53 protein-coding genes and 1 pseudogene are annotated in these 56,713 nt (G+C 61.9%); 25 read left to right on the top strand and 29 right to left on the bottom strand.

What is annotated here, in order from left to right; genetic code table 11:
• The first annotated feature begins 114 nt into the window (after positions 1 to 114).
• The 5 genes from RAE09_RS06355 to RAE09_RS06335 are packed head-to-tail and all read left to right on the top strand — an operon-like array spanning position 115 to position 5,663.
• Positions 115 to 1,827, top strand: a complete 1,713-nt coding sequence (locus RAE09_RS06355) for a carbon starvation CstA family protein (RefSeq protein WP_316981249.1) — start codon at positions 115 to 117, stop codon at positions 1,825 to 1,827.
• Positions 1,811 to 2,068, top strand: coding sequence for a cory-CC-star protein (locus RAE09_RS06350; protein ID WP_316981248.1), 258 nt, complete (start codon positions 1,811 to 1,813; stop codon positions 2,066 to 2,068). The genes RAE09_RS06355 and RAE09_RS06350 overlap by 17 nt, the downstream gene beginning before the upstream one ends.
• A complete protein-coding gene (locus RAE09_RS06345; protein WP_316981247.1) occupies positions 2,059 to 3,000 on the top strand; it encodes an ArsA family ATPase in 942 nt (313 codons plus the stop codon). Before RAE09_RS06350 ends, RAE09_RS06345 begins: the two co-directional genes overlap by 10 nt.
• A gap of 49 nt (positions 3,001 to 3,049) precedes the next feature.
• Positions 3,050 to 4,348 (top strand): C1 family peptidase, encoded by a 1,299-nt coding sequence (locus RAE09_RS06340; protein ID WP_316981246.1) that lies wholly within the window; start codon positions 3,050 to 3,052, stop codon positions 4,346 to 4,348.
• A gap of 13 nt (positions 4,349 to 4,361) precedes the next feature.
• Entirely contained in the window at positions 4,362 to 5,663 is a 1,302-nt protein-coding gene (locus RAE09_RS06335; RefSeq protein ID WP_316981245.1) for a C1 family peptidase, read from the top strand.
• A gap of 12 nt (positions 5,664 to 5,675) precedes the next feature.
• Here RAE09_RS06335 and RAE09_RS06330 read toward each other — a convergent pair whose 3' ends face one another.
• The 13 genes from RAE09_RS06330 to dacB are packed head-to-tail and all read right to left on the bottom strand — an operon-like array spanning position 5,676 to position 17,038.
• Positions 5,676 to 6,296 (bottom strand): GNAT family N-acetyltransferase, encoded by a 621-nt coding sequence (locus RAE09_RS06330; RefSeq protein ID WP_316981244.1) that lies wholly within the window; start codon positions 6,294 to 6,296, stop codon positions 5,676 to 5,678.
• Positions 6,296 to 7,198 carry a pantoate--beta-alanine ligase gene (locus RAE09_RS06325; protein ID WP_316981243.1) on the bottom strand — a complete coding sequence of 301 codons (903 nt, stop codon included), beginning with the start codon at positions 7,196 to 7,198 and terminating at the stop codon, positions 6,296 to 6,298. Before RAE09_RS06325 ends, RAE09_RS06330 begins: the two co-directional genes overlap by 1 nt.
• Positions 7,195 to 7,869 carry a Rossmann-fold NAD(P)-binding domain-containing protein gene (locus RAE09_RS06320; RefSeq protein WP_005329912.1) on the bottom strand — a complete coding sequence of 225 codons (675 nt, stop codon included), beginning with the start codon at positions 7,867 to 7,869 and terminating at the stop codon, positions 7,195 to 7,197. The genes RAE09_RS06325 and RAE09_RS06320 overlap by 4 nt, the downstream gene beginning before the upstream one ends.
• Entirely contained in the window at positions 7,870 to 8,904 is a 1,035-nt protein-coding gene (locus tag RAE09_RS06315) for a DUF6779 domain-containing protein (RefSeq protein ID WP_316981242.1), read from the bottom strand. It abuts the gene before it with no gap.
• Between the two features lie 5 nt (positions 8,905 to 8,909).
• Positions 8,910 to 9,383: a DUF3180 domain-containing protein gene (locus RAE09_RS06310; RefSeq protein ID WP_316981241.1), complete on the bottom strand. Its 474-nt coding sequence runs from the start codon at positions 9,381 to 9,383 to the stop codon at positions 8,910 to 8,912.
• On the bottom strand, positions 9,380 to 9,865 hold the full coding sequence (gene folK / locus RAE09_RS06305; protein ID WP_200435730.1) for a 2-amino-4-hydroxy-6-hydroxymethyldihydropteridine diphosphokinase: 486 nt from the start codon (positions 9,863 to 9,865) through the stop codon (positions 9,380 to 9,382). The genes RAE09_RS06310 and folK overlap by 4 nt, the downstream gene beginning before the upstream one ends.
• A complete protein-coding gene (gene folB / locus RAE09_RS06300; protein WP_150851412.1) occupies positions 9,865 to 10,245 on the bottom strand; it encodes a dihydroneopterin aldolase in 381 nt (126 codons plus the stop codon). The genes folK and folB overlap by 1 nt, the downstream gene beginning before the upstream one ends.
• Positions 10,246 to 10,248: 3 nt before the next feature.
• Entirely contained in the window at positions 10,249 to 11,211 is a 963-nt protein-coding gene (gene folP / locus RAE09_RS06295) for a dihydropteroate synthase (protein ID WP_316981240.1), read from the bottom strand.
• Positions 11,212 to 11,248: 37 nt separating this feature from the next.
• A complete protein-coding gene (gene folE, locus RAE09_RS06290) occupies positions 11,249 to 11,842 on the bottom strand; it encodes a GTP cyclohydrolase I FolE (protein WP_005325658.1) in 594 nt (197 codons plus the stop codon).
• Positions 11,842 to 14,199 carry an ATP-dependent zinc metalloprotease FtsH gene (gene ftsH, locus RAE09_RS06285; RefSeq protein ID WP_316981239.1) on the bottom strand — a complete coding sequence of 786 codons (2,358 nt, stop codon included), beginning with the start codon at positions 14,197 to 14,199 and terminating at the stop codon, positions 11,842 to 11,844. The genes folE and ftsH overlap by 1 nt, the downstream gene beginning before the upstream one ends.
• Positions 14,200 to 14,211: 12 nt before the next feature.
• Positions 14,212 to 14,799: a hypoxanthine phosphoribosyltransferase gene (gene hpt / locus RAE09_RS06280; RefSeq protein ID WP_204610938.1), complete on the bottom strand. Its 588-nt coding sequence runs from the start codon at positions 14,797 to 14,799 to the stop codon at positions 14,212 to 14,214.
• A 12-nt stretch (positions 14,800 to 14,811) separates the two neighbouring features.
• On the bottom strand, positions 14,812 to 15,762 hold the full coding sequence (gene tilS, locus RAE09_RS06275) for a tRNA lysidine(34) synthetase TilS (protein ID WP_316981238.1): 951 nt from the start codon (positions 15,760 to 15,762) through the stop codon (positions 14,812 to 14,814).
• Entirely contained in the window at positions 15,752 to 17,038 is a 1,287-nt protein-coding gene (dacB, locus tag RAE09_RS06270; protein WP_316981237.1) for a D-alanyl-D-alanine carboxypeptidase/D-alanyl-D-alanine endopeptidase, read from the bottom strand. Before dacB ends, tilS begins: the two co-directional genes overlap by 11 nt.
• Before the next feature lie 67 nt (positions 17,039 to 17,105).
• Here dacB and RAE09_RS06265 point away from each other — a divergent pair, with 67 nt between their 5' ends.
• Entirely contained in the window at positions 17,106 to 17,594 is a 489-nt protein-coding gene (locus RAE09_RS06265; RefSeq protein WP_218840696.1) for an inorganic diphosphatase, read from the top strand.
• A 210-nt stretch (positions 17,595 to 17,804) separates the two neighbouring features.
• Here RAE09_RS06265 and RAE09_RS06260 read toward each other — a convergent pair whose 3' ends face one another.
• Genes RAE09_RS06260 through RAE09_RS06250 form a run of 3 tightly spaced genes read right to left on the bottom strand, consistent with a single transcriptional unit; the run spans position 17,805 to position 20,405 of the window.
• Positions 17,805 to 18,380 carry a S41 family peptidase gene (locus RAE09_RS06260; RefSeq protein ID WP_316981236.1) on the bottom strand — a complete coding sequence of 192 codons (576 nt, stop codon included), beginning with the start codon at positions 18,378 to 18,380 and terminating at the stop codon, positions 17,805 to 17,807.
• Positions 18,322 to 19,722: an FtsX-like permease family protein gene (locus RAE09_RS06255; protein ID WP_316981235.1), complete on the bottom strand. Its 1,401-nt coding sequence runs from the start codon at positions 19,720 to 19,722 to the stop codon at positions 18,322 to 18,324. Before RAE09_RS06255 ends, RAE09_RS06260 begins: the two co-directional genes overlap by 59 nt.
• Positions 19,719 to 20,405: an ABC transporter ATP-binding protein gene (locus RAE09_RS06250; RefSeq protein ID WP_070587140.1), complete on the bottom strand. Its 687-nt coding sequence runs from the start codon at positions 20,403 to 20,405 to the stop codon at positions 19,719 to 19,721. Before RAE09_RS06250 ends, RAE09_RS06255 begins: the two co-directional genes overlap by 4 nt.
• A 110-nt stretch (positions 20,406 to 20,515) precedes the next feature.
• On the opposite strand from RAE09_RS06250, the gene RAE09_RS06245 reads away from it, so the two are divergent.
• Both RAE09_RS06245 and RAE09_RS06240 read left to right on the top strand, forming a co-directional pair.
• Positions 20,516 to 21,208 (top strand): sensor histidine kinase, encoded by a 693-nt coding sequence (locus tag RAE09_RS06245; RefSeq protein ID WP_005325646.1) that lies wholly within the window; start codon positions 20,516 to 20,518, stop codon positions 21,206 to 21,208.
• A gap of 3 nt (positions 21,209 to 21,211) precedes the next feature.
• Positions 21,212 to 21,868, top strand: coding sequence for a LuxR C-terminal-related transcriptional regulator (locus tag RAE09_RS06240; protein WP_005325645.1), 657 nt, complete (start codon positions 21,212 to 21,214; stop codon positions 21,866 to 21,868).
• 286 nt (positions 21,869 to 22,154) lie between these two features.
• Here RAE09_RS06240 and RAE09_RS06235 read toward each other — a convergent pair whose 3' ends face one another.
• A complete protein-coding gene (locus RAE09_RS06235; protein ID WP_316981234.1) occupies positions 22,155 to 22,982 on the bottom strand; it encodes a hypothetical protein in 828 nt (275 codons plus the stop codon).
• A 434-nt stretch (positions 22,983 to 23,416) separates the two neighbouring features.
• Here RAE09_RS06235 and RAE09_RS06230 point away from each other — a divergent pair, with 434 nt between their 5' ends.
• The 3 genes from RAE09_RS06230 to RAE09_RS06220 are packed head-to-tail and all read left to right on the top strand — an operon-like array spanning position 23,417 to position 28,133.
• A complete protein-coding gene (locus RAE09_RS06230) occupies positions 23,417 to 23,713 on the top strand; it encodes a rhodanese-like domain-containing protein (protein WP_302258658.1) in 297 nt (98 codons plus the stop codon).
• 37 nt (positions 23,714 to 23,750) lie between these two features.
• Positions 23,751 to 24,209 carry a MarR family winged helix-turn-helix transcriptional regulator gene (locus tag RAE09_RS06225; RefSeq protein WP_316981233.1) on the top strand — a complete coding sequence of 153 codons (459 nt, stop codon included), beginning with the start codon at positions 23,751 to 23,753 and terminating at the stop codon, positions 24,207 to 24,209.
• Positions 24,210 to 28,133 carry a Pls/PosA family non-ribosomal peptide synthetase gene (locus RAE09_RS06220; protein ID WP_316981232.1) on the top strand — a complete coding sequence of 1,308 codons (3,924 nt, stop codon included), beginning with the start codon at positions 24,210 to 24,212 and terminating at the stop codon, positions 28,131 to 28,133.
• 22 nt (positions 28,134 to 28,155) lie between these two features.
• Here RAE09_RS06220 and RAE09_RS06215 read toward each other — a convergent pair whose 3' ends face one another.
• The 7 genes from RAE09_RS06215 to RAE09_RS06185 all read right to left on the bottom strand — a co-directional run bounded on the left by RAE09_RS06215 (position 28,156) and on the right by RAE09_RS06185 (position 37,281).
• The gene (locus tag RAE09_RS06215) at positions 28,156 to 29,802 is read right to left on the bottom strand and encodes a metallophosphoesterase family protein (protein ID WP_316981231.1); all 1,647 of its coding nucleotides are present in this window, start codon (positions 29,800 to 29,802) and stop codon (positions 28,156 to 28,158) included.
• Positions 29,803 to 29,908: 106 nt separating this feature from the next.
• Complete coding sequence (locus tag RAE09_RS06210) at positions 29,909 to 31,057, bottom strand: alpha/beta hydrolase (protein WP_316981230.1); 1,149 nt, start codon at positions 31,055 to 31,057, stop codon at positions 29,909 to 29,911.
• A gap of 276 nt (positions 31,058 to 31,333) precedes the next feature.
• Positions 31,334 to 32,233 carry a polyphosphate kinase 2 gene (ppk2, locus tag RAE09_RS06205; RefSeq protein ID WP_023019951.1) on the bottom strand — a complete coding sequence of 300 codons (900 nt, stop codon included), beginning with the start codon at positions 32,231 to 32,233 and terminating at the stop codon, positions 31,334 to 31,336.
• Positions 32,234 to 32,386: 153 nt separating this feature from the next.
• Positions 32,387 to 32,533 carry a hypothetical protein gene (locus RAE09_RS06200; protein WP_179387008.1) on the bottom strand — a complete coding sequence of 49 codons (147 nt, stop codon included), beginning with the start codon at positions 32,531 to 32,533 and terminating at the stop codon, positions 32,387 to 32,389.
• Between the two features lie 33 nt (positions 32,534 to 32,566).
• A complete protein-coding gene (locus tag RAE09_RS06195) occupies positions 32,567 to 32,746 on the bottom strand; it encodes a hypothetical protein (protein ID WP_250410826.1) in 180 nt (59 codons plus the stop codon).
• A gap of 685 nt (positions 32,747 to 33,431) precedes the next feature.
• A complete protein-coding gene (groL, locus tag RAE09_RS06190; protein ID WP_200435714.1) occupies positions 33,432 to 35,078 on the bottom strand; it encodes a chaperonin GroEL in 1,647 nt (548 codons plus the stop codon).
• A 232-nt stretch (positions 35,079 to 35,310) separates the two neighbouring features.
• A complete protein-coding gene (locus tag RAE09_RS06185) occupies positions 35,311 to 37,281 on the bottom strand; it encodes an OPT family oligopeptide transporter (protein WP_316981229.1) in 1,971 nt (656 codons plus the stop codon).
• 240 nt (positions 37,282 to 37,521) lie between these two features.
• Between RAE09_RS06185 and RAE09_RS06180 the strand changes: the two genes are divergently transcribed.
• From RAE09_RS06180 to RAE09_RS06145, 8 genes are all read left to right on the top strand, one after another.
• Entirely contained in the window at positions 37,522 to 38,889 is a 1,368-nt protein-coding gene (locus tag RAE09_RS06180) for a dipeptidase (protein ID WP_316981228.1), read from the top strand.
• A 355-nt stretch (positions 38,890 to 39,244) separates the two neighbouring features.
• Complete coding sequence (locus tag RAE09_RS06175) at positions 39,245 to 42,226, top strand: Na+/H+ antiporter subunit A (protein WP_316981227.1); 2,982 nt, start codon at positions 39,245 to 39,247, stop codon at positions 42,224 to 42,226.
• A gap of 1 nt (position 42,227) precedes the next feature.
• Entirely contained in the window at positions 42,228 to 42,728 is a 501-nt protein-coding gene (locus RAE09_RS06170) for a Na(+)/H(+) antiporter subunit C (RefSeq protein WP_200435710.1), read from the top strand.
• Positions 42,721 to 44,547 carry a Na+/H+ antiporter subunit D gene (locus RAE09_RS06165; RefSeq protein ID WP_316981226.1) on the top strand — a complete coding sequence of 609 codons (1,827 nt, stop codon included), beginning with the start codon at positions 42,721 to 42,723 and terminating at the stop codon, positions 44,545 to 44,547. Before RAE09_RS06170 ends, RAE09_RS06165 begins: the two co-directional genes overlap by 8 nt.
• Positions 44,540 to 45,067, top strand: a complete 528-nt coding sequence (locus tag RAE09_RS06160) for a Na+/H+ antiporter subunit E (protein ID WP_316981225.1) — start codon at positions 44,540 to 44,542, stop codon at positions 45,065 to 45,067. The genes RAE09_RS06165 and RAE09_RS06160 overlap by 8 nt, the downstream gene beginning before the upstream one ends.
• A complete protein-coding gene (locus RAE09_RS06155; protein WP_005325614.1) occupies positions 45,067 to 45,342 on the top strand; it encodes a monovalent cation/H+ antiporter complex subunit F in 276 nt (91 codons plus the stop codon). The genes RAE09_RS06160 and RAE09_RS06155 overlap by 1 nt, the downstream gene beginning before the upstream one ends.
• A complete protein-coding gene (locus RAE09_RS06150) occupies positions 45,339 to 45,719 on the top strand; it encodes a monovalent cation/H(+) antiporter subunit G (RefSeq protein WP_316981224.1) in 381 nt (126 codons plus the stop codon). Before RAE09_RS06155 ends, RAE09_RS06150 begins: the two co-directional genes overlap by 4 nt.
• 15 nt (positions 45,720 to 45,734) lie before the next feature.
• On the top strand, positions 45,735 to 47,234 hold the full coding sequence (locus tag RAE09_RS06145) for a glycosyltransferase 87 family protein (RefSeq protein WP_316981223.1): 1,500 nt from the start codon (positions 45,735 to 45,737) through the stop codon (positions 47,232 to 47,234).
• A gap of 24 nt (positions 47,235 to 47,258) precedes the next feature.
• Here the strand turns inward: RAE09_RS06145 and RAE09_RS06140 are convergent, their stop codons facing one another.
• The 3 genes from RAE09_RS06140 to RAE09_RS06130 form a co-directional block, all read right to left on the bottom strand.
• Complete coding sequence (locus tag RAE09_RS06140) at positions 47,259 to 48,395, bottom strand: glutamate--cysteine ligase (protein WP_316981222.1); 1,137 nt, start codon at positions 48,393 to 48,395, stop codon at positions 47,259 to 47,261.
• 180 nt (positions 48,396 to 48,575) lie between these two features.
• Entirely contained in the window at positions 48,576 to 49,379 is an 804-nt protein-coding gene (locus tag RAE09_RS06135) for a LytR C-terminal domain-containing protein (RefSeq protein WP_236587116.1), read from the bottom strand.
• A gap of 23 nt (positions 49,380 to 49,402) precedes the next feature.
• Positions 49,403 to 49,678: a DUF3263 domain-containing protein gene (locus tag RAE09_RS06130; protein ID WP_005325609.1), complete on the bottom strand. Its 276-nt coding sequence runs from the start codon at positions 49,676 to 49,678 to the stop codon at positions 49,403 to 49,405.
• Here RAE09_RS06130 and RAE09_RS06125 point away from each other — a divergent pair.
• From RAE09_RS06125 to cls, 4 genes are all read left to right on the top strand, one after another.
• The gene (locus tag RAE09_RS06125) at positions 49,677 to 50,300 is read left to right on the top strand and encodes a peptide deformylase (protein ID WP_005325608.1); all 624 of its coding nucleotides are present in this window, start codon (positions 49,677 to 49,679) and stop codon (positions 50,298 to 50,300) included. The two genes, RAE09_RS06130 and RAE09_RS06125, sit on opposite strands and share 2 nt — an antisense overlap.
• Complete coding sequence (locus tag RAE09_RS06120; protein WP_005325607.1) at positions 50,300 to 51,289, top strand: N-acetylglutamate synthase, CG3035 family; 990 nt, start codon at positions 50,300 to 50,302, stop codon at positions 51,287 to 51,289. The genes RAE09_RS06125 and RAE09_RS06120 overlap by 1 nt, the downstream gene beginning before the upstream one ends.
• A 100-nt stretch (positions 51,290 to 51,389) precedes the next feature.
• Positions 51,390 to 52,199, top strand: a complete 810-nt coding sequence (locus RAE09_RS06115) for an exodeoxyribonuclease III (protein ID WP_005325598.1) — start codon at positions 51,390 to 51,392, stop codon at positions 52,197 to 52,199.
• The gene (cls, locus tag RAE09_RS06110; protein WP_005325597.1) at positions 52,200 to 53,663 is read left to right on the top strand and encodes a cardiolipin synthase; all 1,464 of its coding nucleotides are present in this window, start codon (positions 52,200 to 52,202) and stop codon (positions 53,661 to 53,663) included.
• Between the two features lie 155 nt (positions 53,664 to 53,818).
• Here cls and RAE09_RS06105 read toward each other — a convergent pair whose 3' ends face one another.
• A complete protein-coding gene (locus tag RAE09_RS06105) occupies positions 53,819 to 54,721 on the bottom strand; it encodes a DUF2262 domain-containing protein (protein ID WP_005325596.1) in 903 nt (300 codons plus the stop codon).
• A 135-nt stretch (positions 54,722 to 54,856) separates the two neighbouring features.
• On the opposite strand from RAE09_RS06105, the gene RAE09_RS06100 reads away from it, so the two are divergent.
• Positions 54,857 to 55,591 (top strand): hypothetical protein, encoded by a 735-nt coding sequence (locus RAE09_RS06100; protein ID WP_005325595.1) that lies wholly within the window; start codon positions 54,857 to 54,859, stop codon positions 55,589 to 55,591.
• A 501-nt stretch (positions 55,592 to 56,092) separates the two neighbouring features.
• Here RAE09_RS06100 and RAE09_RS06095 read toward each other — a convergent pair.
• On the bottom strand, positions 56,093 to 56,548 hold the full coding sequence (locus tag RAE09_RS06095) for a hypothetical protein (RefSeq protein ID WP_316981221.1): 456 nt from the start codon (positions 56,546 to 56,548) through the stop codon (positions 56,093 to 56,095).
• Here RAE09_RS06095 and RAE09_RS06090 point away from each other — a divergent pair.
• Positions 56,525 to 56,713, top strand: a pseudogene (locus RAE09_RS06090) (IS6 family transposase); the annotation flags it as partial. The gene RAE09_RS06095 and the pseudogene RAE09_RS06090 sit on opposite strands and share 24 nt — an antisense overlap.

Genomic DNA, 56,713 nt, shown 5'->3' with positions numbered 1-56,713 from the left:
CAAATATAAATCCACCCACCGGTCTCCCCCATGGGCTAATACCTATGTGAGTTATGGCATACTATCCGCACGTGTGAGACACGCCACCTGACCGCCCATAAGGAGACGCACACCATGAACTCTCTTGTCCTCGCCATCATCGGCATCGCGATGATGGGCGCCGGCTATCTGCTCTATTCCAAGGTCCTAGGAAAGAGTATTTTCCGACTATCCCCGAACTACTCCACCCCAGCCCACACCATGGAAGACGGCGTGGACTATGTGCCCACCAATAAATACGTCCTATGGGGCCACCACTTCACTTCCGTGGCGGGCGCCGCGCCCATCATTGGTCCGGCTGTAGCCGTCATCTGGGGCTGGGTTCCGGCGTTTCTCTGGGTCACCCTCGGCACCGTCTTCTTTGCCGGCATGCACGATTTAGGTGCGCTGTGGGCGTCGCAGCGCCACAAGGGCCAGTCCATCGGCACGTTGTCTGGTCGCTACATTGGCAAACGCGGGCGCAACCTCTTCCTCATCGTCATCTTCCTGCTGCTATTGATGGTGAATGCCGCCTTCGCCGTGGTCATTTCGAACCTGCTGGTCTCCACCCCTACGGCCGTAATCCCCACGTGGGGCGCCATCGTCGTCGCGCTGCTTATCGGCCAGGCCATCTACCGCCTGAATTGGAACCTGCCGCTGGTCTCCATCGTGGGCGTTGTCGCGCTCTACGCGTTGATGATCATCGGTGACCGCGTGCCTGTGGTCCTTCCAGATACGGTCCTGGGCATCCCCGCTAACGGCGTGTGGATCATCTTGTTATTCATCTACGCCTTCATCGCCTCGCTGCTGCCGGTATGGGTGTTGCTGCAGCCGCGCGACTACATCAACGGCCTCCAGCTTTTTGTGGGCCTGGCCATCTTGTACGGCTCCTTCCTCATTACCCGCCCTTCGCTGGCCGCGCCGGCGCTGCGCGACAACGTGCCAGACGGCACCCCGGGCATCTTCCCGCTGCTCTTTGTCACCATCGCCTGCGGCGCTATTTCCGGATTCCACGGCGTGGTGGCCTCCGGCACCTCCTCTAAGCAGGTGGATAAGGAAACTGACGTGCGCTTTGTGGGGTACTTCGGCGCCGTGGGCGAGGGCCTACTCGCACTGGGCACGATCATCGCCACCACCGCGGGCTTTAAGTCCCTGCAGCAGTGGGAAGAGATTTACTCCGAGTGGAATGCCGGCGGCGTGGAGGCCTTCGTGCAAGGCGGCGGCGCACTCATGAATGAGGGCATGGGGATTCCCACCTCCCTCTCCGTCACCATCTTGGCCACCATGGCCGTCCTCTTCGCTGCCACCACCATGGACTCGGGCGTGCGCCTGCAGCGCCTCGTGGTGCAAGAAATTGGCGAGATCATGGGCGTGCGCATCAAGGCCTTGGCCGCCACCGTCATCGCGGTGGGCTTGGCCTTCGGCCTGACCTTCTCCGCCGGTGCGGATGGCTCCGGCGGCATGACCATCTGGCCGCTATTCGGCACCACCAACCAGCTCATGGCGGGCCTTTCCTTGGCCATCGTGGTGGTCATCCTGACCCACCTGCGCCGGCCGACGTGGCCAGTGGTCTTCCCGCTCATCTTCGTTACCGCCATGTCACTGTGGGCCGCACTCCTCCAGCTGAAGTCCCTCTTTAGCAGCCAGAACTGGCTACTATTCTGCATGGACGTCATCATCGTGGTCGCCGCCATTTGGGTGATTGTGGAGGCCGTCGGCGCCATTTCCCGTGCCCGCAAGGAGGCCCCGCTGGAGTGGTCCGATGATGACCTTGACGCCCCGCTGCCCGAGCATGCTCGACAAGCTTAAGGCACTTGCGGCCGGGCTCACCGAGTACTACCAGGCCCCGTATCGCGCCAGCTTTGCCAGAGCCCAGCAGCAAGAAGACGATCTCTTCATGATGCTGGTCGCCTCGGAGGCGCTCGGCATCCCCAACCCGGCCAGCTACTACACCCTGGAGCTTTTGCCGCTGGTTTATGAGGATTTCCACGCCTGGCATACGCGCATGGGAATGGATAGATCCCCGTTGGAGAATATTCAATGTTGTTAGAGACCGCACCCATCATGTTCTTTGGCGGCAAGGGCGGGGTGGGCAAGACCACCCTGGCCACCGCTACCGCGCTGCGCCTGTCCCGTGAGCACCGCGTCTGCCTGGTGTCCACGGACCCGGCGCATAATCTGGGGCATATTTTTGGTGCCTCGCTTGGCGACGCCCCCGTAGACCTCACCCCTACCCTGTCCGCCATCGAGATCAACCCTGCGCGCGCGACCGAGCAACACCTAGCGCAGGTAGGGAACTCGATGCGCCGCTTTATGCCCGAACACCTCCATGGTGAGGTTAAAAAGCACCTCGACCTAGCCCGGCAATCGCCCGGTACACAGGAGGCGGCGCTATTGGAGCGCATAGCGGCGCTGGTAGTGGAGGAGTCGGACTTCGACTACCTCATCTTCGATACCGCCCCCTCTGGGCACACTTCGCGGCTTATGGCCTTGCCGGAGATCATGGCCGCCTATACCGATGGATTACTCTCCCGACGCGAGAAATCCGATAAATTCGGCTCACTGGTGCGCGGTATGTCGCAAGGAAGCGGCGCGGATAATGACCCAGTGGACCGGCGCAATCAGGAAATTCGCGCCACGCTTTTCCAGCGCCGCGAGCGCTTTGCCCAGCTGCGCACCGCGCTTACCTCTCCGCGCACCGTGTTCCACATCGTGCTCACCGCCGAGCGCCTGCCCGTGTTGGAGTCAGCCGAGTTCCATGCGGACCTCACGAGCAACGGTGTACGGGTGGGATCCATGCTGGTTAACCGGCGCACCCCGGAGAACCAAGGCGAGTTCTTGGCCGCCCGACGCGCCGCCGAGGATGAGGCGCTCGCACTCCTGCGCACCCAGCTGCCCGATACCCCGGTGCGCGAGGTTCCGTGGTTGCCGGAGGAAGTGGGGACTCCGGGGGCCGTCGGCAAGCTGGCGGCCTACCTCTAGCTCCACCCGCCCGCGCCGCTGTGGGCTTGGGTCTGCTAAAACCGAAACTATGACTTTGCTCACCAACGAATACCTATCCCACTTGCGCGAGGAGGCCGCGGCCGATTCCCGGCTGCGCATCGCGCGCAACGCCATTACCAACGTCGGGGCGGCCAAGGCGGCCCTGGACCGCGACCGCATTACGGCCCTCTACCCCACCACCGAGGTCAAGCTGGATAGCTTGGGCGTATCGGACCAGAAGCGCTCGGGCCGCTGCTGGATGTTCGCGGCGCTGAACGTCTTCCGTCACCGCGCGGCCAAGGAGCTCAACGTTGATAACTTCGAGTTTTCTTTCACCTATCTGCAGTACTTTGACAAGCTGGAGCGCGCCAATCTGGTGCTCAACCAGCTGCTAGACAAAAAGGACGCCGGCTGGGACGAGCGCACCGTCGCCGCGGTGCTGGACCATGCGGGCGCCGATGGCGGCTGGTGGTGCTTCTTTAGCAACCTAGTGGCCAAGTACGGCGCCGTCCCTGCCGAGGTCATGCCGGAGGTGCGCTCGTCTGGAAATACCGCGGAGATGAACCGCGATCTTGCCACCGTGGTGCGCCGCGCCGCCGCCCAGGACGGCCCGCGCGAAGACATCCTCGCCCAGGCGCGCAAGGATATCCACCGCATCCTGGCCATCCACCTGGGCACCCCGCCGGAGGAATTTACCTGGGCGTATCGCACCAAGGACGAGCAATTCGTGCGGCTGCACTCCACCCCGCGCGAGTTTGCGGATAAGTACCTGCCGAACTTGGACGAGTACGTGGTGCTGGCCGATGACCCCCGCTCCACCAACCCCAAACATCGAGTATTCAGCAGTGCCGAGGAGACCAATGTGTTGGGAGGCGCACCGCAGGAGTACCTCAACGTCAGCGCGGCCGAGCTGAAGGACACTGCCAAGCGCAGCCTGGCGGCCGGTGAGCCGGTGTGGTTTAGCTGCGATGTCAACCGCCAGTTCTCCTTCCTCAACGGCGTATGGGACGAGGGATTGGTAGATACCGATGGCCTTTACGGCATCGATTCCTCCATGAGCAAGGAGGAGCGTTTTACCTCCGGCGAGACCGCGCCCACCCACGCGATGGTGCTCACCGGCGTCGATGGTGACCGCGCCTGGCGCGTGGAAAATTCCTGGGGTTCTAAGCCACCGCGCAAGGACGATGGCGAGGATGTACCCGGCAAGGGCTTTGCCACCATGGCCGATGCCTGGTTTGACCAAAACGTCTTCCACATCGCCGTGCGCAAGGAGCACCTGAGCGACGAACTGGCCCAGGCCCTTACCACCGAACCAATTGAGCTCCCCCTCTGGGACCGGATGAACTAAGGAGAATCGAGAAATGACAGAGATTAACCCAAACGAGGTTCATGCCGCCACCACCGAGCTCACCAGCGATGCCGCGCTGCGCCTGGTGCGCAATGGGGTGGCCCAGGAAGGCGTCGATAAGCTCAGCCTCGACCACGAGCAACTACGCAGCCTCACCCCAGTAACCAGCCATAAGCTAGATTCCTGGGGCGTGGCCGACCAGAAGGCTTCTGGCCGCTGCTGGATTTTCGCCGGCCTCAATTCCCTGCGCGGCGGACTGATGGACAAGGCCAAGCTCAAGGACTTTGAGCTCTCCCAGACCTATATTTACTTCTTTGACAAGCTGGAAAAGGCCAATTGGTTCCTCACCGCCATGGCCGAGCTCAAGGACCGCGAGATTACGGACCGCACGGTGACCAAGCTCATGGATGATCCCATCGATGACGGCGGCCAGTGGTCCATGTTCGTCGCCCTGGTGGAAAAGTACGGCGTGGTGCCGCAGTACGCCATGCCGGAGACCGCCTCTTCCGAGGCCACGGCGATGCTTAACCGCAACCTGCAGACCGTGCTGCGCCGCGCCGCCCACCGCATCCGCAGCGGCGAAGAGGGCGCGCATGAGCAGGCGCTTGCCGACGTCTACCGTATCCTCACCGCCAACCTTGGCCTGCCACCCGAGGACTTTGTGTGGCAGTACCGCGATAAGGACGATGAATTCCACCGCGCCGGCACCTATACCCCGCAGGAGTTTGCCCGGGAATACCTGCCGGCGGACCTAGGCGAGTACGTGTGCGTGGTCAACGACCCGCGCAATGCCTATGGCGAGCTCTACACCGTGGAGTACCTGGGCAACGTGGCCGGAAAGCGCGTGACCTATTTGAACGCGCCTGTGGAGGTGTTGCGCGATGCCGCGCGTGCCTCCATCGAGGACGGTCAGCCGGTTTGGTTCGGCTGCGATACCGACCAGCAATCCGATGATGAACACGGCGTGTGGGCCAAGCACCTGCACGATTATGAGGCCTTCTACGGCGTGGAGATGGATCTGGACAAGGCGCAACGCTTGCGCCTGCACGAGTCCATGATGACCCACGCGATGGTGTTTACCGGCGCCGATATCGCAGACGACGGCACCGTCAATCGCTGGCGCGTGGAGAATTCCTGGGGCCCGAAGAAGGCCGATAAGGGCTTTTGGACCATGGCCGATGACTGGTTCGATGAGTTCGTCTTCGAAATCGCCGTGCACCCCTCCCGCTTGCCGGAGCAATACCAGGCGGCGTTGCAGTCCGAGTCCGTCACCACCCTGCCGGCCTGGGATCCGATGGGCGCGTTGGCGCGTTAAGCCTGCGGCACGCTAGGCCTGCGGCGTGCCCAGGCGGCGCACATAGAGCATGCACTCCAAGTCGCGGTCCTCGTTGACCGCGATGGTGCGCTCGCCCACCTGGGTGAAACCGCGGCTGTCATAGAACTGATACGTGCAGCCGTCATCGGTAAACAAGTAGACATTCTTTCCCTCGTGACGGGCTTCGAAGGCCTCGAGCAGCGCCGTGCCCACGCCGCTCACGCCGGAATTGGGGTCGGCGACGAGGAAGCCGATTTCGCCATCAATGGGGTGCTTACCCAAGTACTTGAGCAGCATGTCCTGATTGGCGGCATCGTAGTCATCGCGGTGGCCGCCCGGGCGCAGGTTATTAAAGATTTCCACCGCGTGAACAAACGCCTTGCGCCACCACGGATACGGCAGCGCGGGCTTGCCTTTCATGGAGGCTAATAGCACGCCGAGGAAGCGGTCGCCATCGTAAGCCGCCAAGATATCGGTGGCCTTGGCGCGCTCTAAATCCCAAAAGTAGCGGCCATAGGCGCGCTCGAAGCGCGGGCTCTTCACAAACCAGTGCAGGTGCATGCCCTCGATGGCAAAAGAAATAGCTTTGGGCTCATCGCGCGGGTCAAGGTCGCGGATCTGGATATCGGTCATTAGTCCTCCGATGGCTGCTGAGAAGCGGTACCCTGCGCGCGCTGTTGCTCGCGTTGTTGCTCACGCTCGAGCTCGGCCTTGGCTTCGTGCTCTTCAATATTATTAAAGCCGATGCCCAGCGGCAGGCCCACATTGTCGATGAGGCGGACACCGCCGATGTTCGCGGCGACGAGCAAGCGGGCATCACCTTCCTCAGGAGGCATGCCGAGGTCGCGGCCGCGCACCTCGAGGTAGTCCGGCTCAACGCCTGCTGCGCGCAGGACTTCCGCGGCAACCTCGCGGACCTTCTCCGCACCGGCTTCGGCGGCATGCGCACCGGCGGTCAGCGCGGCGGATAGGGCCGCAGCCTGGTCGCGGGAGTCGGCCGGGACGTTGGTATTGCGCAGGCTCATCACCACGCCATCGGGCATGCGTACGGCGGGCACGCCCTGCACGCGGACACCCAGGTGGAAGTCCTGAACCGCGTGGTGGATGGTGAGGAGGAGCTCGTAGTCCTTTTCTCCGAGGAGGACGTCGGTAGGCGAAAGCGTCAGGATGAGCGCAAGGTACAGCGAGAGATCCTCGCTGAGGTCCGGCTCGAGGGCGGTCGAGGCGTCGGCCGGAGCTACGGCAATGCGGCGGCCATGCGGCCACAAAGTTTGTGGCGAGTAATCCCAGACAATATCCACGCCCTCGGCGCGCAGGAGCTCAAGATCCTCCTCGTGCGGGGACTGCAGGGCCACGACGGTAACCGCGCCGCGGATGTGCTTGGCCGCGCGCACCAACGCGATATGGCCGGCGTGCACGCCGTTGGTCAGCGGCACGAAGGCTACCGGACGGCCAGTCTTATGAAAGGCGCTTCCGACCATGCGGATGCGCTCAATCTCGCTGATAACGGTGGCGTTTCCCAGCTCTAGGCTCATCGGCTCTCCTCTTGTAGGGCCCACATTTCTAGCTCCTCGCGGCCGTCTACCTCGCCTAGGCGGCGGGCAACCTCCACATAGCTGCGGCGCAGGCCGGGATCGGTGGCGCCGCGGTAGGCAGCAATGGCTTCTTGACTATCAAAGTCACTGCCTACCGGCGGCCATTCCTCCGTCGGGGCGAAAAATTCTGCTTCCCGTGCCGCAGGTACCTGTAGCCGGTGCAGCATGTCGGCATAGTAGACGCGTGCGGCAAAAGGGGCACGCTCGGCGTCCGATAATGCGAGAACATCGGCGTGAAACTCCCCGGCGATGAGTTCCACGATGGTTTCACCTAGCTCATCCAAGGTGGTTGCAGCCCACCGTCCAGAAACGATAGGGGCAAGCGCGGCTACCACACAGCCGCGAGTCTCCAGCGGATCCAAAACCTGTACGCCACGCGACAGGCAGGTGTGGACGGCAATAAGACCGCGGTGAACGTGGGGTTCCAGTAGTTCTACTGCAGCATCTAGGCGAGCATCGCCGACCGCAATGATAAGCGCCTCAAAGGAAGAAAGCTCCGCTGGATTGGAGATTTCAACAATCTCGTGGCCGGCACGCGCCATTTCTCCGGCTAGGTTGATACCAGCCGAGCTACGACCGAAGAGTGCTACCCGCATGCGTGGCGGGCGCATTTATTTATCCTTCTTCTTCGCCTGGGCCAGCAGCTCGGCCACGGATACCGCGCCCTCGCGCTTATCGTCGCTGCGGCGGCGGCCACGGGAATCGGGCTCATCGGCGGCCGCGCGGTGATGGGAGCGGGCTGCCTTCTGGCGCACCGGCTCGGACTTTTCTGGGGCCACGTGCTGACCGGAGCCCGGGTACTCCGCGCGCTCATCGCGCTGCGGCGCCGCCTGCTGCGGAATGTCCTGGGTCTCATCATTGGCCTTGGTGGCAGCCTCTGGCTTGCGGTGGCTGCCATGGTGCTCGCTGGCCGCAGACGTGCGGGCATTCTTCAGGGAATCATCGCCGCCGGTATCCCAGCGCACGGCCTGGAAGCCACCAGTATTGAAGGTGGAAGCACCGGAAGTCTTGCCGGTGGTGCGCTGCGCACGGGTCTTTTCGCTGATGATGTCATTAAGCGGGTTGGACTCGGCGTGCGCCGCGGACGGCTGGTTGCCCAAGCGGCCGGCGATAGCATCGGCGGACGGGGCGCCAGAAGAGGACTGGGTGAAGTCCACATTGCCTTCCTCAGAGCCAGGGCGAGTAGCAGCCGCGGTCTGGGCCTCGAGCTGCATGATGCGGCGCGCCTCGGCATGCAGGGCGGCCGGTTCATAGGTGAAGTCCTGGCCGGAAAGATCCTCAATCTGCTTGCGGATGGAAGCCAGCTCGGTGCGGATCTCATCCAGCAATTCCTGATCCGGCAAGGGCTGGCCATCGGCGGCGCGGGCCTGCTTAAGCTCGGCGCGGTGAGCGCGCTCCTGCAGCTCCAGCTTGGTCACGGACTCCTCGGCCTGGCGGCGGTAGCGCATCACCAGGAAGAAGCCAAGCACGGCGGCCCACAAAGCGGCGATGAGCGCAATCTTAAGGGCTGCGGCAGAGCCGGAAATCAGCATGACGATGCTGGCAACAACGGCCAGCACCACAAGGACGATGAGCCCGATCTGGCCCAGATCCGGCTTGGTCGACTTGGAGGGAGTTTTGCTAGAAGAAGAGCGCGGCTCAGTCATGCTCACTAATGTACCGCCTGTACCCCATCTGGTGGGGGCGGGGTCTCGCAGTGTCGCTCCAGCCGCAGGCCAGCGGCGGCCATCGCGAGGCCACCGAGCGCGGAGGCAATGACGCCCACGAGGTCATCGGAGGCCGCAGTGAGCGTGCCGGCGTTGGGGATGACGTAGACGGCAATGCCGGCATAAATGCCACCCACGATGGAACCCGTCCATGCCGAGGCCTTTCCTACCAGCATGAACTGCGTGATGGTCATGGGGTTGAGCTGCGAATTATCTAGACCGATGCCATGCTCGTCTTCGGTTGCTTGGTCCACCTTCCAGGTCAGCGCCAGACAGACTATGGCCATGAGCCACAGCGTGGCCGAGACCGTTACCGGAATTTGCAGCATGGAGCCATAAAAGCGCGTGGTGAGTATGGCCGCCGCAGCGGCAAAGAAGACCCCGGTGCCGATGAGGGCACCCAGCGAGGTCCGTGTCATAGCTCCTCCATCATGCCCAGCCGGCGAATCTCGGCGCGCTCTTTCGGGTCGAGTGCTGCTACCCGCTTGGCGACGCCCTCCCCACTCAACCTAGCACCAGCATCGGCCGCCAACCACGGAATCAGCACGAAGGCACGCTCGTGGGCATAAGGATGCGGGACGATGAGCTCTGGATCGTCGGAGGTATAACCTTCAATATCGACGATATCCACATCCAGCGTGCGCGGGCCCCAGTGGCGCACGCGCACGCGCTCGGCGGCCTCTTCGAGCTTCTGCCCGCGGCGCAGCAGTTCCTTCGGGGTCTCGTCGACGTCCACGATGAGCACCGCGTTGAGGAATTCGTCTTGGTCCGTCACGCCCCACGGCGGGGTGGCGTAGACGGGCGAGGCAGCGACGATCTCGCCGGCAAACTCGTCGAATACCGTGCGCAAAAGCTCCACGCGGTCATCCATATTGGAGCCGATAGACAGCACCGCGCGCATTATAGGGTCCTCGCATGCTTGCGGGAGCGACGGGCGACCACGGCGACGTCGGCAAAAGTGCGCGGAATCGGCGCCTGCGGCTTGTGGAGGGTGACCTCCACGGCATGCAGGCCCTCGAAGGTCTCCATGATGGTATCGGCGACCTCGCTGGCGACGGTCTCGATGAGGTCGCGGGCGGGGCCTTCGATGATTTTCGCGGCGACGTCGGCAAGCTCGGCGTAATTGATGGTCTTGGTCAGATCATCGGTGGCGGCGGCCTCTGCGAACTCGGACCAGCAGGTGATATCCACGATGAAGGGTTGGCCGGTGCGCTTTTCTTCCTCGAAGACGCCGTGGTAGCCAAAGCATTCCAGGCCGGTGAGCTCGATGCGGTCTGCCATGTTTTACTCCTCAGGGTTGCGCGGTAGGGCGGTGGATTTCATGGTGCCATTGCCATCAGCGCCATTGCTATAGCTGCCGCTGGCATTGGCCCCACCCTTGTAGCCGTCGCCGACATTCCACGCGGCCGCAACATCGACGGCGTCGCGCGAGACGGCGACCTCGTGCACGCGCACGCCCCACGCGCCCATCTGGGCGGAAATGGCGGTCACGGCTGCAGTTGCGGGATCGGCCAGCAACGGGCTGGACTCCACGCCGCGGTCCTCCCGGATGGCGGCGAGGAAGCGCTTGCGGGAAGCGCCCACCAGCATGGGGAATTCGGCGTCGAGGAACTCCGGCAGGGCCTTGAGCAGCGCCCAGTTATCCTGTGGGGTCTTAGCAAAGCCCAGGCCCGGATCGAGCACGATATTATCGCGGCGCACGCCGGCCGCCAGCGCGTTATTCGCCAGGCGCTCGAGGGTCTCATGCACATCGCGCACCACATCGCCGCCGTGGTCGGCGCTACCGGCCGCGGAGCCAAAGGCGCCTTCCTGCAGCGTGCGCCAGTGCATCAGGCACACGGGCACGCCGGCCTCGGCCATCGCGCCATACATCTCCGGATCGGCCAGGCCACCGGAGACGTCATTAATCATGTCCACACCGGCCGCTGCCGCCGCGCGGGCCACCGAGGCGCGCATCGTATCCACGGAGGTGCGGATGCCCAGCTCGCTCAGCGCCTTAATGACGGGAACCACGCGGCGCTTTTCGACGTCCGCCTCCACCCGCACCGCACCCGGCCGGGTGGACTCACCACCGACGTCAATCATGTCCGCGCCCTGCGCCACGAGTTCGCGGGCGTGGTTGATGGCGGCATCGACGTCCAACCACTTTCCACCATCGGAGAAGGAATCCTCCGTGACGTTGACGATGCCCATCACCAGCGTGCGGTTGGCGATGCTCAGATCCGATACCGAGGTTGCCTGCTGCATGGCGTGCTCCTTCTCGCTTTCGTAGTGAACCGGGGGTTTAGCTGCGAATCAGGCTGAGTACCTCGGCGCGGGAGGCGGCATTGTTCTTGAAGCCGCCGCGCACCGCGGAGGTGGTCGTCGTCGCACCCGGCTTGCGAATACCGCGCATGGCCATGCACAAGTGCTCGCACTCAATGACCACAATGACGGACTGCGCACCGAGGACCTCCACCAAGGCGTCCGCTACCTGCTGGGTGAGGCGCTCTTGGACCTGGGGGCGCTTAGCGTACATATCCGCCAGTCGAGCGAGCTTGCTCAAACCGGTGACGTGGCCGTCTTTGCCCGGGATGTAGCCAATATGCGCCACGCCGTAAAACGGCACTAGGTGGTGCTCGCAGGTGGAATAAATGGGGATATCGCGCACCAGAACCAATTCTTGGTGGTCCTCAGCGAAGGTCTTGTGCAGGACCTCGGTCGGGTCCTCGTGCAGTCCGGCAAAGACCTCGCGGTAAGCGCGGGCCACGCGGGCAGGGGTTTCGCGCAAGCCCTCGCGGTCAGGGTCCTCCCCAACCGCAAGGAGCAGCTCACGCACCGCTGCCTCCGCTCGGTCTTGGTCAAAGGCGGCGCGAGCGGGAATGTGATTATCAGGCATTATTTATCTTCTTGCTTGTCGTCCTCGCGCGCATAGGGGTTCTTGCGGCGATCCTTCTCGTCCCAGCCAGGGGTAAACCACTGGCTGGTCTCGGCATCGGCATTCGCGCCGGCATCCGGCTTGTGGTGCTTTCCCCCACCGGTAGCGGGGCGTGCGGCCGGACGGGCGGATGACTCGGAAGCCGGGGCAGACTGGCCGTCGCGGGACTGCTGGGTCGGCTGGGCCGACTGGGCCGGCGAGGAGTTCGCGGATTCTTTCGCGGGACCGCTGCCCAGCTCGCGGGCGGTGTCCGGGTCGACGTAATCGCCGGCGTGCTGACCAAAGTTGAAGCCCACCTCGCCCTTCGGCTCTTCGCCGGCAAGGCGGCGCTCGCGGGCGGCCCGGGAGGCATCGAGAAGCGTCATGCGCTTAGGCAGCTCCTCGCCGCGCTCTTTCGCCAGCTCAACCGGGGTCTTCACTGGGGCGTAGCCAATCTGGCGCGGGAAGCGGTCGTCCTCGCCTGGGAAGACGTCGAAGGCCTCGCGCGGCTCGATGCCGTCGAAAATGCGCTCCAGGTCAGGGCGGCGCAGGGTTTCCTTCTCCAGCAGGGCCTCGGCCAGCTTATCCAGGTAGTAACGGTTATTGCGCAAGATGTCATAGGCCTGCTCGTGCGCGCGCTCGAGCAGGTAGCGCATCTGCTCATCAATCTTGGAGGCAACTTCATCGGAGTAATCGATGGAGCCGCCGCCACCCATCTGGCTGAAGGGATCGCCCTGTTCCTTGCCGTACTTCACGGTGCCCAGGTCCGGCGAGAAGCCGTACTCGGTGAGCATGGAACGAGCGATCTTGGTGGCGTTTTCAATATCGGAAGACGCACCGGTGGTCGGCGCACCGAAGACCAGCTCCTCGGCCGCGCGGCCACCCATGGCAAAGACCAAACGGGAGAAGAGCTCGTCGCGGGTGTACATGCCCTTGTCGTCTTCCTGGGAGGTCATGGCGTGGCCGCCGGTGCGGCCGCGGGCCAGGATGGTGACCTTGTACACGCGCTCAATATCCTTGAGTGCCCACGCAGAAAGCGTGTGTCCGCCCTCGTGATAAGCGGTGACCTTCTTCTCGTGCTCGGAGATGATCTTGCCCTGGCGGCGCGGGCCGCCCACCACGCGGTCGGTGGCCTCTTCCAGGGCGTCATAAGTAATGACGTTGCCGCCGATGCGGGCGGTAAGCAAAGCGGCCTCGTTGAGTACGTTGGCCAGGTCCGCACCGGACATGCCGGCGGTGCGCTTGGCCAGCTGCGCTACGTCAACCTCTTCTGCCAGCGGCTTATTCTTCGCATGCACGCGCAGGATCTCCTCGCGGCCGGCAAGATCCGGGTTGGTGACCGGAATCTGGCGGTCGAAGCGGCCCGGGCGCAGCAGCGCCGGATCGAGGATATCCGGGCGGTTGGTGGCAGCGATGAGGATTACGCCTTCGCGGTCACCAAAGCCGTCCATTTCTACTAGGAGCTGGTTGAGGGTCTGCTCGCGCTCATCATGGCCGCCGCCGGTACCGGAACCGCGCTGGCGGCCCACGGCGTCGATCTCGTCCACGAAGATAATGCAGGGGCTATTTTCCTTCGCCTGCTTGAACAGGTCGCGCACGCGGGAGGCACCCACGCCGACGAACATCTCCACAAAGTCAGAACCGGAGATGGAATAAAACGGCACGCCGGCCTCGCCAGCCACGGCGCGGGCAAGCAAGGTCTTACCGGTACCCGGAGGGCCATAAAGCAGCACGCCACGCGGAATCTTGGCACCCAGCTCGTGGTAACGAGTGGGATCTTCCAGGAAGTCCTTGATCTCCTGCAGCTCGTCCACGGCCTCGTCCGCGCCGGCCACGTCCTCAAAGGTATTGGTCGGCATATCCTTGGTCAGTTCCTTGGCCTTGGAACCGCCGATGCCAAACATGCCACCAGCGCCCTGCTGCATGCGGGACATGAGCCAGAAGAGCACGCCGAAGAGGATGAGCATCGGCAGCAGCATGCTGAGCATGGAGCCCAAGAAGGATTCCTGCGTGACGTTGGTCTGGTACTTCTCGGCACCGGAATCCTTGACGGCGTTAAAGACCTGCTCGGAGGCGCGGGCCGGGTACTTGGCCACGATCTCCTGCACGCCGTCGCGCTCGTCTACCGTGATTTCGTCCTTGAGCTTGATGCGCAGGCGCTGCTCGCGGTCATCGATTTCCACCTCATTGACGTTTTTGTCCTTGAGCTGGGTCAGCGCAACGGAGGTATCCGCTTGCACGTAGCCGCGGGCGTCGTTGCTAAAGAAGGTAAAAGCGTACAGCGCGATAAGGATGAGGGCCGCAATCCCGCCGTAGCGAAGAATCTTGTTGTTTTTCATTACTGCGCGATTTTAGTTGGTGGTATAGACATCGGGGTGGAGGGTGCCCACGTAAGGCAGATCGCGGTAGCGTTCCGCAAAGTCCAGCCCGTAGCCGATGACGAATTCATTCGGGATATCAAATCCCACATCCAGCAGGTCAATATCGGCCTTGACTACCTCCGGCTTGCGCAGCAGGGTGACCACGTTCAGCGAGGCAGGGTTGCGGCCTTCCAGGTTGCGGATGAGCCACGACAGGGTGAGGCCGGAATCGATGATGTCTTCCACGATGAGCACGTTGCGCCCGGCAATATCGCGGTCCAAATCCTTCAAAATGCGCACCACGCCGGATGAGGAAGTGGAGGCACCGTAGGAGGATACGGCCATAAACTCCAGCTCGGAGGGGATAGATAGCTTGCGCGCAAAGTCCGTGAGGAAGAATGCTGCGCCCTTGAGCACACAGACCAACAGGAGGTCTTGCTCAGAGTCGGCATACTTTTCCGAGACCATATCCGCGAGTTCTTGGACGCGGCTTTGCAGTTCCTCTTCTCCAATGAGGATTGCTTCTACATCGTCACCGTAGCGGTTTGCGGGAACGGCGAAGTCTTTCTTGTCGTGCACGTGTGCGCTCCTTTAATGACCGGACAATAGTGCCAGTTTGCCACCTATACGGGCTACTTCCAACCTCTGCCCCACCTGCCGCGCCGATCGCACGGCCACCGGGCCTTGCCCGTGCCAGTGGGTGCACAGCTTGCCGACGTCCCCCACTCCCCTCCTTGTTACCTCTACCCCCTCGCTGACCAGCCACGCAGCGATCGCCCGCCGGCGCTGCGGTTCCGCCATCGCCGCCAGCTCGGCGCAGTCGGTGGTGGGTGGGGTGCGCAGGGCGGCGTCGTCAAGCGCGGCGTCGCCTGCGGCTTGTGCCAGCGCTGGCACCGCGTCCCCGCCGATGATGCGGCTCAACTGCGGAATGACCTCGCGGCGCAGCGCCACGCGGCGGAAATTCGTGTCCGCGTTCTGCGGATCCTGCCACGCCGAGAGGCCCAGCTCCGCGCAGGCGCCCTCGGTATCGGCCCGGCGCACGTTCAGCAGCGGCCGCACCACGCGGGCGCCTTCGACCTCGCTGCGCTCGCTCATGCCGGTCACCCGTCCGCGCAGCGCACCAAGCAGCAGCGTTTCCGCCTGGTCGTCGGCCGTATGCGCCACGGCCACCTCTAAACCTTCGACCGCGCACGCGGCGGCCAGTGCCCGATACCGCGCCACCCGCGCGGCCGCCTCCATCGACTCCGCCCCCGCCGCAGCGCCCGCCTCAACGCTAAGCACCCGCGCCCGCGCGCCCAGCGTTCGCGCCTGTTCGGCCGCGCACTCTGCCTGCGCCCGCGATCCGTCCTGCAACCCGTGGTCCACGCACAGCGCGAGCACCTCGTGCCCCTCCGCCACCAGCGCCGCCATCAGAGCCAGCGAATCCGCACCTCCGGACAGCCCCACCGCCACTGCACGGTCAAGGCCCGCGGCGCGCACGCCGCGCCGACACGCCAGAAAGTGCGGCGAAACCCGCGGCCAAAAGGGCTTATTAGAACTCATGCAGTGCAGAAGCCAACGCGTCTTGGGCCTTGCGGGCGGCCAAAATATCACCGTCATTCACAAGGAAGGCAAAGGCATATACGCGCCCGGAATTACCCTGCGCGGTGCCGGCCAAGGCCGAGACCCCAGTCAGCGTGCCCGTCTTGGCGCGCACATAGCCCTTGGCCGCGGAATCGCCGTAGCGCTCGTATAGCGTGCCATCGCCGCCGGCCACCGGCAGGTAGGACACCAGCGGGCGCAGGTGCGGATCCTTGACCGCGCCATTAATGAGCTGCGTCAACAGCCCGGCGGTGAGCCGATTGTCCACCGAGAGCCCGGAATTGTCCTTAATGTCGACGCCCTCGACGTCGAATCCCTGCTCCCGCAGCACCTCGAGCGTGGCCTGCGTATCGCCTTCAAAGCTGGCTTCCTTGCCTCGGGACATCGCCAGCTCACGCGCAATGGCCTCAGCCATGACATTATCGGAATGGCGCACCATTTCTCGGGCGCGGTCCGCTAGCGGCGGCGAATCCACGCTCGCCACCTCCTGCGCATTCTCTGCCACAGAGCCCATACCTACCTTGCCCGCGCCGAGGCGATCGCCTAGCTGCTTAGCCACATCCAAAGCCGGCTCATGACTCCTCGGCACATCCCCCGTCGTCGCGCCCAGGCGACCACCGTAGAGCATGGCCGGTTCCATCGGCGCGACGAAGCCGCCGTCCACGTTCTCCGGATCCCACCCCGGGGCCTGCGCCTCGCCGGACCATACGGAGGTATCGATGTAGACTCCATCGACCTGCTCGACGTTCTTCGAAATCTGCTCGGCCAAATCATCGAGCTGTTCGTGCGTCATCCACACATCGCCCGCGGCCTTAATAACCACGTTCCTTTCGTTCGACCCACGGTAGACCTTGGTGGTGATTCTCTCATTCTCATCCAGCGCCAACGTCGCCGCCGCAGTGGTGAGGACCTTCGTGGACGAGGCCGGGGTAAGCCGCTTATCCGCGTCGCGCTGCCACACTACGTCGCCGGTTTCGGTATCGATCACCTCGCCGCCGAAAGTGGCAAGGTCCTTATTCTTAGCGAGCTCATCCAGCTTCGCCCTCAGCGCATCCAGGTTTGCCTCGCCCGGCTCTGCTGCGCTCAACGGCTCCTTAGGAGCCTGCACCGCCTGTGCTTCTCCATGCGAGAGATCGCCGTATTCGCGCTGGAGGGTAACGCCCAGCGCAGCCGTACCTCCGACCGCTGCTGCTACCACGAGCGCGGTCGCTGACCACCAAACATGCTTTGCTTTCATTGCCTTTAACCCTAGCGCGAATCCGCAACGCGCTAGACTATGGGCAGTAATTGATACCCAATCCCCCATGGAGGACATCGCTGTGAGCGTTGAAGTAACCATTGAAATCCCGAAGGGCTCCCGCAACAAGTACGAGGTTGACCACGAGTCCGGCAAGGTCTACCTCGACCGTTACCTGTTCACCCCGATGGCTTACCCGGCTGACTACGGCTTCATCGACCACACCCTGGGCGAGGACGGCGACCCGCTCGACGCCCTGGTCATCCTGCCGGAGCCGGTCTTCCCGGGCGTTGTCGTTGAGGCCCGCATCGTCGGCGTCTTCAAGATGACTGACGAGGCCGGCGGCGATGACAAGCTGCTCGCCGTCATCGATGACCCGCGCTGGGAGCGCTACCAGGACATCAACGATGTGGAGCAGCACATCAAGGACGAAATCGAGCACTTCTTCGTCCACTACAAGGACCTGGAGCCGAACAAGGAAGTTACCGGCTCCGGCTGGGGCGACAAGGCTGAGGCAGAGAAGATCCTCGACGAGGCAAAGGCTCGCTTCAAGTAAGCGCTTCTGCCGCACGCTAACGGCGGCACTGTGAAGGTACGTTTCCGCAGACGGTGGGGACCAAAGAGGTTTCCCACCGCGCGCCGAAGCGTACCTTTCGCGTTTTCCGACTAATCACTGTCGTTAACGGTAAATAGTGGCGAAAAATAGCGTGTTTCGGGGCGTTATTTGCCGTGAACGTCAAAGGCACCCGTGGACGAAAACCGCGCCTTAGAAGCCACAATGGGAGGCAAGCCAGCCGTCGAGTTCAGATTCCGGGGCATCAGGAGCGATGGGATCCTCAGCGAACTCCTCGCCTGTGCACGCCTTGTCCTTGGCAGTAGTGAGCATGAGCGAGCAGCCATCCGGGTAATCCAGCACCACGTTGGCGGAGGCGTAGCCGGCGATCGGCTCGCCGAAGGTGCGCACGTTCTCCAGGCCGCGGAAGGTCAGGAGGGTGACTTCGGCGGAGGAGGCGGTGTCGATGGCGGCAACGAGGAGCTCCGCGTTGGTCGGGTCCTCTTTGAAAGCCTCGCGGTCGCGCTGAAATTCTTCGCTCTCGCCATAGATTCCGGTATACGCTGCGGTATCCACCATCGCAGTGTTGATACGTTTTTCGCTGGTGTTGAAAAGAATATAGGGCTTGCCCAGCAGCGCCCCGCCATAGGAGGGGCCGAGGAAGTACACGGCGGCGAGCACCGCGATAAAGACAACGGCGAAGAGTCCGCCAAAATTTTCAGTACAGTTTTCATTCTTTTCGACCTCCTGTGCGCAGCACGTAGCCGCGCAACGGTTCAACAAGGACAATGGCAAGAAGCGTGACCACCCAGCCCACCGCCAGGAAGCCGAAGGCCATGAGCAGGCGAGCGCTCACATCGACGTCGCTTTGCTCGACGTTGGAGAAGAACATCAGCGAAGCAATTCCGCCGCCGAAGAGAAAACCGAAGGAGCTCAAGGCCACGACCGGCCCCATGACGGTCAACGCCCCGGAGCGGAACTGGAAGCCGCGCGGCACGCCCATCAAATCCAGAGAGCGGATGAGCTCCTTGTCCTCGAAGATGCCGGAAACCTGACCCAGGATGATGGACATGGTGGTCAACGTGAAGCCGAAGACGAGGGTTAGTACAACGCCAGTGGAGATGTCCTTGAACACTACGTTCATCCCGGGATCTTCTTTGAGCACCGCGGCCAAGGCATCGGAGCCCAGGGGCGCGGCAACGAGGAAGCCGGCCAGGTAGCCGAAGAAGCCGATGGCAGCGCTGCGCCGCCATGCCGGGCGGGCATTGCCCGCCACGCGTTTGCAGGCCACGAAGTGCGCGGTTCCGGGGAAGAGGGAGAAGACGTGCGCGCCCAGCTGCAGGATGAAAGGCGCGATGAGATTGATGCTCATCAGCATGCCAAACATGACCGCGATGACCATCGCGGTGGGCGGGCCCGCCTTGCCCGTGAGGAACACGCCGCCGACTGCCACGATGATGAGGAAGACGATGGCGCGCCACCAGCGGTAGGCCGCGGGCATCTGGCGTTTGGCCACGCCCAGCGGGCTCACCCGCACGCGGCGCATGCCGTACAGTGCCGCGCCGATGGCCAGGAGGAAGAGCACGCCGGCCACAGCTATATATCCCCACCAGGGCAGCAGAATCTCTGTCAGGTCAATGGGCCGCATCTGGAAGTCCAGCTGGGTAAAGACCGGTGCGACGAGTAGGCTAATCAGCCCGCCGAGCACGATGCCGATCACCGCCTGGAGGCCGGTTTCCACAATTGCCATGCGCTCCACCTGGCGGGAGCTTAGGCCCAGCAGGCGCAGGGTGGCCAGGCGCTGCTCCCTGCCGGACGCACCCAGGACGGCGGCCTGGGAGGTGAGGTTAAACAGCGCGGGAAGGATGAACGCGCAGGCAAAGAGAGCCAGGGCGAACCAGGGATAGAGGAAGGCCTCCATCTCGTTGCCAAAGGCCTCCTTGAGGGCGGGCGCGGCGTCCTCGACGTGCTGGGCGCGCTCCCAAAACATCCAGGTACCACCCGCAACCAAAAAGGCGATGGCGGAACCGATGGTCAGGCTCACAATCGCCAATAGAGAGACGATGCCCGTGCCCGAGCGCGCGCGAATGGATTCGCGCTGCAGGTCATAGACCAAGGTGGCGGTGTTCATCGAATCACCCCCAGGCGGCGGTCGTCGTGAATGATGCCATCGCGAATCTCCACGCGGCGCTGCATCCAATCGGCTACCTTCGGGTCGTGCGTGACCATGACCAGGCTCGCCCCGGCCTGGCGCACGATGGTGGTGAGCATCTGCATGACCTCGTGGCCGGTGGACTGATCCAGCGCACCGGTCGGCTCGTCGGCGAAGACAACGCCTGGGTTCGCCACCAGCGCACGCGCAATGGTCACGCGCTGGGCCTGGCCACCGGAGACCTGCGCCGGGCGGCGGTCAGCCAGGCCACCCAGGCCCAGCTGATCGAGAAGCTCCATCGCGCGCCTGCGGGCCGCACCCCGCCCCATACCGTTAAGCATGGCCGGCAGCGCCACGTTATCCACGTTGCTGAGCTCCGGCAGCAGCTGACCATCCTGGAAGACGAAGCCGAAGTTGCGCAGGCGGGTGCGGGAGCGGGGGGCGTCGGAAAGCGCGGAGAGCTCCTCGTCCCCGTAACGCACGCTACCGTGCGTGGGGGTGAGCACGCCGGACATGCAGTGCAGCAGCGTGGACTTGCCGGAGCCAGACGGCCCCATGACGGCCACGAGCTCGCCCGGTTTAATGTCGAGGGAAATTCCGGCGAGCACCGGGCCGCCGCCGAAGTCCTTAGTGATGTCTGTCAGGGAAAGTGTCTGTGCCATGTCTCTCATTCCACCGTGCCGGGCCCGCGGAAAGAACAGCCCTAGCGTTGCTCTTTAAGGTAGTGCCAGCACTACCCCTGTAGTTCGGGGCGCCCGATATGCTGTGAACCGTGTTCCGAAAGAAGCCCCAACCTACCACGCACGAGCAGCAGCAGGCGCAGCAGATTGCGCAGCTCACGGCCTCGCGCCGCGCCATCGCGGACGCTTACGAGGTCGAGCGCGCCCGCATCGAGCGCGACCTGCACGACGGCGCGCAGCAATACCTCGTGGCCGCGAGCATGAAGTTGGGCGAGGCTCTTCTCGACGCCCCCGCTGACCTCACCGAGCTCCTCACCGCTGCAAAGCAGGACGTGGACCGCGGCCTGAATTCCCTGCGCGCCACGGTGCACGGTATTCACCCACAGGTGCTGCAGGATCACGGCCTGGTCGCCGCGCTTGCCGACGCCGCCTCCTCCCACGGCCCCCACGTCAGCGTCTTCGCCCCGCATCCTCTGCCTGAGCTCTCCGCCTCCGTGCTGGCCTGCGGCTATTTCTTCGGCACGGAAGCTTTGACGAATGCGGCCAAGCATGCGCCGGGCGCGCCGGTTTCGGTGCTGGTGACCTCGGACGATTCGCTGCGCATCACCGTGGTGGATGAGGGCCACGGCGGCGCACAGGTCGTCCCCGGGCACGGCCTGGCGGGGATGGCCGAGCGTCTTGCTGCCTTCGGCGGAGAAATGTCTTTGTCCTCACCGCCTGGCGGCCCGACCCGGGTGGCCGGGTCCATTCCCCTTCTTCTCGATCGCGGACAGCCAGGAGTGTAAAAGATGAGCTTAAGGATTGTGGTAGCGGATGACTCCGCCATTCTGCGCGAGGGCCTGGCCGGCCTGTTGGAGCGCCGCGGGCACTCTGTAGTGGGCCAGGCTTCCTCTGCTCCTTCGCTCGAGGCTGTGGTGGATAAACTGCGCGACGACCTGCCGGACATCGTCATCACGGACGTGCGCATGCCGCCGGGCATGGGCGACGATGGTTTGAAAGCCGCCGTGAATTTGAGAAACGCCTACCCGGGCCTGCCCGTCATGGTGCTCTCCCAGTACGTAGCCCCTGCATATGCGGTGGAGCTCTTCGACTCCCCCGAGGCCGGCACCGGCTACCTTTTGAAGGACCGTGTCTCCGAGGTGCGCGACTTCCTGGCCAGCCTGGACGTGGTGGCCCAGGGCGGCACCGTCATCGACCCCACCGTGGCTCAAGCTCTCATGAGCTCCGGACGCAGCGGCTTGGGCGAGCTCAGCCCGCGCGAGCGCGAGGTTCTCGAATTAATGTCCCGCGGCAAGTCCAACAAGGACATCGCCGCCGAGCTCGTTTTATCCGCCGCCGCGGTGGCCAAGCATGTCTCCAACATCTTCACCAAGCTTCGCTTAGACCCCAGCGAGGACAACCGCCGCGTCAAGGCGATTCTGGAGTACCTCTCCGCGCACCGTTAAAACGCGCACGCAGGCCTGCGCGGGGCCAGCGCCGTGTACGTCACTTTGACCCCATGCGCCACCAAGTATCGTCGCGGACCGCCCGCACGACGCTCACGGTAAATAGCGCGCGACCCCCATTTTCCGGCGCTATTTACCATGAACAACATCGACTCCTCACACGAACCGACGATCCAAGTGCCACAGCCAGATCCGTGGCTTGCACCTGCGTGCTCTCCGCCAAAATTCTTTCTTCAACACGACGAATCACGCGATCCTTCGCATCCAAATTCTGAGCAGTCGTGACCTAATTTTCTGGCTGGTTTGTGCTCTGATTGAGCAGGGTGTGAGTGCGTACCTTCACTAGGTTGAGATTCCATAGTCGGGCCTCATCGACCATAGCGAATTCGGTGGTGTCCTCATCCGAGATGTCGACTTCAATGGTGACAGCATTGTCTGCGGAAGAAATGACGGTGTAGTTAAGCCCCTCAAGCCTGTCAATTAAGGTAGTGACCGCTTCGCTAGTCGGGGAGACCGTGCCCGAAAGCGCAGTAGCAAAATCAACGAGCTTCTTTTCCTCGGGTACTTCACCACCACTGTCGATGAAGCAATATTGCTGAATCGGCGATCCATCCTCTACAGGGGCAATGAAAAGATCTTCCGCTGAACCAACTTTCGTAACCGTAAGCCTCCCCGTGACGTCCTCAAACGCTAGCTGCTCGCGTGGACTGCGGTTGTTGCAGGCAAAGTGAATGGTGTCGCCGTCCCTCTTGGTGATAACAATCCCTGAATCGCCAGTCATGTATTCGTAGGCGGGTTCGACACCTTCCCAATAACTATGCAGGTACTCGTTGAAAACACTCAACAAGCCTGACTTTTGTCCGGTTCGCAGACGAAAGCTTGCGCTATTGCTAACGCCATCGGTAAGACGAATGCTGTTTTCTGTCTCATTATCAATGAGTAGGAACTCAGCACCAAAGGTCTTAAGCCTCATTGCAGTGGGTGCCGTTCCTTGACGGACTGCAAATTCAAGGCTCAGGTTATATTCGCTGTGAGGCTCGAGGTCCACGCCGATACGGCTTTCTATGGTAATGCCGTCGATTTCAAGCGTGCCTTGTCGAAGCTCTGTCCGCATGCATGTAAGACTTTTCATCAAAAAATTTCCCTTTCAATTCAGATGAATGTTGAAAACGTGGTGGAGAAGACCCACCCTCGCCATAAACAGAAAGCTGTACCTTGGGCTGTACGCCACTCTAATCACGACCAAGACAGGTTCGCCTGAACTCATCTCAGTTGCCGCTGGAAATTGATGCCCCGCGCACATCCGCCGCGGATGCCAAGGACTTGGACCAAGGCATACTTTAAGCCTCGAATACAAGGGGTTTAATGCCGAAGCAGATAACCATTTGGGCTACAAGTCTGGCGAGACAAGAGCTAAAGCTGCTGGAACAGGCAGTTGCCGCAACGGGCCGAGCTCACAGTTTTTCGCCCCGCCTGGTTCCTCACGGCTCTTCTCGGACGCGGCACGCGGAGCAGCATAAGGACCTCTGCGTGACTAGGGTATGAGGCATGGAAAACGTTCAACCAACTGAAGTACCAGAAGGCGCTCAGCTCATTGATGTCCGCGAGAATGACGAGTGGGCAGTGGAGCGCGCAAAGGGCGCGACCCACATCCCGATGAGTGAGATTACGGGTCGCATCCAGGAAATCGACCCGGACAAGGATATTTACGTCATCTGCCACGCGGGCGGCCGCAGCATGCAGGTCTGCCAGTATTTGGAGCATGCGCTGGGCTGGGACACCATTAACGTCGATGGCGGCACGGATAAGTGGAAGGCTGCCGGACTTCCCATCGAAACGGATTAATTGGCCTAAACCAATCTTTTGGGATTATTATGATGGTATGGCTTCCACGAATAATTCTGTAATCCCAACGACCCTGCTCGAATCCCCGTCGTTCCAGCTGGAGCGCCTCCGCCGCCGCACCCGCGATGGCGTCGAGGCTGCCCTGCAGACCAAGCAGACGACGCTGCGCGAGTACTGGGTCCTTACCTGCCTGGTGGACGCGGATGCCGCGTCGCAGTCCTACCTCTCCGAGACCCTGGCCATTGATGCTTCTGACATGGTGCGTCTTATCGACGCCCTCGAGGACCGCGGCTGGGCCAAGCGCGAGCGCGATCCGAAGGATCGCCGCCGCCAGATCGTCGCGTCCACCAAGAAGGGCGCGAAGGTTCACAAAGACCTGGCGGAGCTTGTTGCCACTGCTGAGGACGAGGCCTTGGATGAGTCCACCAATAAGCAGCTCAAGCACCTGCGAAAGTTGGCCAAGTCCATCATTGCCGCGGACGAGGACGAGGCATAAATGGCGGGCCCCGAATCGCTCGTCCCGCAGCAGTACCTTCTAGGTAGCGCGGCGCCGCGGCCGCGTACGCTGTGGGACATCATCACCACTACCGCGGAGATGCACCCAGACGCCGCCGCGCTTGATGACGGCGAGATCATCACCTACTCCGAGCTCATCCACGAAGTCGAGCTGTGGGCCACCGAGCTGCACGCCAATGGCGTGCGCCGAGGCGATCGGATCGGCATTCGGATGACCTCCGGCAAGCGCGAGCTCTACCTCGCCATTTTGGCGACCCTGGCGGCGGGCGCGGCCTACGTGCCTGTCGACGCCGATGACCCAGACGAGCGCGCCGAGATGGTCTTCGGCGAGGCCGATATCGATGGCGTCTTTACTGATGAAGGCTTCCGCTTCCTGCGCGATTCCGCGCGCCCGGACGCCCCCGACACCTCCGCCGAGGAGCCGGCCGAGAACCCCAATGCCCCGCGCCCAGAAGACACCGCGTGGATCATTTTCACCTCCGGTTCTACCGGCAAGCCGAAGGGCGTGGCCGTGAGCCACCGTTCCGCGGCTGCCTTCGTGGATGCCGAGGCCAGCCTCTTTTTGGTCAATCACCCGCACGGGCCGCTCGGCCCGGAGGATCGTGTGCTCGCCGGGCTGTCCGTCGCCTTCGATGCCTCCTGCGAGGAAATGTGGCTGGCCTGGGGCCACGGTGGCTGCTTGGTCCCGGCGCCGCGATCTCTGGTGCGCTCCGGCATGGACTTGGGCCCGTGGCTCATCCGCCGCGATATTACCGTCGTGTCCACCGTGCCTACCTTGGCGGGCCTGTGGCCGGCCGAGGCGCTGGATAATATCCGCCTGCTCATCGTCGGCGGCGAGGCCTGCTCGCAGGAACTGGTGGACCGCCTGGCCACCGAGGACCGCGAGATGTGGAATACCTACGGCCCCACCGAGGCCACGGTCGTCGCCTGTGCGCAGCAGATGCTGCCAGGCCGGCCGGTGTCCATTGGCTTGCCGTTGAATGGGTGGGACCTGGTGGTCGTCGATAAGCAGGGCATGCCTGTGGAATTAGGCGGCGTCGGCGAGCTGGTGATCGGCGGCGTGGGACTGGCGTCCTACCTGGATCCGGCCAAGGATGCGGAGAAGTACGCCCCGCTGGAGTCGATGGGCTGGCAGCGTGCGTATCGCACCGGTGACCACGTGCGCCTGGAGGAGGACGGGCTGTACTTCGTCGGCCGCGTGGATGACCAGGTGAAAATTGGCGGGCGCCGCATCGAGCTCGGCGAAGTCGAAGCCAACGTTGCGGCCCTGGATAACGTCTATAACTCGGCCGTGGCCGTGCAGAAGACCCCGGGCGGCGAATCCGTCCTGGTGGGCTACGTTTCCCTCGAGGATGAGGCCAAGGGCTTCGATCACGAGGCCGCGCACGCCCGCCTGGCCGAAACCATGCCGGCCGCGCTCGTCCCGCGCATCTGCGTCATGGAAGAACTGCCGGTGCGTACCTCCGGCAAGGTAGATAAGAAGGCCCTTCCGTGGCCGCTGCCGGGAGTGGGCGTGGAATCGACCACGCTGACCGAGACCGAGAAGTGGCTCGCGGAGCTGTGGGTCGAAACGCTCGGCGTGTCCGTGGAAGACGAGAACGCCGACTTTTTCTCGCTCGGCGGCACCTCGCTGGCGGCCGCGACCCTCGTGGGCCATATCAGGGAGCGCTACCCCACCGTGGCCGTGCGCGACCTCTACGACCACCCGCGCTTGGGCTCGCTGGCCGAGCTCATTGCGGGAGCCGAACCGCGCCCCGCGGCTGCCGATGCCCCCATGCGCGAGGTCACCAAGGTCGGCTTCGGCACCCGCCTCGCCCAGACCCTGATTCAGATTCCCGTCATGACGCTGGCCGCCTCCAGCTGGCTGGCATGGCTCATGCTGGGTTCCACCGTGGCAGCATCGCTGGGCTTTGAGTGGGCCGCGGCCTATCCGTGGTGGCTGGTCATCGCCATGCTCATCGTCTTTGTCACCCCCGTCGGCCGCATCCCCATTGGCGGCTACGGTGCGCGTCTTATTACGGCCGGAATTAAGCCGGGCGATTACCCGCGCGGCGGTTCGACGCACCTGCGCATCTGGGCGGCCGAGCGCTGGGCTAATGCCTCCGGCGCGAGCTCACTGGCAGGTGCCACGCGCGTGAATAACTACGCCCGTACTCTTGGCGTCAAGGTCAAGCGCGGCGTGGACCTGCACTCCCTGCCGCCGGTGACCGGTCTGCTCACCCTAGGCAAGCACGCCGCCATCGAGCCCGAAGTGGACCTCTCCGGTTACTGGCTGGACGGCGATATCCTGCATGTGGGCGCCATCGACGTCAAGGAAGGTGCCCGCGTGGGTGCGCGCTCCACGCTGCTGCCTGGCACCGTGGTGGGCAAGTATGCCCACGTGGAGGCAGGCTCCACCGTCACCGGCCGCAAGAAGATCAAGGACGGCCAGCGTTGGTCCGGCTCGCCTGCCCAAAAGGTGGGTCGCTCCAAGCACCGCTTCCCATCCCATACGCCCAAGCGCCGGCCGTGGTGGGTGGCCATTTATGACGCCACCTCCGTCCTGCTGGCCATCCAACCGGTTGTAGCGCTGGCGGTAGGCGCGGCCATCGTCTTGGCCCTCGTGCATTCCACGGGCGGCGATAGCTTTGTCGGTGCGATCTTCTTCGCGCCCGTTGGCGCGCTGGCGGCCTTTGCCACCTATATGCTGCAGACTTGGCTGGGCGTGCGCATCCTCTCGCTGGGCATTAGCCCAGGCGTAGCACCCGTGCGCTCGGCCAAGGGCTGGCGCCTGTGGGCCATCGAGCGCCTCATGGACGAGGCCCGCACCAAGCTCTTCCCGCTCTATGCCTCCCAGCTGACCCCAGCGTGGCTGCGCTCGCTCGGCGCGGAGATTGGCGCCAACGTGGAAATCTCCACCGCGGTCATGATCCCCAAGCTCACCGAGGTCAAAGAAGGTGCCTTCCTGGCCGATGACACCATGATCGGCGGCTACGAGCTCGGCGGCGGCTGGATGCGCACCGGCGAGACCAAGGTGGGCAAGCGCTCCTTCGTGGGCAACTCCGGCATCACCGCGCCCGGCCGCAAGCTATCGAAGAACTCGCTGGTTGCCGTGCTTTCTTCTACCCCGAAGAAGACAAAGGCCGGCGCCAACTGGTGGGGTGCGCCGCCAGAGCGCATGCGCCGCGTGACCGTAGAGGTGGACTCCCCCGCTAACTCGGGTGAGGCGCTGACCTATAACCCGGGCTTTGCCGTTAAGGCCGCCCGCGGCGTGGTGGAAACCATGCGCCTTCTAGCGCCGATGTTTTCTGCCATGCTGCTCGCGGCAACCCTCAGCGTCTATGACTCGCTTCTCGACGCCCTCGGCTTCCCCCTCACCTGGCTCCTTTCCGGCCTCGTGCTCATGGGCATGGGTGCGGTGGCCATGGCCGTCACCGTCGCGGTGAAGTGGATCTGCGTGGGCAAGCACCGCGCGGCCGACCACCCGCTGTGGTCCGCTTTTGTCTGGCTCAACGAGCTGCAGGATACCTTCGTGGAGGTCGTCGCCGCGCCGTGGTTCTTCCAGCACACCTACGGCTCCGGCGAGATCAACCTGGGGCTGCGCGCCCTCGGCGTGGAGATCGGCCGCGGCGCGTGGATCGATTCCTACTGGTTCCCGGAAACGGACCTCATCCGCGTCGGTGAGGCCGCCACCGTGGGCCCCGGCACGGTGGTGCAAACCCACCTTTTCCAGGACCGCGTGATGAGCCTAGATACCGTCACCATCCAGGACGGCTCCACGCTGGCCGCCCATTCGGTGGCGCTGCCGGCCTCGCTCATCGGCACGGCTTCCACCGTGGGCCCCGGCTCGCTGGTCATGCGCGGCGACCGCGTGCCCACCAACGCCGTATGGCAGGGCAACCCCATCGAGCCATGGAAGCGCTAGGCCACCGGCAGTAGCCTGCGCCCTACCGCGCGAAGTCCTGGTATTTAATCATCTCGCCGGACTTGAAGTCCCAGGCCTCCACCCGGACGCGGTCTGCAAAGACCTTGACCCGCAGTCCGGTGGAGGCCTCTTCCTTTTCCTTGACGATTGTCTCATCATTATCGCCATCCGGCAGGTACTCATTGAGGATGGCGCCGGTGTTGACCACCGGGAAACCGGTGCGGCCAGCCTCGCCGGTGCCGTCGTAGCGGCGGGTTCCCCACCAGTTATTTTGGTGCAGTGAGGAGTGACTGTGGCTGCTAAACCACACGATGTTGTTGTACTTATTGACCACATTGGAAAGCGCCTCAAGGTTTTCAAAGTCATTCTGGTACCACGCCGAATGGGACATCGATACTGTCTGCGGCAGCAGCGGATGGCTAAAGACCAGCGCTGGTGTGCCCTTAGCATCCCAATACGCTAGGCGCTCATCTAGCCAGTCGAGCTGCTCCTTGCTGATGCGCTGGAACGGCTCCTTGCCGTGGCGCAGGATATCGGAATAAAACTCGGTATTTACCGAAATGAGCGGCACCCCATCCACCACTTCTTCCTTCCACGGCTTGTCCTGTCCGGAGTACTTCAGGAAGCGATCGAGGTAGGTCTTAGAGCCTTCCTTGCCATACATTTCGTGGTTGCCGATGGTCCACAATTCCTTGCCCGAATCGTGCGGCACCTCGCTGTGCGCGGCCAAGAAATCGTCCCACTGCTCCTGCGAGCCATCGTCCACCAGGTCGCCGTTGAGCACCAGCGCCCCGGCCTTGTCCTCCATGCCGTTCAACTGGCGGACCGCGTCTTTGTAGTCTTGGGGGTCGCCCTGGACGTCGGAAAGCACGTCCACGGTAGCCTGCGGCGAGCCTTGCAGCTCACCGAGCGGCTTGACGACGCCCACGTTGTCCACCGCCCACCACCAGTCATCATTGCCGTTGTTGTAGCTGAAGCTAACCTGCATATTCTTCGCGCCGGCCGGCACGTCCACGCCAATGGACTCGTGCTTGGAGAAGACGTCCTTTTCAAAGGCGGCGATTTCCTGGGCTTCCCCGCCATCGAAGGAGACCGTCACCGTGGCATTCTGCCCATCCTTTCCCTGGCGGTAATGGTGGTCGAATTCCACATTCACTCGCTGCTGCCCCGCTACAGGGATAGCCGGGCTTTCCAGCTTGGCGGTCATGGAATCGCCCTCGGCCAGGCGCTGCTGCTTGTTGTCGATGATGGCGAAAGTGTCATGCGCCTGCGTGAAATAGTGGCGCATATCGGTACCAGATGCCCAGGTCCAGTGGCGCATATCGCCAAAAGTCCAGCCCTTCCAGCGGGCCTCGCCCGAGTCCACGCCCTGCACGTCCGCGCTCCACCCCTCCGGCGCGCGGTGGGTAAACCATGCCGGGGCATCCACCCCGTCGAAGCTTTCCTGCCACAGCACCCGCGACTCAGCGCCTTCCCCCGGCTGCGCCTCGTCCCCAGCGGAGGAACCCTCGGACGAGCCCTGGGAAGACCCCCAGGAAGAGCCCAACGATGACCCCAAAGAAGAACCAAAGGAGGAACCTGGAAGCGAGGACTGGGCCGCCGCAACGGGCGCGCCTACCATTCCGGTGAGCGCCAGGACAGATGAGAAAGCACAGAGTTTATTTTTCATAATTCAATTTCTATCCGGCCTGGGCAACGAGGCGGTTACATATACGTAAACTCTTGGCAAGCACTGTATGCCTGCCAAGAGTTCTCTCCTTGGGTCCCGCGAGGATTTAGGCGTGGCGATCGAGCCAGTCCACGACGGTGTCGAGGGCCTGATCCGCAGCCGGCTCATTGAAGACCTCATGCTTCTGGCCCTCCCAGGTCACATACTCCACGTCTTCGGAAGAGATGGAGTTGTACCAATCCTGGGAGAAATACGGCGGCACGATGCCGTCCTTGGTGCCGTGCATGATGAGCGTCGGTGCGGTGAAGAGATCCGCATTGACGGCGTCATAATTCGCGATTGCCGCCAACTGCAGGGCGGTACCGGCGCTGGTCTTCTGTGCGATGAGCGGGCTCGAAGCATACTCATCCTTGACCGCCTGGCTGGTGGAGACCCCATCCGTGAACGGGTTAGAAAGCTTGATGTTCTTGCTCCACTCCGGCGATTGTGCACCGATTTCGGTGCGGTGCGGAATGAGGTTCTGCGCATAGTGCGCATTAAAGCTGGTGAGCTGAGCCAGCGGCAGGCGCTCAAAGATGGTGGGATCCAGCTTCTTCTGGGTCTCCGAAATATCATCCGGGGTGATATTCTTTCCGGCCACATTCTTGCCCGACAGGTTGAGCGGCGCGCCGCCACCGTTGGTGATGATGCCATCCACCTTGCCCGGCTCGCGGATGCCATAGGCCTCCACGGTCAGCGCGCCCATCGAGTGGCCCAGCAGCAAGGTCTTTACTCCCTGGTTTTCCTCCTTGGCCATGTCCACCACATGGTCAAAGTCATCCAGGATGTACTGGAAGTTATCGATGTGCCCCATCGGTACGCTGCCGCCCGCGGACTTGCCATGTCCGCGGTGGTCTACACGGTAGACGTTGTACCCCGCATCCAGCAGGCGCTTGGCGACGTAATCGTATCGCCCCGAGTGTTCAGAGACACCGTGCGCAAGAACCACCGCACCGCGTGGGTTGGCCACCTTCTGCTTGCGGTAGTAGATCTTGATGCCCTCGCCGTGAGCGCTGTCGAAGTAGCCTTCCTCATCGGATACCTGCTTTTCCGAGACAGTTGGGCGTCCAAGGACATCTGGTTTCTGGTCTGCCGCGGGCGCAGGTGCCGGGGCTTCCTGGGCGATTGCCCCTGCCGTGAGCGTGCCAGATACCGCAACTGGTGCCGCCAGTACTGCTGCCGCCGTCAGGCAGGCGGTTACGTACTTCTTCATCATCACTGTCCCCTCGTGGTGCTGTAGGTCATATTCTTGTTCTAGATGAGATTGAGATAACAATGATGCTAAATATTCTGAGACGGAGACCACAAATAGTTTTCGACAATGTTACCTACGGTTCCGTAACATAACCGCACGGAAATAGCCCTTTAAATTCCTCTAATTTCCGCGAAACTATTCCTCCCTATTTACCCCCTTTTGGTACCCCTAAAACGAAAAGCGGGAAACCCGGATTTACCGAGTTTCCCGCCTAATGTGCGGCTAATTTAGCTCCACCTAGTCACCAATCTGGTCACGACCACGCTTCACGATGTTCTCATCGACCTCGCCCACCAGCTCGTGGTCCTTGTTCGTGTACTCGAACTTAGACAGCACGTAGCGCATGGCGTTAATACGGGCGCGCTTCTTGTCGTTGGACTTAATGGTAATCCACGGCGACTCTTCCGTATCCGTGTAGCGGAACTGCTCTTCCTTGGCACGGGTGTAGTCATCCCACTTATCCAGCGAAGCCAAGTCCATCGGGGACAGCTTCCACTGGCGCACCGGGTCAATCTGGCGGATAGCAAAGCGGGTGCGCTGTTCCTTACGGGTGACAGAGAACCACAACTTGGTCAGGGAGATACCCGAGCCAAGAATCATATTCTCCAGCATCGGAACCTCACGAAGGAACTCCGCGTGCTGGCTTTCGGTACAAAAGCCCATCACGCGCTCCACACCGGAGCGGTTGTACCAAGAGCGGTCAAAGAAGACGATCTCGCCACCGGCCGGGAAGTGTTCAATATAGCGCTGGAAATACCACGAGGTGGACTCACGCGGCGACGGCTTCTCCAATGCCACAGTGCGAGCGCCACGCGGGTTCAGGTGCTCGTTAAAACGCTTAATGGTGCCACCCTTGCCGGCCGCATCGCGACCCTCAAAGATAATGATGTGGCGCTGGCCAGTCTCCTTGGTCCAGTTCTGCCACTTCAGCAGCTCAATCTGCAGAGCGCGCTTCACAGACTCGTACTCATCGCGAGTCATACGCTCATCATAGGGGTAATTTTCCCGCCAAGTCTGAACCGGGGAACCATCCGGCATGATCAGCGAAGGATCATCTTCATCGGTTCCATCGACGACGTAGCCGTCAGTTTTTGCCAGGTCGATCTCGGGAAGGTCGTCGTCTTTAATATCAGCCATGCATTAAGTGTAACCCGAATGTAGACATCTAGCGCGCTAAATTTTCGCAGTTACCCCTGCTCCCCGATGACCAACAAAACAAAAAGAAGGCCTACCGAAACGGTAGGCCTTCTTGCTTCAGTGAGCGCTAAAGCTCAGAACTGAAGGATGTTCTTATGCGAACATGCCGATCAGCTTGGAAGCACCCTTAGCTACATCAACCAGCGGGGATGCAACCAGGAAGAGCTGGTCGAAGACGTACTTGATCGGCTCGAAGATGCCCTCGGAGGAAGCAGCGAACTGGGAAATGAAGTCAGACATTTTGTCTCCTTAAGACTTGTTTAGGAAATGAAATTACTTGGAGGAAAGGAAATCAGCGTAGGAAGAAAGATTCTCGTTGATGCCCTTAATCGGTGCCATCTCGCCACCCAGGAACAGGTGACCGAAGCCCTGCAGGCCGCCAAGAACCTTTGCCCAGCCTTCCCAGGTGTTAACGAAGTTGTCCAGGTGAGTCTGTACGAGGGAGAGATCCATGTTTGAACTCCTAAAATAGTTCCGAAGCTATCTTGCCCCGGAGGGGGTTTGCAGTTTGCAGACACCCTCAGTGGGCGTCACAAGAAATATTTTGGCACAAGTTCAATCTAAAGCAAGTCAATTTTGCATAGGTGTCTGCACATCTAGGCGATTCGATAAGAAAAGAGCTATATCCTATAGGGGTATTGGAAAATTTTTACCTCACGGCACAATCGCCCTGAACTGCGTTTTTCGTTTGCCAAATAGTTGATTGCGTTAAATAAACTTTAACACTGTAACGCTTCGGGGTGTAGCGAACGATAGTTATGCCCGTAAACCAGTCTTCCCAAGGGAAAAAATTTTTCTAATCCAACCCGTTAAAATTACCCCTATACGGGGTCATTGGGGCGCATGGTTCGCGTGTTAAGTACCGTGGCGCTGAATTGTAAGCCTGCCTGAACAATGAATCGGGCAGTGTGCGTTGAACATGCGTACCGATTAGAAAACTACAGTGACAAGCAGATTCAGCGATTGGCCCGAGAAATTGCGATGAACTCGTATCGTATCGGCGACGCAAAGTGGTGCAGACACGCCGAAGCGCCCCGCCTCATGCGCTCTAAAGCACAGAAGCGGGGCGCTCAAAAGGGGCTAGAAGGCCGCTAAGAGCCTTGTCTGAGCCCGTCTCTAGACCTATCGGGGTTTGGACTTAGAAGCCCATGCCGCCCATAGCGTCAGCGTCCGGCATGCCGTTGTTGGCGCCGGCCGGCTCAGGCTTGTCGGCAACGACAGCCTCGGTGGTCAGGAACAGAGCTGCAATGGAAGCAGCGTTCTGCAGAGCGGAGCGGGTAACCTTTACCGGGTCGTTGATGCCAGCCTCCATGAGGTTGACGTACTCACCGGTAGCGGCGTTCAGGCCCTCGCCTGCTGGCAGGGAGGCAACCTTGTCAGCAACAACGCCTGGCTCCAGGCCAGCGTTGTGTGCAATCTGCTTCAGCGGTGCAGACAGGGCCTCGCGGACGATCTTGACGCCGGTAGCCTCGTCGCCCTTGAGGTCATCCAGGGAATCCAGGACGGAAGCAGCCTGCAGCAGCGCTACGCCGCCGCCGGCAACGATGCCTTCTTCCACGGCAGCCTTTGCGTTGCGGACTGCGTCCTCGATGCGGTGCTTGCGCTCCTTGAGCTCGACCTCGGTAGCGGCACCGACCTTGAGGACGGCAACGCCGCCGGAGAGCTTAGCCAGGCGCTCCTGCAGCTTCTCACGGTCGTAGTCGGAGTCGGAGCTTTCGATCTCGGCACGGATCTGCTTGATGCGGCCGTCGATCTGCTCCTGGGAGCCAGCACCCTGAACGATGGTGGTCTCGTCCTTGGTAACGACAACCTTGCGTGCCTGACCCAGATACTCGAGCTCGGCGGTCTCGAGGGAGAGGCCGACCTCCTCGGAGATGACCTGGCCGCCGGTGAGGATGGCCATGTCCTGCAGGGTGGCCTTGCGGCGGTCGCCGAAGCCCGGTGCCTTAACCGCAACGGACTTGAAGGTGCCGCGGATCTTGTTCACAACGAGGGTGGACAGGGCCTCGCCCTCAACGTCCTCAGCGATAATCAGCAGCGGCTTGCCGGACTGCATGACCTTCTCCAGCAGCGGAACCAGGTCCTTAATGTTGGAGATCTTGGAGGAAACCAGCAGGATGTACGGATCCTCCAGGACTGCCTCCTGACGCTCCATATCGGTAGCGAAGTAGCCGGAGATGTAGCCCTTATCAAAGCGCAGGCCCTCGGTTACCTCGAGATCAACGCCGAAGGTATTGGACTCTTCCACGGTGATAACGGAGTCCTTGTTTACGGAGCCGTTGCCCACGGTGTACATAGCCTCGGCGATCTTCTCGCCGATGGCCGGGTCAGCAGCGGAGATGCCAGCGGTGGTAGCGATCTGCTCCTGGGTTTCTACTTCCTTGGCGGAAGACAGCAGGGAGTCCACGACCTTCTTGGTTGCGGTCTCGATGCCGCGCTTGATGCCCATTGGGTTGGAACCTGCGGCTACGTTGCGCAGACCCTCGCGTACCAGAGCCTGTGCCAGCACGGTTGCGGTGGTGGTGCCGTCGCCTGCGACGTCGTCAGTCTTCTTGGCAACTTCCTTGACCAGCTCGGCGCCGATCTTCTCGTAAGCATCCTCGAGCTCGATTTCGCGAGCGATGGAAACACCGTCGTTGGTAATGGTCGGCGCGCCCCAGGACTTTTCCAGGACGACGTTGCGGCCCTTGGGGCCGAGGGTGACCTTGACGGCGTCGGCAAGCGTGTTGAGGCCGCGCTCGAGGCCGCGGCGGGCCTCTTCATCAAAAGCGATAATCTTTGCCATTGTGTTTGTGCTCCTTGGTTTATTGAGGACGACACTCACGTCTTTCTCGCTGCGGACGCCCGCGACGGCATGGCTGGTGAGTGTGAACCAACCTCAACCACAACGATGTAGATTTATCTGGCACTCATACTGTGCGAGTGCTAACGACCATTCTGGCACTCTCCTACCGCGACTGCAAGAAAAAATGGCGCCCCCGCGAAGGGACGCCATTATATAAGGAATGGATCAGGAACTAGGAGCTCTTCACCGTGCGCTTGGTCCAGCGGTAGATGAACGTCAGCGCGATAACAAAGAGGATCACGCCCACCACGGTGGCGGAGGCACCACCCTCAAAGATTTCCAGCGGGCTCTCGCCGCCAGCAGCGGCAATGATGCCGGCGTTGACCACGCCAAAGAGGGACTCACCCACGATGAGGCCGGTGGCCAGGAGGGTACCCATACGCTTGGCAAACTCCGGGTGGGATTGCTTCGCGGCCCACTTGTCATAGAAGGTGCCCAGGATGGCGCCGATGGGGATGACGATGGTCAGGGCGGCCGGTAGGTACATGCCCATGCCGGCGGCCAGCGGGGACAGCGAGTACTTATCGGTGAACTTGCGCAGGAGCTCGTCAATAATAATAAGGACAGCGCCAATGGCCATACCGATGAAGATGAGGTTCCAGTCCAACGAGCTATCGAAGATGCCGGAGGCAACGGAGGACATCAGGGCGGCCTGCGGGGCGGCCAAGGCGTCTTCGCCGGCGCCTTCCATGCCTTGGAAGCCGAAGCCATTGAGCATGACCTGCAGAATCGGCGGGATGACCAGGGAGCCGAAGACCACGCCGATGATGAGCGCTACCTGCTGCTTCCACGGAGTAGCGCCGACGAGCTGACCAGTCTTGAGGTCCTGCAGGTTGTCATTGGAAATGGTGGCAATGCCAAAGACGATGGCCGCGGTGAAGAGCGTATAGGCCACCAAAGACAAAGGATCCGCAGTGGTGCCGCGGGTGACGGCCGCGATGAGCAGCGAGGCGGCGAGCACGGCGATGATGCCGATGGAGGAAATGGGCGAGTTAGACGCACCAATCAGGCCAGCCATGTAGCCGCACACGGAGGCGATAATCAGACCTACCAGCAGGGTAAAGAGGACGGAGACGGTGATGAGCACGGCCATGTGGTCGTGAATATCGGTACCGCGTACGAAGTCCCACAACAGCAACGCGATAGGCACCATGAACGCCACGATGGTGGTGGCGACATAAGGGAAGGGAATATCGCGCTCGGTGACATCCACGGTGGAGCCGGACTTGCGGGCGCGCGAGGAGGCTAGGGACTGGCGGATGCCCACAGCAATGGGAGCGGCGATCTTCAGCAGGGTCCAAATGGCGGCAATGGCCATGGTGCCCACGCCGATGAAGCGGATGTCATCGGAGAAGGTGGTATCGACGACGTCGGCAAGCGCGGTGGCGCCCGTAATATCGCCGGTGGTGAAAATGGGCAGCAAAATGAAGTAGGAAATCACCACGCCAACCAGCATGGCAATGCCTACCGGCAGGCCCACCAGGTGGCCCACGCCGATAAGCGCGGTGGACAGGCTGGTGCCCAGGGTGGTCGCGCCGGCGCCGAGCTTGAAATAGGCGGTGACCTCGGAGGCGGCGGCCTTCATTGCGGTCAGCAGCGCCATGACGGCCGAGGTAATGCCGCCGGCGACGATGACGCGCAGGCCCTTGGCATTTTCTTCCTGGCTGGTGCCAGACGCATTCTCATCGCCCACCTTGAGGACCTCGGCCGCGGCCACGCCCTCCGGGTAGGGCAGATCGGAGCCGGTGACCAAAGCGCGGCGCAGCGGGATGGAATACATCACGCCCAGCACGCCGCCGATGATGCACACGCCGGCCGTCTGCACGAAGCCAAAGCCCTGCCAGTACCCCACCATCACCAGGCCCGGGAGGACAAAGATGATGGCGGACAAGGTGCCCGCGGCAGAGGCGATGGTCTGCACAATGTTGTTTTCTTTAATGTTGTGGCCCTTGAACCGGCGCAGCACCGCCATGGAAATCACGGCGGCCGGGATGGAGGTAGCAAAGGTCAAGCCCACCTTCAGCCCCAAGTAGACGTTGGCGGCGGTGAAGATGAGGGTAATCAGGCCGCCGATGATGATGCCGCGCAGAGTCAGCTCGGGCAGGGAGGCCTTGGAACCTGCGGCGGATGATGCGTTCGCCATGCCAGGTCCTTTCTATTCTCGGCTATGAAAGTTTCTTGTTTCACCCACGCAGCGGTCTACAGCGGGCCGCGGCCAGCTACGTCCGTTTCTATCTGTTTGGTACCGGTTTCTTTCCTCGGTTTGAGTCCGAACGGACAGAATCCGCACAGGGTGGAATGAAAAAAAATTTTAGTTCACCACCCCAGCGTTTTCCTATTCCGGTTGCTCTATAGCTTGGGGCGGGCGGGTACCGTAGAGAACATGACTGCACTTAATGAAAGCATTCGCAACGATCGCGAGACCATTTTCCGCCAGCTCAGCGAGCTCGTGGCCTTTAATTCCGTCCACGACGAGGAAGGTTTGGAGGATCAGACCAAGGGCGCAAGCCAGTGGGTTAAGTCCTCACTGGAAGAGGCCGGAGTGAGCGTGGAAACCATCACCACGGCCGATGGCTCCACGGCCATCTTGGGTGAGCGCAAGGGCGACGAGGGCGCCAAGACGGTGCTGCTGTACTCCCACTATGACGTGGTGCCGGCCGGCAACCGCGAGGCTTGGGAATCCGATCCGTTCACCCTGACCGAGCGCGCGGCCGCCGATGGCTCCACCCGCTGGTACGGCCGCGGCGCCGCCGACTGCAAGGGCAATGTGGCCATGCACTTGGCCGCCCTGCGCGCGGTGGACAATAACGGCGGCACCAAGGTGAACCTGAAGTACCTCATCGAGGGCTCCGAGGAGCGCGGCGGCGAGGGCCTGTCCCAGCTCATCAAGGATCGCCCGGAGCTTTTTGCTGCCGACGCCATCCTCATCGCCGATGCGGGTAACGCCGCTGTGGGCCAGCCGACCTTGACCACGTCCCTGCGCGGCGGCGCGCAGATTGGCGTGCAGGTCGATACCTTGGCCTCCGCCGTGCACTCCGGCCAGTTTGGCGGCGCGGCACCGGATGCTGCCAAGGCCCTGATGCGCGCCATCGACTCCCTGTCCGATGAGTACGGCCGCACCGTTATCGATGGCGTAGATACCGCCGCCGAGTGGTCCGGCCAAGAGTACCCAGCCGAGGCCTTCCGCGCCGATGCGCAGCTACTGGATGGCACCAAGATCATGGGCGAGGACGACCCGGCCGGTGCCACCCCGGTGGCCAACATGGTCTGGTCCCGCCCGGCCATTACCGTGACCGGCTTTACCTCCACTCCGGTGGCAGAGGCCGTCAACGCCGTGCCCGCCACCGCTTCCGCGCAGCTCAACCTGCGCGTTCCAGCCGGCGCCGATGCCGCCGCGATTGCCGACGCCGTCTGTGATCACCTCCGTGCCCACACCCCATGGGGCGCCCACGTGAAGGCCGAGGTGCTCGAGGCCAATGCCGGCTTCTCCACCGATCCGGAAAAGCCCGCCGCCGCGCTACTGGGCGAGTGCCTCACCGAGGCCTACGGCACGGATACCGCCGCACAGGGCATGGGCGGCTCCATCCCGCTGACCACCGAGCTGCAAGAGGCTCACCCGAACGCGGAGATCGCTCTCTACGGGGTGGAGGAGCCAAAGTGCACCATCCATTCGGCCAATGAGTCCGTCGATCCCACCGAGATCGAAAACATCGCTGCCGCAGAAGCGCTCTTCTTGCAGCGCTACGCCTAAGGGCTCACCCCTCCCGGCCGCCGCTTCGGTTTAGCGGCTTGCCGCCAACTCCCCGCGTCCCGAACCGATGGGATGCGGGGTTTATTTCTGTCCTAAATCGGCCCGAAATAGCGGCATATAATACAGTGCATAAAATTATTCCTTTCAAAGCCGTGGAAAAACTGATAAAGTGGTAAAAGTTGGCCCCGCGCTCGGCCATGTTGCTTGCACTGTGTCGCCGCGGCGTACTCAGCGGCGCGCGGCTCGTGAATGTTCTCGCTTCTCGTCAGCTGTGTTCTCGTGTGTGTGTGCTCGTGGTATTCGCGGCAGCGGGGTATAAGAACGTGACACAACCATAAGGAGCGTAGTAACCAACGTGCTAGTACTTCTGGGTGCTCTTATCGCCGCCTCCGTGGTCGCGCCGCTGCTCATCATGCGAATGGGTCGCCCGGCTTTTGGAATTTTGGCACTGGTTCCCAGCGCAGGCTTCGTATGGACTCTCGTGCATTTCCTGCGCGGTACCTTCACAGACGGCGGCGCGGTCGAACGCACCGTGGAGTGGATGCCGTCCGCCAACCTGAGTTTTAGTCTCCGCTTGGACGGATTGGGCGCGCTATTTAGCCTCATTATCTTGGGCATGGGCGCGCTGGTGCTGGTGTATTGCTGGGGCTATTTTGATGGCACGCGGCGCCGCCTAGCCATGTTCGCCGCACAAATGGTGGGCTTTGCCACCGCCATGTTTGGCCTGGTGGCCGCGGATAATTTCCTGCTAATGTACGTGTTCTGGGAGATTACCTCCATACTGTCCTACCTTTTGGTCAGCTACTACGCGGAGCGTGCCTCTTCCCGCCGCGCCGCGCAGCAGGCACTCATGGTCACCGCACTGGGCGGGCTGTCCATGCTCATGGGCATCATCCTGCTCGGACGCCAGACCGGAGCGTGGACCTTTAACGATATCGCCGCCTATCAGCACTTTGCCCAGACGCCATTTGTCACGGTCGCCATCGTGCTCATCTTGGCGGGCGCGCTAACGAAGTCCGCAATCGCGCCGGCACACTTCTGGTTGCCGGGTGCGATGGCGGCGCCGACTCCGGTCTCCGCTTATCTCCACTCCGCCGCGATGGTAAAGGCGGGCATCTACCTAGTCGCACGCCTCGCGCCATCGATGTATGAGGTTGCCACCTGGCACGTGGTGGTTATCTCCCTTGGCGTATTTACCATGCTGCTGGGTGGCTGGATGGCGCTCAAGCAGCGCGACCTGAAGCTGGTGCTGGCCTATGGCACCGTCTCCCAGTTGGGCTTTATTACCTCCATCGCAGCTGTGGGTTCGCGCGAGGCCATGCAAGCCGCACTCGCGCTGACCTTTGCGCACTCGCTCTTTAAGGCCGCGCTCTTCATGGTCGTTGGCGCCATCGACCACTGCTCGGGCACGAGGGATATCACCAAGCTATCCGGCCTGGGGCGCAAGGAGCCCTTCCTCTTCGGCATCGCTATCATCTCTGGCCTGTCCATGGCTGGCGTCCCACCGCTCTTTGGCTTCGTGGCCAAGGAGGCCGTGCTGGAAGCCACCATGCACGAGGAGCTACTGGCCGGCATGCCGCGCAATATGATGCTGGTGGCCTATGTCCTCGGCTCTATCCTCACCATGGCCTATACCCTGCGCTTTTTGTGGGGCGCCTTCGCTACCAAGCCGGAGGTTAATGGCACGGAGCCGGCAGAGGCCGTCGCCAAGATGCATCCCGTCACCATGGGGCTGTGGCTCTCCCCTGCCCTACTCACCGCCCTAACCGTGGTGCTGGGTGTATTCCCCAAGCCGCTCTCGGCGGCCTTTGACCAGCACCTCAACTCCACCTTCGGCCCGAAGGAGCATAGTGAGTTGGCGCTGTGGCATGGCTTTAGCGTGGCGCTGGGCCTTTCCATGCTCATTATTGTGGGCGGTATTGTCATGCACTGGCAGCGCCAAGTCCTAGTCAAGTGGCAATTCCCCTACCCTGCACTGGGCAATGCGGATGATGCCTATGATTCGGTCATCGCTCTTCTGCGCCAGCTCTCGCTGCGCACGACGGCAACCACGCAGCGCGGCTCCCTGCAGCTGAACCTCACGGTCATCTTTGCCACCTTGATGTTGCTGCCGGTAGCCATGCTCATCAAGGGCGACCTCACCGATATTCGGATGATTGTGGCGGAAAATCCCTGGCAGATCGTGGCCGCCGTCATCATTATGGTGGCCGCGGTGGCCGCCACGGTCACCGCTAACCGCCTGTCCGCCGTCATCATCGTAGGCGTGACCGGTTATACACTCGCCTTTATCTTTGCGCTCCACGGTGCACCAGATCTTGCGCTAACCCAGCTGCTGACGGAGACCATCGTGATGGTTATCTTCATGCTGGTCCTGCGCCGCATGCCCGCTTCCGCCGAGTGGAAGCAAGACCCCAAGATGGGCCGCCTGCGCGCGTGGCTATCGGTGGGCACGGGCCTGACGGTCACCGTGGTTGCGATGTTTGCCATCAACGCCCGCCAGTCCAAGCCCATTTCCGAGTTCATGCCGGATCTAGCCAAGGAGATTGGGCACGGCGCCAATACCGTCAACGTCTTACTGGTAGACCTGCGCGCGTGGGATACCTTTGGCGAAATCACGGTCATCATCATTGCCGCGCTGGGCGTAGTCTCACTGATTTATCGCACCCAATCCTTCGGCCGCGAAAGCCGCCGCCCCACCCTTAGGGTGACCGGCCGACGCTGGCTGGCCGCCGGGGTGGAATCGGAGCAGGCACTCAACCGCTCGCTGATGATTGACGTCTCCACCCGCGTGCTCTTCCCGTCCATGGTGGCGCTGTCCTTCTACTTCTTCTTCGCCGGCCACAATGCACCGGGTGGCGGCTTTGCCGGCGGCCTCGTCGCCGCGCTGGCGCTCATCCTGCGCTACCTGGCCGGCGGGCGCGCAGAGTTGGAAGAGACCCTGCCTATCGACGCCGGCCGCACCATGGGCACCGGCCTCTTCTTGTCCGCACTGGCCGCAGTGACCCCCATGTTCTTTGGCCACCCACCGCTTACCAGCGGGTACACCTCGCCGGAGATTCCGCTCATCGGCAAGGTTTCGCTGCCTTCGGCGTTGGTCTTCGATGCGGGCGTCTACCTCATCGTCGTGGGCCTTACGCTCTACATCCTGAATTCCTTGGGTGCCAAGTTGGATGAGGAAGAGGAAATGCGTAAGCAGCGCGCCCGCGATCGCGCCCGCTCGCTGGCCCGGCAGCAACGCCAACGCACCGCCAAGCAAAAGGCGCAACGGGCGCAACGCAAGGAAAAGAAACAAGCCGCCACAGCAAGCACAGCCGCGACAACAGGAAAGGAGAAATAAAATGGAAGCCAACCTCTTCCTTCTCTTGGCCGCCGGCGTACTCGTTGCGGCAGGCGTCTACCTGCTGCTAGACCGCACCATGACCAAGATGATGTTGGGCTTGTTGCTACTGGGCAATGGAGCCAACCTCTTCCTGCTGCAGTCCGGCGGCTCGGCCGGTTCCCCACCTATCGACGGCCGCGAGTCGGAGCCTTATGGCGCCGAGATTGCGGATCCACTGGCGCAGGCGATGATTCTTACCGCCATCGTGATCTCCATGGCACTTACGGCCTTCATCCTTACGTTGGCCTACCGCCAGTACCGCTACCGCACGGACGATGTCATTGAAGATGACGCGGAGGATACCGCGATTGCGGCTAAGGCTGCGCGCCCTGGCAATGCGGCCGCCAACCCGGACCACGATGAGTCCAATGATCCGACCACGGGCCGCGCCACCAAGCAAGGCGATAACTTCGGACCCGAATCCTTCGAGCAACCAGTAAAGGGGGCCCACGATGAGTGAGACCGTACAGCCGCTTGTCGATGTCCTCTTTCCCTACATCGGCTACCTCATTCCGCTGCCCATTATCATCCCGGCGGTGGCCGCGGCCCTCGCCTTGATTTTTTGCCGCATCCCCAATGCGCAGCGCCAGATCGTGTTCTTCTCGCTGCTCATTACCGCAGTGGTTAATGCCACCCTCATCCTCATTGCAGATTTTGAGGGCATCCAAACGCTGCAGGTAGGTGGCTGGGACGCCCCAGTGGGCATCACGCTTGTGGCGGATCGCCTCTCTGCGGTGATGCTCTTTACGTCCTCCGTGGTGCTGTTTTCTGTCATTTGGTACGCCATTTCCCAGGGCGTGCGCGATGGCACCAAGGACGAGCCGGTGGCCGTCTTCTTGCCCACCTACATGCTGCTGACCATGGGCGTAAATATTTCCTTCTTGGCCGGCGACCTCTTCAACCTCTACGTGGGCTTCGAGGTCTTCCTCGTGGCGTCGTATGTGCTGTTGACCCTGGGTGCCTCGGCCGGTCGCGTGCGCGCCGGTGTGGGCTACGTGATGGTGTCGATGGCCTCGTCCATGATTTTCTTGTTCGCGTTGGGCTTTGTGTATTCCTCCGTGGGCACGATGAACATGGCCCAGATTGGCCAGCGCATGCAGGACATCCCGGAGGGAACTCGCATCGCCATCTTTGCCACGCTGCTCGTCGCCTTCGGTATTAAGGCGGCCGTGGTTCCGCTGGACGCCTGGCTGCCGGACTCGTATCCCACAGCGCCGTCGCTAGTCACGGCCGTCTTCGCCGGCCTGCTGACCAAGGTCGGTGTCTACGCCATTATCCGCGCCCGCACCTCCGTCTTCACCGCCGGTGGGCTCGATACCGTGCTCATGTGGGTCGCCCTCGCCACGATGTTGGTGGGCATCTTAGGCGCGATTGCGCAGTCCGATATTAAACGCCTTTTATCCTTTACCCTGGTTAGCCACATTGGCTACATGATCTTCGGTGTTTCCCTCGGCACCGCCCAGGGCCTGTCCGGCGCCATCTTCTACGCCGTGCACCACATTCTGGTCCAAACCGCGCTATTCCTGGTGGTCGGACTCGTTGAGCGCCAGGCTGGCACCTCGTCGCTACGCCGCTTGGGTTCGCTCATGTACTCGGCCCCGTTGATCGGAATCTTGTATTTCATCCCGGCCATTAACCTGGGTGGCATCCCACCGTTCTCCGGATTCTTGGGCAAGGTCATCTTGCTGCAGGCCGGTGCTAATGAAGGTTCCTGGATGGCATGGGTGCTCATCGTCGGTGCGGTGGTTACCTCGCTGCTGACCCTCTACGTCATGATGCTGGTATGGGCCAAGGGCTTCCAGCGCGACCGCGCCGATGCCCCGGAAGGCAACATGGCGCTCGCGCGCCCCGCCCCGCTTTCCGATATCACCGATGAGGTGGAATTTTCCTCCCGCCAGGATGTGGGCCGCGTGCCCTTTGGCATGATTGCGTCTACTACCCTGCTGGTGGCCGCGTCTACGTCCATTACCTTCCTGGCCGGCCCAATGTCCGGCGTGACTACCCGCGCTGCCGAATCCGCACAAGATACGTCCATCTACCAGTACGCGGTGCTGGGCGACCGCGCAGATGATCCCACCCGCCACCTCAACCAGAAGGAGCGCTACACCGGCGGCGCGGACTCCTATGAAAATCGCCGCAACCCCTCCCCTGAGGCGGAGCCTCCGGCCTCGCCGGGCTTGGATGCCCGCACCGATTCAGAAGCCGGTGGCCGCGACTCGCATTCCACGGATGTAAAGTCCCCGGACGCCGCCAAGAGGAAGGATATTAGCGATGACTAACACGCGCTTTTCCGGCCTGCGCCACCGCTTCCGCCCGTGGTTCATCGTCTGGCTGGTAGTCATGTGGTGCATGCTCATGGGCGAGGTCACCGTGGGCAACCTGGTGGCAGGGCTTATCATCGGCTTCGTCATTGTCTTTGCCCTGCCGCTGCCGGCCATGCCTATCGCCGGCATCGACGTCTCTTGGGGCAAGCTCGTTGCGTTCATGATCCGCTGGTTCTGGGAGCTGTTCTACGCCTCGCTCAAGGTGGGCTGGCTAGCCGTGCGCCCGCAGCCGGTGCCCAAGACCGCCATCTTGGAGCTGCCCATGCGCTTGGATAATGAGTTCGTACTCTCCCTGGCCGTAACGCTGTATAACCTGCAGCCAGGCGGCACGGTGACCGATATCGACATTGCAAACCGCATGATTACCGTCCATATCCTGGACGCCCGCGATGAGGCCCAGATTCAGCGCGAAATCGGTGCCGTGGCCCAACTCGAAGCCTCATTCATCGACATCTTTGAAAGGAGCCACCCGTAATGGATCCGCAGATCTATAACGCGATTTTGCTGGTGGCCGCCGCTCTACTGGTGGTCTCCTTCCTCATCACCGTCTGGCGCATTGTCACCGGCCCCAATTCGCTGGACCGCTTGGTGGGCATGGATGGCTTTACCGCGATGTTCCAATGCGCGCTGGCCACCTACATGTGCTGGTCGCTCAACACGACCGTGGTCTCAGCCATGCTGGTCATTGCGCTGCTGGGATTCATCTCCACCGTGTCCGTCACTAGGTTTAGGAAGAGGGATAGCCAATGAGCTGGTCCTTTATTGCAGATGTACTCTCGCTCATCCTCATTATTGGCGGCAGCGTCCTCACCTTGGCCGCGGCTATCGGCATCGCCCGCTTCAAGGACACCATGTCTCGTATGCACGCGGTAAGCAAGCCGCAAACCACCGGCCTTATCCTGACGATCCTTGGTGCCATCATCCGCATCACGGGCGCGGAATCCTTCAGCGTAGCCGAGCGCGGGGATTTAGGAATACTCGTTTTGCTGGTACTGTTTGCCATGTTCACTAGCCCGGTAACCGCGCAGCGCACCTCGCGTATTGCACGCCGTGAGGGCCTGTACGGCACCGAGGAATCCATGTCCCGCAACGACCGACCCGCCGCGAAGTCGCTGCGCCGCAAGTAGGAGACGCTTTTCACCGTGAAAAAGCTTTATGGGCTTCCCACTATGGTGACTTTGCTCGCCGCTCTCGTCGGCGTCATCGTCTACCGCTTCAGCATCTTCGACGGCAATAGCGCCTTTGTGTGGCGCGTTCCCCTGGATCTGAAGATTTATTGGCTCGCCGGCGGCGAGGTGGCCCAAGGCGCGGACCTCTACGATAACGCCTACATTGGCGACCTGCCTTTTACCTATCCGCCCTTCTCCGGCACCCTTTTCACGTGGCTTTCCACGCTTGACGACGCCCCCTTAATCCTCCTCTGGCAGGGCGGCACCGCCCTCGCCTTGTTCACGGTTATTATGCTGGTCCTGCGCGAGCGCGGGCTCAAGCTCTCCCCGGCAATGTGGCTGCTGGGCATCTTGCTGCTGTGCTGCACCCCGGCGAATGAGCCGGTGCACGGCACCTTATTCTTTGGCCAGATCAACATCTTTTTGATGCTGCTCGTGGCCTTGGACATCCTCCCGCGCAAGCGCGCTTTGCCGGGCATCGGAATTGGTTTGGCCGCAGGTATGAAGCTCACCCCGGCCTATATGGGTCTGGTCTTGCTCTTCCAGAAGCGCTGGTGGCAAGCAATCATCGCCATCCTTACCTTCGCAGTGACCGTGGCCATTGGTTTCGTAACCATTCCGGATGCCGCCGATTTCTGGACCGACGCTATCTTTAAGTCCTCGCGCGTGGGCGAGCACACCAACCCTGGCGCGCAGTCGATTCGCTCCGTGATGGTCCGCGCATGGGGCATCGATGGCGGCTGGATCTGGCTTTCCGCCGTGGTCGTGGTCTTCATTTTGACCTGCCTGGCGCTGCGCACCGCGATGAAGCACCGCAATAATTCCGCCGCACTTGCGCTTGCCGGCATCAGCTCCTGCTTGGTCTCCCCGTTCTCTTGGTACCACCACTGGGTGTGGACGGTACCGCTGGCCGTCGTCGTGCTAGTTGCCGTCAACCAGGGTCTGGGCAAGCGCCTGCACGGTTTCCTCGGCGCGCAGGTCGCTGGCCTCGTGTCGGTGCTCGCTATGTGTGCGGTGACCCTGCCGTTCATCTCCGCACCCGTGTGGCTGTCTGCTGCTAGCCGCTCCCTCAACCACTGGGATCTGCAGCCGTGGGGAATGTTGACCTTCACCGGCGCCGGCGTCCTCTTTATCGCCTTCTACGCGGTGTGGGGTTTTATCCCTGGCACCCAGCCGGAAGAGGAAGCGCCCACCCCGGGCCGCCACCACTTACCTGCGCAGCCCGCTGGCGCACAGCCCGCTGGTGCGCAACCTGCTTCCGCGGAGGCCGGGGCACTCCCGGCGCGCTCGTTTAATACGGCAGCTACGAGCCGGAGGGGCCAGGGTCATCCACGGGCAACGCAACCCGTCAGCGATGAAACGGCAGAAATGCCCGCGGTAGGGCCGGAAACGCGCGCGTTCCCGGCGGCCCAGGACATCACCGATATCCCCGATACCCCGGCCTACGGTCGCCACTCGCGCCCTGAGGACTAGCCCCAGGCCAGCCTGCCCGCCGCTTTAGAGCGGGCGGAAGGTGCGCAACTCGCGGCAGGTCTCCTCGACCACCTCGCGCCAGCTGCCGGATTCTTTGAAGAGGCGGCGCTGCCGCTCATAGCCGGCGCCGTCATCGATAATTTCGTGGATGAGGTTGAGCTCGTTGACGCATCCCAGCTCGCGCGCGATGGGGCTAAGCTCGTCCACCATCTCCGCTAGCTCGTCCTTGACCCAGGCCTCATCGGTCTCGCGGGAGGTAATCACCAGCGCATCCATGCCGTAGCGGGCACCGCGCCATTTATTTTCTGCTACGTGCCAGGGCTGCAGGATGGGGAGGGGCTCCGCGGCGTCGATAAGCCGGTCGTAGTAGACCACCAAGCAGTGAGTGAACGCCACGATGGCGGAGAGCTCGCGCAGGTTGGACGTCGCATCAGAGACGCGCACCTCCACCGTGCCCCACTTGGACGCCGGCCGAATATCAAAGTGCATGGAACCGGTGTGATTGATAACGCCGGAAATGGCTTGGTCGCGCATATAGGACTGCCACTCGGCCCAATCGCGGAATTGATACGGCATGCCTGCGGTGGGCAGCTGTTGGTACAGCATGGTGCGGTTGGAGGCATAACCGGTATCGAGGCCCTCCCACCCGGGCGAGCACGCAGAAATGGCCAGCAGATGTGGATACTTGGTCATCAGCGCATTGATGATGGGCCATACTCGGTCCTCGTGGCTAACGCCCACGTGCACGTGCGTGCCCCAAAGCAGCATCTGCTTGCCCCAGTACTGGGTGCGCGCGATGATTTCTTGATAGCTGGGCTTATCCGAAAGCGGGTTCTCGCGGAAGTCCGTAAAAGGGTGGCCGCCAGAGGCCCAGACGTCTACGCCCAGCTTATCGGCGGCTTCTTCCACCGCTTTCAGGGAAGTGTTCAGGTCAGCGATGGCTTCCGGCACGGTATGGCAGATGCCGGTGACCAGCTCTACCGTGTTCTGGAGGAATTCCTTTTCCAGATGGATCTCGGGGTGGGCTGCAGTGGCGAGGTCAATGAGTTCTCCGCCGCGCGGGACAAGGTCGCGCGTGTCGCGGTCCACGAGCGCCACCTCCCATTCCACGCCGAGCGTAGGTTCGGGAGAGCGGGCGAATTGTTCTGCCGGGATCTTCACCCATTCAGCTTAACGGGTGACAGGTATTAAGACGTGAATTTTATTTAACCTGTTCGCACCGGCGGTCCTGCGGGCGCGGAAAAGTTCAAATCACAAAAGTCCAAGGCCTTCGGCCGAAGAACTATGGTGCTTGCTCTTCGGCCGGATGGCCTTGGACTTTAAGTTAGGTGCGCGGCTTGCTTAGGCCTGCGGTACCGCCAGGGCGACGACGACGGCACCGTCATCGGTTGCTTCCTTAGGCAGGTCGCGGTTCATCGGGGCGATATCGGCCTGGTAGCGAGCGGCGACCTCCTTGGCCAGAGCCTCAGCGGAGGCGTCACCCTCGGGGAAGAAGACGGTGGTCTTTGGAACGGTGAGGACATCGCCCGGCAGGTTGCCCACGTAGCCAACCTTGAAGCCGCCGCCCTTGAGGGAATCGGCTTCCTTCTTGGCCTTGTCTACCTCGCCGGAGTTATTGAGGACGCTGACCTTAATATCGTTGCGGTCGCGCGCGGCGGAGTGGGCGTTTTCCTCGCCTGCGGCGGCATCTCCCTCGGCCGCGGCTCGCTCATCGGCAGCGCCGGAGGCAGCTCGGTCGCCTGCGCCGTCGCCTTCGCCCTCACCTGGCGCCGGTGCGGGGGCTGGGGCGCTAGCACCTTCGGAAGCGCCAGGGGCACGGGAACCTGCGGCGTCGGGGCCAGCGGAGCCTTCGGGCGCGGCACCGATGGTGGAACCGGTGGAGTTTTCCTGCGTGCTCTCGGAGGCAACGGTGGAGTCATCGTCGCCCGAGGTCATGGAGTACAAAGCCCAGAGGCCGAGCATGACGGCCACGGCGATGAGGACCATCGCCAGGCCGCGCAGCGGGAGGCCGCCCTTTTTAGCGTGCGCGCCTCCGCCAGCGGGGCGCTGCTTAGCAGCACTGGAAGCGGAGGCGCCGGCAGCAGAGCCGGCGCGGGTTTCGTCGGATACCTTGTCGGTCGAATTTTCCGGATTCACATTAGTCACATACGCAACACTAGTACTCAGAATTAACTATCTGGGGTATTTCCCCGCGCGGCGCGCCGCGTGTCTTCTCGCTCCTCGCGCAGGCGCCGCAGCCGTGCAACCAGGAGGGGGTGGGATTGGGCGGCCGCGGGGGCGTCGAGAAGCAGGTTAAGGCGCTGGTGGTAGCGCACCGGGGAGATGTCCAGCTGCGCGCGGATGGCCTCTTCCTTGCGGCCGATGCTGCGCGGCGCAGTTTCCTCGAAGTCCAAAATGGCGGCGTCTAGGTCAGACAAGGGGTTCATGCCTAAACTGTAAGGCATGACTATTCGCCCCATCGTTATCCACGGCGAGACCGTGCTCCACGAACCCACCCAACCGGTGGAAGAATCCGAGATTTCCACCCCGGAAATGCAGCAGCTCATCGCGGACATGTATGAAACCATGGACGCCGCCAATGGCGTGGGCCTGGCCGCTAACCAGGTAGGAATTGGCAAGCGCCTCTTTGTCTACCACTGCCCCGATACGGATGGCCCCAATGGCACCGAGCTGCCGTCCGAGGAGGCGGGCATGCGCAAGGGCTGCGTCATTAACCCCGTGCTGGAGACCTCCGAGATTCCAGAGACCATGCCTGCCGACGACGGCTCCGATGACGAGGGCTGCCTCTCCGTGCCGGGCGAGGGCTTTCCCACCGGCCGCGCCGATTGGGCGCGCGTGACCGGCAAGGACGAAAACGGCAATGACATTTCCGTCGAGGGTTATGGCTTTTTCGCCCGCTGCCTGCAGCACGAGACTGGCCACCTCGATGGCTTCCTCTACACCGATACCCTCATCGGCCGCTATAAGCGCCAGGCCAAGAAGGCCATTAAGCGCCACGGCTGGACCGAACCGGGCTACTCCTGGGTACCGGGTGAGGACGCCGATCCCTTCGGCCACGACGACTAATGTCACGCATTTTCCGCTCCGATGCCGTCCAGGTAGGCGAGCGCGTGGTGGCCCGGCGCGACTTCGGCGATGTGCATAGCGATGTCATTGGACATGTGCTGAGCCTCGACCCGCTGGTCATTCGCCCACAAGAGGTCGGCGGCTACCCTTCCGACCTGGAGGCGGTGGAGATCCCGCCGGAGCAGCTGAAGATCATTAAGCGCCTCTCCCCGCGCATGGTCCGCAATTCCGATATCCGCGCCGTGGAGGTTGCCGCGGCCGCGGCTTTCCCCGACACAGACCACGCCTGGACCAGCGATGGTTCCTGGCTGTTGCGCGCGAGCGACGGGGTTTCCGGCCACTCCAACTCGGCCGTGCCCGTGGGACCTTCGGCCGGCTTCACTCCGGTGCCACTGGAGGAGATTAAGGCCTTCTACGCCCGCCACAATCTGCCGGTGCGCCTATTGGTTCCGGAGCGCATTGGCAAACCGGCCGAGCGCCTGCTCGCCGACCCAGCTTGGGAGACCGAGCCAGAAATCCTCGCCATGGTCCTGAGGGATCTGCCCACGCTTGCCGACGCCCCCTCTACCTCCCCCACCTTCCACCTCACCGCCCAGCCCGACGACGAGTGGCTGGCGATGTATCAATCCCGCACCGATGCCCTTCCTGCCAACGCGTTGCAGAGCCTTGGCGCTCACATCGAGGGACCGCTCGGCTTTGGCCGCCTGGTCCTCGATGGCGAGACCGTCGCCATCGCCCGCGGCACCCTGAGCGAATCCGGCGATGGCACCACGTGGCTGGGTCTTTCTTCCATCGAAGTGGCCGAGGACTTCCGCCGCCGCGGATACGGAGCGCTCGCGCTCCAACATTTGCTGCACTGGGGCCACAACAACGGCGCTGAGCACGCGTACCTCACCGCGCCGACCTCGAATATCGCCGGCGTGCGGCTGGCGGAGAAGCTCGGCTTCATCGAGCAGCACCGGCGCATCTACGCCCGCCTGCGCGACTAGCTCTCCGCGCTGCGGACTTCCGGTCTGGGCGGTGAACGTTATGGGACTCCTTGTGGGCTGGGTAGTGAGCTTGACTCACTACCCAGGTAACCTATGTGTCATGCGCATCGCCACGTGGAATATTAACTCCGTCCGTACCCGCACACAGCGGGCGCTGAACCTTATCTCCAAGCACGACATCGACGTTTTGTGCCTGCAAGAAACTAAGGTGAAAGACGATAAGTTTCCACGCGAGGTCTTCGAGGATGCGGGTCTCCATGTCACCTGCCACGGGCTCAACCAGTGGAACGGCGTGGCCATTGTGTCCAAGGAAGAGCCCGAGGACGTCTTTATCGGCTTTCCGGGCCAGCCAGGCTTTGCCAAAGATCCAGAAAAGCCGCAAGACCGTGAGGCCCGAGCACTAGGGGCTCGCATCCGTGGCGTAGAAATCTGGTCACTCTACGTGCCCAACGGCCGCGAGATCACGGATCGCCATTATGACTACAAGCTGGACTTTCTCTATCACTTGGCGCGCTATGCGGAAAATCATGCGCAGTCCAAATTGCTTATGAGCGGTGATTTCAATATTGCCCCGCGCGATGAGGACGTGTGGGATATAGAGGCCTTCCGTGGCAAGACGCATGTCACCGAGCCAGAGCGCGCCGCGTTCCAGATGCTGGAAGAAGCAGGCCTCGAGGAAGTTACTCGCCGGTTCACGGAGGACCAGCGCTATACCTACTTCGATTACAAGGGCATGCGCTTCCAAAAGAACGAAGGCATGCGCATCGACTTCCAGTTGGCTTCAGCCCCGCTTGCCCAGCACGTGACCGGCGCGCAAGTAGACATGGTCGAGCGCGCCGGCGATAAAACCTCCGATCACTGTCCGCTTCTCGCAGATTACAATCTGCCCGATTTCAATTCCGTGCGATAAATGTCTTGGTCTCTTGATCTCAGCTTCTGGCAGCTCGTATTCCTGATCCTTGATTACGGCATCAAGATCATTGCCGTTGGCTTCGTGCCCGAAGGCCGCCGACCTTCCAGTTCAACCGCGTGGCTGCTGGCAATTCTGGTGCTGCCGTTTATCGGCCTGCCGCTGTTTTTGCTCATGGGCTCGCCGTATATCAACCGGCGTCGCCACCGCATCCAGCAAGAAGCCAATGAGAAGATTGAAAACGTCACAGCCCGCACCCCGGATCATCCGCAGGGCCTCCTTTCGGCGGAAGTAGAGTCGGTTATTCGGCTTAACCGCGAGCTGACTGGGTTCCCAGCATTGGTGGGCCATAACCTTGGCCTGCACGCGGATTATGACGAGTCCATTCGCGCCATTGCCGCCGCTATTGACCGCGCCGAGAAGTATGTATCCATCGAGATCTACATCCAGTCCTGGGATGAGACCACAGACGTCTTCTTTGAGTCGCTGCGCAGGGCTACCGCCCGAGGTGTAAAGGTGCGCTTGCTCTTGGATCAGATCGGCAGCTTCAAGTACAAGGGCTACTTCAAGCTGGGCAAGCGGCTAACGGAGATTGGCGTCGACTGGCATCTCATGCTGCCCATCCAGCTGCACAAGGGCCGCTTCCGCCGCCCTGACCTGCGCAATCACCGCAAGCTGGTGATTATCGATGGCAAGGTGGGCTTTATTGGCTCGCTAAATATGATTAAGCGCCAGTACAAGACCAAGGACCGCTACTGGATTGACTACATGGTGGAGCTTTCCGGCCCGATTGTGACCTCCATGTCCGCAATCTTCGCCGTGGATTGGTACCTCGAGGCAGAAGAGAACCTGCCACTGGATGAGCTGCCATATGACGACGCCCAGACTGCCGACGCCAACCACCTCCAGATAATCCCCTCCGGGCCGGGTTACACCACTGAGCCCAACCTGCGCATGTTCAACTCCCTGGTACACCACGCCAAGGACCGGCTGGTACTGTGCTCGCCCTACTTCGTCCCGGATGAATCCCTACTGGAGGCCGTGACCACCGCCTGCTACCGCGGCGTGGACGTGGAACTTTATGTCTCTGCCAAGGCGGACCAATTCATGGTCAACCACGCCCAATCCTCCTACTACCAGGCGCTGCTGGAGGCGGGCGTGCACATCTACCAATTCCCCTATCCCTTTGTTCTGCACTCCAAGTTCATCATCACCGACCCGGATGACCCCGGCCGCGATCCGCTGTGCATGTTCGGCTCCTCCAATATGGACCCGCGCTCGTTCGGCCTAAATTACGAATCCACCATGCTGGTGGCCAAGGGAGACCTCATTGACCAGTTCAACCAGCTCGTATCCAACTACCGGGCCGTATGCCACGAGCTGACCCTTGAGGAATGGAATGAGCGCGGATTTATCCGCCGCTACGTGGATAATGTCATGCGTCTTACCTCCGCGTTGCAATAAAGCGGGTACTGGCTGCAACGGCTTCAGCGAAGACTGCGCATATTTACCCACCCGAAGGCACTTCAACCTGCGGGTTTATCGATTTTCCCAGGTAGCTTATAACTATATCCCTGTAGATCTATACCCCGAGCCGATCAACCAACAAAACCGTCATCTTAGACGTCCATCTCGATCGAGGTGGGAGTTCCGTCCCTCTTCGTCTTCACCGTCACGGGGTGCCCTCCGAACATGTACCCGTCGTCGAACTCGACACCAACGTTTCCCCTGTGGGGAATGTTCACCACAGTCGGAGTCAGCTTGGCGTAGACGTCCTCCACCCCGAGTTTCGGGGCGGGTGTCGGCCTCCCTTCCGCCTCGGCCACATCGTGGCGCCACCGGTTCGCGGCCGGAAGCGCTTTTTCGGCCCCCAGCATGCGCGCTTTATCGAGGTACTCCTGGGAGAGGACGTTGTTGATGAAGTTCAGCGCCGACTTGAACTTCTTCGCCATGTTCCCCTGGCCCGCGAGGAGCAGTTCCGGCCCCTCGTACCACATACTGACCTTGACGCCGAGGTCGTCCGCTTTACCCTCGAAACTCGGGAACGTCCGGTCAAGGACCAGTTGTCCGATATTGGCCTCCAGGATCACCGGTTCGGCAGTCTTGGCCGAGAGTTCTTCCATCTCTGGGTCGGGCAGCGGGTCAAGCATTTCCCAAATGGTGACGTAGGGTTCCTTCCTTATATCGGAAAAGAAGTAGCTACCCCGCGCGCGATACACCTTGAACGGCTCCAGATCGGCGATTTCCCGCGGATCCCAGAGCGTCTTTCCCTGCCGGGTGTGAAACAGGTGCGGGTAACGCACATGGATACTTCCGGTGGTTACTTCCCCGTCGGGAAGTAACCGGAGAGCTACACCAGGCATAAGCATAAGTTGGAGTTTGAGCTTGTCTTTGGCGTAGTCGTCACCCACGACCCTCTTTTCCGGCACCGAGGAGACGATGAAGTGGAATTCGACTTCCTCTTCCTTAGCGCTCCTCTGCGTAACAGGGGCATCAGGAAATTCCTCGTAAAGCGACAGCATGCGGCAATGGTAACTCACCCCACGTGCCCCCGCACCGGAATTCATGGCGGCGGGACCCGACACATGTTCGCCCCGCGCACCTCCGATCCCCAGCCAGCCAGGGGGCATGACCGGGGTGTTTGTTACTGTGTGTGCATGAACCGACACATAGTGCCCGCCCTCGCCCTCGCCGCCGCCTGCACCACCGTCGGCGCCTGCTCCACCAACCAGGACACCGGGGACAACCCCGCCACCGGGGTCTCTGCCTCCCCGACAGTCGACAAGGGCCCCGTCGATCCCCACACCACCGTCGTCGACGACACCGCCGCCCCGCAGGGCTACAGCATGGACAGCATCAACCAGATGATCCAGGACCAAGAAGCCGAAAACCCCGGCATCAACCAGGACATGGTCTCTATGGCCCAGGAAGTCACCGCCGACCCGGCCGAATGCGCCGCCTTAACCCCCACCGGCGTGACCTACATCTCCAAAATCGTTCAGAACCCCGACGCTATCGCGGCCCGCGACTTCACCAACGAGTCCACTGACGCGACACTTAGCGTCGCCGTCTCATCCGACCCGCAGCTGTTGAACCACCCCCGTGACGTGTCGGTATGCGAGTCGATCACCAGGGCTCACGCCGGCGGATCCACGTCCTATACTGCGGCACCCATGGAGCTGCGCGTCGACGGCGCCGACTCCGTCACCGCCGCCGAGGTAACCCTGACGCAGTCCTCCTCCCCCCTTTCCGGTGACAACGGCTCCGTCAGCCGCATCGCCTACGTCGAGATCGACGGGGCCACCTACACAGTCTCCGGCTCCCCCGAAGTCGCACCCGAAGAATTCACCCGCATGGTCCAGGCGCAGGCCGAGAAAATCCGCCAGCGATAACACACCGCGGGTCATGCCCGCCCCGCTCCCAGACGCCGGTGGCGGGCAGGAGACGTCGCCTACCGCCAAGCAAGGCTGACAGGGTCCCACACCCCAGCCGCGGTGGCAGGATCCCCGCCCAGGATGGGGTCCAAAAGGAGACCGGCGATACGCAACGCCTCACCGACATCTCTCCGCCGCTTCCGCACCCTTCATGCCACAAGAAATACACTGTATGTTCTTTTGGGGCCATTCACGAAGATGCTGAAGCCTCAACAATGGGATTCATGTCCTACAGGGTGTAGCTTATATTTCCTTCCAGCCCTACAGGGCTAGATGTTCGGGAGCTACCTAACAAGGTTCAGATCCTTGCTCGCAATACGAGCGCAACGACCTTAGCCATATACCGCAGTACAAAGCGGGAAACTAGAACTTTCGCCAAAGTTGGGGCTTACCCTAAATGTTTTCCGTTAAAGCATGGTGTTGCCGCTTCGTTCGCTAACACCTAAGGATTACTTTTCTCTAGGCAAGGAACGACGTTTCAAGAAAATCCTCGAGACTCCAATATTCAGGATCAAACCACGCAACGCCTTCGTCGACTTCGAGTGCGACTAATTGGTCAGGCAGGAGGATGAGGAAATCATTTATCTCGGTGCGGATTCCTTGGCGTTGTAGCTCTTGTGCGACTCGTTCAGTGCTCTCTTGCGCGGTCTCGGCGGGGCGACGATTAAGGTCAACGCCATAGAAAGTATCCGTGATTGGCACCTCCATGTACTTCATTTCAACGGTGACGCACTTACCGTCCTCCACACAGCACACAATCTTGCGGCCAGGATCACCAGGCTCGAGTGCTTCGATATCAACCCAGCCTTCAAACTGTTCCTCATACGTATCCGCAGCGGTGCTGTTGCAAAGTTGGGGCAGTAGAAAGACCGGCGTGAAATAATCAGAGCCATGGGCATCTTCTCCGGTCGGCATTTCCCCCGTGACATCATCCTGTGGGCGGTGCGGTGGTACTGCCGCTACGGCGTGAGCTACCGCGACCTCGAAGAAATGATGACCGAGCGGGGTGTGCCAGTCGATCACACCACGATCTACCGCTGGGTGCAGAAATACGCCCCTGAGCTGGATAAGCACACTCGC

The sequence above is a fragment of the Corynebacterium tuberculostearicum genome (genome assembly GCF_032821615.1).
In the GTDB taxonomy this organism is placed as follows: Bacteria; Actinomycetota; Actinomycetes; order Mycobacteriales; family Mycobacteriaceae; genus Corynebacterium; species Corynebacterium tuberculostearicum_H.
Note: the sequence above shows the minus strand (reverse complement) of the source record. Positions and strands in the feature narration are given on the sequence as shown.

Coding starts and splice junctions, on each gene's coding strand:
- folK (WP_200435730.1), bottom strand. CDS start 9,865: ATGCGCGCGGTGCTGTCTATCGGCTCCAATATGGATGACCGCGTGGAG.
- RAE09_RS06240 (WP_005325645.1), top strand. CDS start 21,212: ATGAGCTTAAGGATTGTGGTAGCGGATGACTCCGCCATTCTGCGCGAG.
- groL (WP_200435714.1), bottom strand. CDS start 35,078: ATGGCAAAGATTATCGCTTTTGATGAAGAGGCCCGCCGCGGCCTCGAG.
- RAE09_RS06355 (WP_316981249.1), top strand. CDS start 115: ATGAACTCTCTTGTCCTCGCCATCATCGGCATCGCGATGATGGGCGCC.
- cls (WP_005325597.1), top strand. CDS start 52,200: ATGTCTTGGTCTCTTGATCTCAGCTTCTGGCAGCTCGTATTCCTGATC.
- RAE09_RS06225 (WP_316981233.1), top strand. CDS start 23,751: ATGGCTTCCACGAATAATTCTGTAATCCCAACGACCCTGCTCGAATCC.
- RAE09_RS06130 (WP_005325609.1), bottom strand. CDS start 49,678: ATGCCTTACAGTTTAGGCATGAACCCCTTGTCTGACCTAGACGCCGCC.
- RAE09_RS06160 (WP_316981225.1), top strand. CDS start 44,540: ATGACTAACACGCGCTTTTCCGGCCTGCGCCACCGCTTCCGCCCGTGG.
- folP (WP_316981240.1), bottom strand. CDS start 11,211: ATGCAGCAGGCAACCTCGGTATCGGATCTGAGCATCGCCAACCGCACG.
- RAE09_RS06350 (WP_316981248.1), top strand. CDS start 1,811: ATGCTCGACAAGCTTAAGGCACTTGCGGCCGGGCTCACCGAGTACTAC.
- folB (WP_150851412.1), bottom strand. CDS start 10,245: ATGGCAGACCGCATCGAGCTCACCGGCCTGGAATGCTTTGGCTACCAC.
- RAE09_RS06235 (WP_316981234.1), bottom strand. CDS start 22,982: ATGCGGACAGAGCTTCGACAAGGCACGCTTGAAATCGACGGCATTACC.
- RAE09_RS06170 (WP_200435710.1), top strand. CDS start 42,228: ATGGAAGCCAACCTCTTCCTTCTCTTGGCCGCCGGCGTACTCGTTGCG.
- RAE09_RS06195 (WP_250410826.1), bottom strand. CDS start 32,746: ATGGATCTCTCCCTCGTACAGACTCACCTGGACAACTTCGTTAACACC.
- folE (WP_005325658.1), bottom strand. CDS start 11,842: ATGCCTGATAATCACATTCCCGCTCGCGCCGCCTTTGACCAAGACCGA.
- RAE09_RS06345 (WP_316981247.1), top strand. CDS start 2,059: ATGTTGTTAGAGACCGCACCCATCATGTTCTTTGGCGGCAAGGGCGGG.
- RAE09_RS06210 (WP_316981230.1), bottom strand. CDS start 31,057: ATGATGAAGAAGTACGTAACCGCCTGCCTGACGGCGGCAGCAGTACTG.
- RAE09_RS06255 (WP_316981235.1), bottom strand. CDS start 19,722: ATGAACACCGCCACCTTGGTCTATGACCTGCAGCGCGAATCCATTCGC.
- RAE09_RS06330 (WP_316981244.1), bottom strand. CDS start 6,296: ATGACCGATATCCAGATCCGCGACCTTGACCCGCGCGATGAGCCCAAA.
- RAE09_RS06185 (WP_316981229.1), bottom strand. CDS start 37,281: ATGGCGAACGCATCATCCGCCGCAGGTTCCAAGGCCTCCCTGCCCGAG.
- tilS (WP_316981238.1), bottom strand. CDS start 15,762: ATGAGTTCTAATAAGCCCTTTTGGCCGCGGGTTTCGCCGCACTTTCTG.
- RAE09_RS06250 (WP_070587140.1), bottom strand. CDS start 20,405: ATGGCACAGACACTTTCCCTGACAGACATCACTAAGGACTTCGGCGGC.
- RAE09_RS06200 (WP_179387008.1), bottom strand. CDS start 32,533: ATGTCTGACTTCATTTCCCAGTTCGCTGCTTCCTCCGAGGGCATCTTC.
- RAE09_RS06310 (WP_316981241.1), bottom strand. CDS start 9,383: ATGACACGGACCTCGCTGGGTGCCCTCATCGGCACCGGGGTCTTCTTT.
- RAE09_RS06105 (WP_005325596.1), bottom strand. CDS start 54,721: ATGCTGTCGCTTTACGAGGAATTTCCTGATGCCCCTGTTACGCAGAGG.
- RAE09_RS06115 (WP_005325598.1), top strand. CDS start 51,390: ATGCGCATCGCCACGTGGAATATTAACTCCGTCCGTACCCGCACACAG.
- RAE09_RS06215 (WP_316981231.1), bottom strand. CDS start 29,802: ATGAAAAATAAACTCTGTGCTTTCTCATCTGTCCTGGCGCTCACCGGA.
- RAE09_RS06265 (WP_218840696.1), top strand. CDS start 17,106: ATGGAGGACATCGCTGTGAGCGTTGAAGTAACCATTGAAATCCCGAAG.
- RAE09_RS06340 (WP_316981246.1), top strand. CDS start 3,050: ATGACTTTGCTCACCAACGAATACCTATCCCACTTGCGCGAGGAGGCC.
- ftsH (WP_316981239.1), bottom strand. CDS start 14,199: ATGAAAAACAACAAGATTCTTCGCTACGGCGGGATTGCGGCCCTCATC.
- RAE09_RS06100 (WP_005325595.1), top strand. CDS start 54,857: ATGAACCGACACATAGTGCCCGCCCTCGCCCTCGCCGCCGCCTGCACC.
- RAE09_RS06165 (WP_316981226.1), top strand. CDS start 42,721: ATGAGTGAGACCGTACAGCCGCTTGTCGATGTCCTCTTTCCCTACATC.
- RAE09_RS06315 (WP_316981242.1), bottom strand. CDS start 8,904: ATGACTGAGCCGCGCTCTTCTTCTAGCAAAACTCCCTCCAAGTCGACC.
- RAE09_RS06230 (WP_302258658.1), top strand. CDS start 23,417: ATGGAAAACGTTCAACCAACTGAAGTACCAGAAGGCGCTCAGCTCATT.
- RAE09_RS06335 (WP_316981245.1), top strand. CDS start 4,362: ATGACAGAGATTAACCCAAACGAGGTTCATGCCGCCACCACCGAGCTC.
- RAE09_RS06180 (WP_316981228.1), top strand. CDS start 37,522: ATGACTGCACTTAATGAAAGCATTCGCAACGATCGCGAGACCATTTTC.
- RAE09_RS06155 (WP_005325614.1), top strand. CDS start 45,067: ATGGATCCGCAGATCTATAACGCGATTTTGCTGGTGGCCGCCGCTCTA.
- dacB (WP_316981237.1), bottom strand. CDS start 17,038: ATGAAAGCAAAGCATGTTTGGTGGTCAGCGACCGCGCTCGTGGTAGCA.
- RAE09_RS06220 (WP_316981232.1), top strand. CDS start 24,210: ATGGCGGGCCCCGAATCGCTCGTCCCGCAGCAGTACCTTCTAGGTAGC.
- RAE09_RS06320 (WP_005329912.1), bottom strand. CDS start 7,869: ATGCGCCCGCCACGCATGCGGGTAGCACTCTTCGGTCGTAGCTCGGCT.
- RAE09_RS06095 (WP_316981221.1), bottom strand. CDS start 56,548: ATGCCGACCGGAGAAGATGCCCATGGCTCTGATTATTTCACGCCGGTC.
- RAE09_RS06325 (WP_316981243.1), bottom strand. CDS start 7,198: ATGAGCCTAGAGCTGGGAAACGCCACCGTTATCAGCGAGATTGAGCGC.
- RAE09_RS06120 (WP_005325607.1), top strand. CDS start 50,300: ATGTCACGCATTTTCCGCTCCGATGCCGTCCAGGTAGGCGAGCGCGTG.
- RAE09_RS06125 (WP_005325608.1), top strand. CDS start 49,677: ATGACTATTCGCCCCATCGTTATCCACGGCGAGACCGTGCTCCACGAA.
- ppk2 (WP_023019951.1), bottom strand. CDS start 32,233: ATGGCTGATATTAAAGACGACGACCTTCCCGAGATCGACCTGGCAAAA.
- RAE09_RS06150 (WP_316981224.1), top strand. CDS start 45,339: ATGAGCTGGTCCTTTATTGCAGATGTACTCTCGCTCATCCTCATTATT.